Source organism: Butyrivibrio sp. WCD3002 (assembly GCF_000424265.1).
Lineage (GTDB): Bacteria > Bacillota > Clostridia > Lachnospirales > Lachnospiraceae > Butyrivibrio.
This window is the reverse complement of record NZ_AUJO01000001.1, coordinates 57,672-115,342: the sequence shown is the minus strand read 5'-3', so window position 1 is coordinate 115,342 and position 57,671 is coordinate 57,672. Positions and strand designations below refer to the sequence as shown.

The 57,671-nt window shown below is 42.7% G+C and carries 49 protein-coding genes (2 of these 49 cut by a window edge); 8 read left to right on the top strand and 41 right to left on the bottom strand.

The annotated features are described in order from the left end of the window. The 17 genes from G608_RS0100500 to G608_RS0100420 all read right to left on the bottom strand — a co-directional run. Window positions 1–415, bottom strand: partial view of a MarR family winged helix-turn-helix transcriptional regulator gene (locus tag G608_RS0100500; RefSeq protein WP_026494348.1) — the 5' portion only. 56 nt of this gene lie to the left of the window's left edge; the window shows 415 of its 471 coding nt (coding positions 1–415); it begins with the start codon at window positions 413–415; the stop codon falls past the left edge of the window. 196 nt (window positions 416–611) lie between these two features. After that, a complete protein-coding gene (locus G608_RS0100495) occupies window positions 612–1,829 on the bottom strand; it encodes an iron-containing alcohol dehydrogenase (RefSeq protein WP_026494347.1) in 1,218 nt (405 codons plus the stop codon). 123 nt (window positions 1,830–1,952) lie between these two features. Continuing rightward, window positions 1,953–2,411, bottom strand: a complete 459-nt coding sequence (fabZ, locus tag G608_RS0100490; RefSeq protein WP_242829322.1) for a 3-hydroxyacyl-ACP dehydratase FabZ — start codon at window positions 2,409–2,411, stop codon at window positions 1,953–1,955. 8 nt (window positions 2,412–2,419) lie between these two features. After that, window positions 2,420–3,691, bottom strand: a complete 1,272-nt coding sequence (gene fabF / locus G608_RS0100485) for a beta-ketoacyl-ACP synthase II (RefSeq protein WP_026494345.1) — start codon at window positions 3,689–3,691, stop codon at window positions 2,420–2,422. Between the two features lie 18 nt (window positions 3,692–3,709). Further along, a complete protein-coding gene (fabG, locus tag G608_RS0100480; RefSeq protein WP_026494344.1) occupies window positions 3,710–4,459 on the bottom strand; it encodes a 3-oxoacyl-[acyl-carrier-protein] reductase in 750 nt (249 codons plus the stop codon). 51 nt (window positions 4,460–4,510) lie between these two features. After that, the gene (fabD, locus tag G608_RS0100475) at window positions 4,511–5,452 is read right to left on the bottom strand and encodes an ACP S-malonyltransferase (RefSeq protein ID WP_330366802.1); all 942 of its coding nucleotides are present in this window, start codon (window positions 5,450–5,452) and stop codon (window positions 4,511–4,513) included. Next, entirely contained in the window at window positions 5,449–6,345 is an 897-nt protein-coding gene (locus G608_RS0100470) for a nitronate monooxygenase (RefSeq protein ID WP_026494342.1), read from the bottom strand. The genes fabD and G608_RS0100470 overlap by 4 nt, the downstream gene beginning before the upstream one ends. A 68-nt stretch (window positions 6,346–6,413) precedes the next feature. Further along, window positions 6,414–7,361, bottom strand: coding sequence for a 3-oxoacyl-ACP synthase III family protein (locus tag G608_RS0100465; protein ID WP_026494341.1), 948 nt, complete (start codon window positions 7,359–7,361; stop codon window positions 6,414–6,416). 4 nt (window positions 7,362–7,365) lie between these two features. Next, window positions 7,366–8,370: an acetyl-CoA carboxylase carboxyltransferase subunit alpha gene (locus tag G608_RS0100460; RefSeq protein WP_026494340.1), complete on the bottom strand. Its 1,005-nt coding sequence runs from the start codon at window positions 8,368–8,370 to the stop codon at window positions 7,366–7,368. 61 nt (window positions 8,371–8,431) lie between these two features. Continuing rightward, window positions 8,432–9,283: an acetyl-CoA carboxylase, carboxyltransferase subunit beta gene (accD, locus tag G608_RS0100455; protein ID WP_026494339.1), complete on the bottom strand. Its 852-nt coding sequence runs from the start codon at window positions 9,281–9,283 to the stop codon at window positions 8,432–8,434. An 18-nt stretch (window positions 9,284–9,301) separates the two neighbouring features. After that, complete coding sequence (gene acpP, locus G608_RS0100450; RefSeq protein WP_026494338.1) at window positions 9,302–9,529, bottom strand: acyl carrier protein; 228 nt, start codon at window positions 9,527–9,529, stop codon at window positions 9,302–9,304. Window positions 9,530–9,761: 232 nt separating this feature from the next. Then, a complete protein-coding gene (locus tag G608_RS0100445) occupies window positions 9,762–10,784 on the bottom strand; it encodes a hypothetical protein (protein WP_026494337.1) in 1,023 nt (340 codons plus the stop codon). 146 nt (window positions 10,785–10,930) lie between these two features. Next, complete coding sequence (locus tag G608_RS0100440) at window positions 10,931–11,890, bottom strand: methyl-accepting chemotaxis protein (protein ID WP_026494336.1); 960 nt, start codon at window positions 11,888–11,890, stop codon at window positions 10,931–10,933. 13 nt (window positions 11,891–11,903) lie between these two features. Continuing rightward, window positions 11,904–12,962 (bottom strand): FIST signal transduction protein, encoded by a 1,059-nt coding sequence (locus tag G608_RS0100435; protein ID WP_026494335.1) that lies wholly within the window; start codon window positions 12,960–12,962, stop codon window positions 11,904–11,906. 845 nt (window positions 12,963–13,807) lie between these two features. Further along, window positions 13,808–15,430, bottom strand: a complete 1,623-nt coding sequence (gene groL, locus G608_RS0100430; RefSeq protein WP_026494334.1) for a chaperonin GroEL — start codon at window positions 15,428–15,430, stop codon at window positions 13,808–13,810. Window positions 15,431–15,514: 84 nt separating this feature from the next. After that, a complete protein-coding gene (locus G608_RS0100425) occupies window positions 15,515–15,799 on the bottom strand; it encodes a co-chaperone GroES (protein ID WP_026494333.1) in 285 nt (94 codons plus the stop codon). A 170-nt stretch (window positions 15,800–15,969) separates the two neighbouring features. Continuing rightward, entirely contained in the window at window positions 15,970–16,863 is an 894-nt protein-coding gene (locus tag G608_RS0100420) for a metallophosphoesterase family protein (protein ID WP_026494332.1), read from the bottom strand. Window positions 16,864–17,053: 190 nt separating this feature from the next. Here G608_RS0100420 and G608_RS0100415 point away from each other — a divergent pair, with 190 nt between their 5' ends. Next, window positions 17,054–17,353 carry a hypothetical protein gene (locus G608_RS0100415; RefSeq protein ID WP_026494331.1) on the top strand — a complete coding sequence of 100 codons (300 nt, stop codon included), beginning with the start codon at window positions 17,054–17,056 and terminating at the stop codon, window positions 17,351–17,353. Window positions 17,354–17,464: 111 nt separating this feature from the next. Here G608_RS0100415 and G608_RS0100410 read toward each other — a convergent pair whose 3' ends face one another. The 6 genes from G608_RS0100410 to G608_RS0100385 form a co-directional block, all read right to left on the bottom strand. Further along, complete coding sequence (locus tag G608_RS0100410) at window positions 17,465–18,451, bottom strand: diaminopimelate dehydrogenase (RefSeq protein WP_026494330.1); 987 nt, start codon at window positions 18,449–18,451, stop codon at window positions 17,465–17,467. Between the two features lie 89 nt (window positions 18,452–18,540). Continuing rightward, window positions 18,541–20,952 carry a glycoside hydrolase family 3 protein gene (locus tag G608_RS0100405; protein ID WP_026494329.1) on the bottom strand — a complete coding sequence of 804 codons (2,412 nt, stop codon included), beginning with the start codon at window positions 20,950–20,952 and terminating at the stop codon, window positions 18,541–18,543. 180 nt (window positions 20,953–21,132) lie between these two features. After that, the gene (gene ppdK / locus G608_RS0100400; RefSeq protein WP_026494328.1) at window positions 21,133–23,769 is read right to left on the bottom strand and encodes a pyruvate, phosphate dikinase; all 2,637 of its coding nucleotides are present in this window, start codon (window positions 23,767–23,769) and stop codon (window positions 21,133–21,135) included. Window positions 23,770–23,905: 136 nt separating this feature from the next. Further along, entirely contained in the window at window positions 23,906–24,790 is an 885-nt protein-coding gene (locus tag G608_RS0100395; protein ID WP_026494327.1) for a glycerophosphodiester phosphodiesterase family protein, read from the bottom strand. 268 nt (window positions 24,791–25,058) lie between these two features. After that, window positions 25,059–25,928: a phosphoribosylaminoimidazolesuccinocarboxamide synthase gene (locus G608_RS0100390; RefSeq protein WP_026494326.1), complete on the bottom strand. Its 870-nt coding sequence runs from the start codon at window positions 25,926–25,928 to the stop codon at window positions 25,059–25,061. A 104-nt stretch (window positions 25,929–26,032) separates the two neighbouring features. Then, the gene (locus G608_RS0100385; protein WP_026494325.1) at window positions 26,033–27,673 is read right to left on the bottom strand and encodes an ABC-F family ATP-binding cassette domain-containing protein; all 1,641 of its coding nucleotides are present in this window, start codon (window positions 27,671–27,673) and stop codon (window positions 26,033–26,035) included. A 172-nt stretch (window positions 27,674–27,845) separates the two neighbouring features. On the opposite strand from G608_RS0100385, the gene G608_RS0100380 reads away from it, so the two are divergent. Continuing rightward, window positions 27,846–29,177 (top strand): MFS transporter, encoded by a 1,332-nt coding sequence (locus G608_RS0100380; protein ID WP_026494324.1) that lies wholly within the window; start codon window positions 27,846–27,848, stop codon window positions 29,175–29,177. 119 nt (window positions 29,178–29,296) lie between these two features. Here G608_RS0100380 and G608_RS0100375 read toward each other — a convergent pair whose 3' ends face one another. Together G608_RS0100375 and G608_RS22035 are read right to left on the bottom strand one after the other, a co-directional pair. Continuing rightward, a complete protein-coding gene (locus tag G608_RS0100375; protein WP_026494323.1) occupies window positions 29,297–30,157 on the bottom strand; it encodes a PHP domain-containing protein in 861 nt (286 codons plus the stop codon). 40 nt (window positions 30,158–30,197) lie between these two features. Beyond that, window positions 30,198–31,757, bottom strand: a complete 1,560-nt coding sequence (locus G608_RS22035) for a GGDEF domain-containing protein (RefSeq protein WP_026494322.1) — start codon at window positions 31,755–31,757, stop codon at window positions 30,198–30,200. 161 nt (window positions 31,758–31,918) lie between these two features. Between G608_RS22035 and G608_RS0100365 the strand changes: the two genes are divergently transcribed. Further along, the gene (locus tag G608_RS0100365) at window positions 31,919–32,725 is read left to right on the top strand and encodes a Cof-type HAD-IIB family hydrolase (protein ID WP_026494321.1); all 807 of its coding nucleotides are present in this window, start codon (window positions 31,919–31,921) and stop codon (window positions 32,723–32,725) included. A gap of 40 nt (window positions 32,726–32,765) precedes the next feature. Here G608_RS0100365 and G608_RS19355 read toward each other — a convergent pair whose 3' ends face one another. Further along, a complete protein-coding gene (locus G608_RS19355; protein ID WP_051208647.1) occupies window positions 32,766–35,084 on the bottom strand; it encodes a glycoside hydrolase family 95 protein in 2,319 nt (772 codons plus the stop codon). Window positions 35,085–35,291: 207 nt separating this feature from the next. Between G608_RS19355 and G608_RS0100355 the strand changes: the two genes are divergently transcribed. Together G608_RS0100355 and G608_RS23095 are read left to right on the top strand one after the other, a co-directional pair. Beyond that, window positions 35,292–35,930 (top strand): phosphoribosyltransferase family protein, encoded by a 639-nt coding sequence (locus tag G608_RS0100355; protein ID WP_026494320.1) that lies wholly within the window; start codon window positions 35,292–35,294, stop codon window positions 35,928–35,930. Between the two features lie 24 nt (window positions 35,931–35,954). Beyond that, complete coding sequence (locus G608_RS23095) at window positions 35,955–36,104, top strand: hypothetical protein (RefSeq protein ID WP_155833189.1); 150 nt, start codon at window positions 35,955–35,957, stop codon at window positions 36,102–36,104. Between the two features lie 922 nt (window positions 36,105–37,026). Here the strand turns inward: G608_RS23095 and G608_RS0100340 are convergent. From G608_RS0100340 to G608_RS0100315, 6 genes are all read right to left on the bottom strand, one after another. Further along, entirely contained in the window at window positions 37,027–37,686 is a 660-nt protein-coding gene (locus G608_RS0100340) for a hypothetical protein (protein ID WP_026494319.1), read from the bottom strand. Window positions 37,687–37,745: 59 nt separating this feature from the next. After that, window positions 37,746–38,000, bottom strand: coding sequence for a hypothetical protein (locus G608_RS0100335; RefSeq protein ID WP_026494318.1), 255 nt, complete (start codon window positions 37,998–38,000; stop codon window positions 37,746–37,748). Between the two features lie 75 nt (window positions 38,001–38,075). Then, entirely contained in the window at window positions 38,076–38,669 is a 594-nt protein-coding gene (locus tag G608_RS0100330) for a Maf family protein (protein ID WP_026494317.1), read from the bottom strand. After that, window positions 38,659–40,824 (bottom strand): RNA degradosome polyphosphate kinase, encoded by a 2,166-nt coding sequence (locus G608_RS0100325; protein WP_026494316.1) that lies wholly within the window; start codon window positions 40,822–40,824, stop codon window positions 38,659–38,661. The genes G608_RS0100330 and G608_RS0100325 overlap by 11 nt, the downstream gene beginning before the upstream one ends. 15 nt (window positions 40,825–40,839) lie before the next feature. Further along, a complete protein-coding gene (locus G608_RS0100320) occupies window positions 40,840–42,387 on the bottom strand; it encodes a Ppx/GppA phosphatase family protein (RefSeq protein ID WP_026494315.1) in 1,548 nt (515 codons plus the stop codon). 19 nt (window positions 42,388–42,406) lie between these two features. Continuing rightward, window positions 42,407–44,041 (bottom strand): DUF815 domain-containing protein, encoded by a 1,635-nt coding sequence (locus G608_RS0100315; RefSeq protein ID WP_081677235.1) that lies wholly within the window; start codon window positions 44,039–44,041, stop codon window positions 42,407–42,409. A gap of 182 nt (window positions 44,042–44,223) precedes the next feature. Between G608_RS0100315 and G608_RS0100310 the strand changes: the two genes are divergently transcribed. The 3 genes from G608_RS0100310 (at window position 44,224) to G608_RS0100300 (ending at window position 46,806) form a co-directional block, all read left to right on the top strand. Then, window positions 44,224–45,240 (top strand): DUF5050 domain-containing protein, encoded by a 1,017-nt coding sequence (locus G608_RS0100310; RefSeq protein WP_026494313.1) that lies wholly within the window; start codon window positions 44,224–44,226, stop codon window positions 45,238–45,240. Window positions 45,241–45,379: 139 nt separating this feature from the next. Further along, window positions 45,380–46,336: an aspartate carbamoyltransferase gene (pyrB, locus tag G608_RS0100305; RefSeq protein ID WP_026494312.1), complete on the top strand. Its 957-nt coding sequence runs from the start codon at window positions 45,380–45,382 to the stop codon at window positions 46,334–46,336. Between the two features lie 38 nt (window positions 46,337–46,374). Then, on the top strand, window positions 46,375–46,806 hold the full coding sequence (locus G608_RS0100300) for an aspartate carbamoyltransferase regulatory subunit (protein ID WP_026494311.1): 432 nt from the start codon (window positions 46,375–46,377) through the stop codon (window positions 46,804–46,806). 239 nt (window positions 46,807–47,045) lie between these two features. Here G608_RS0100300 and G608_RS0100295 read toward each other — a convergent pair whose 3' ends face one another. The 9 genes from G608_RS0100295 to G608_RS0100255 form a co-directional block, all read right to left on the bottom strand. Further along, window positions 47,046–47,819: an ABC transporter ATP-binding protein gene (locus G608_RS0100295; RefSeq protein WP_026494310.1), complete on the bottom strand. Its 774-nt coding sequence runs from the start codon at window positions 47,817–47,819 to the stop codon at window positions 47,046–47,048. Window positions 47,820–47,821: 2 nt separating this feature from the next. Next, the gene (locus tag G608_RS0100290) at window positions 47,822–48,706 is read right to left on the bottom strand and encodes an ABC transporter permease (protein ID WP_026494309.1); all 885 of its coding nucleotides are present in this window, start codon (window positions 48,704–48,706) and stop codon (window positions 47,822–47,824) included. 32 nt (window positions 48,707–48,738) lie between these two features. Further along, a complete protein-coding gene (locus G608_RS0100285; protein WP_026494308.1) occupies window positions 48,739–49,932 on the bottom strand; it encodes an ABC transporter substrate-binding protein in 1,194 nt (397 codons plus the stop codon). 164 nt (window positions 49,933–50,096) lie between these two features. Then, window positions 50,097–50,654 (bottom strand): CAP domain-containing protein, encoded by a 558-nt coding sequence (locus G608_RS0100280; protein ID WP_196810108.1) that lies wholly within the window; start codon window positions 50,652–50,654, stop codon window positions 50,097–50,099. 123 nt (window positions 50,655–50,777) lie between these two features. Beyond that, window positions 50,778–52,655: a transglutaminase domain-containing protein gene (locus G608_RS0100275; RefSeq protein ID WP_026494306.1), complete on the bottom strand. Its 1,878-nt coding sequence runs from the start codon at window positions 52,653–52,655 to the stop codon at window positions 50,778–50,780. Further along, window positions 52,655–54,406 carry a leucine-rich repeat domain-containing protein gene (locus G608_RS0100270; protein WP_196810107.1) on the bottom strand — a complete coding sequence of 584 codons (1,752 nt, stop codon included), beginning with the start codon at window positions 54,404–54,406 and terminating at the stop codon, window positions 52,655–52,657. The genes G608_RS0100275 and G608_RS0100270 overlap by 1 nt, the downstream gene beginning before the upstream one ends. Window positions 54,407–54,411: 5 nt before the next feature. Next, window positions 54,412–55,263 (bottom strand): class B sortase, encoded by an 852-nt coding sequence (locus tag G608_RS19350; protein WP_051208645.1) that lies wholly within the window; start codon window positions 55,261–55,263, stop codon window positions 54,412–54,414. Beyond that, entirely contained in the window at window positions 55,264–56,637 is a 1,374-nt protein-coding gene (locus G608_RS19345) for a DNA polymerase Y family protein (protein ID WP_035794230.1), read from the bottom strand. It abuts the gene before it with no gap. Between the two features lie 18 nt (window positions 56,638–56,655). Then, window positions 56,656–57,671, bottom strand: the 3' portion of a protein-coding gene (locus G608_RS0100255; protein WP_081677233.1) for a leucine-rich repeat domain-containing protein. The gene runs 421 nt beyond the window's last position; 1,016 of the gene's 1,437 nt are visible here — the last part of the coding sequence; the start codon falls outside the window, past its right edge — the gene reads right to left on this strand; the stop codon is at window positions 56,656–56,658.

Here is a 57,671-nt window from a genome sequence, read left to right as displayed (position 1 = left end):
GCTCATGATTTATGATATCAAGCATCTCGTTGAGCTTTGCATAGTCTTCCGGTGAAAATCTCTCCTGACATCTTTTCATAAGGATTTCCAGATAATCCTGATTTATCTGTCTGTAAGACATATATTTTTGGGTGGGTCTAAGATGATATTCTCTGGCATCATCCTTGGACTGTATCTTCTCCACATATCCCTTCTGAACAAGGCATTTTATTCTGTGGGCAGCATTTGGAGATGAAATATTCACCACCCCCGCAAACTGCGCAACAGTTGGCTCACCAAGTGCCATAATAACCTCCATACTGAAGGACTCAACCGTGGTAAGTGTAGCCTCCCTGTTTTCAAAACGGGAATAGACCTTCATATAAAAATGCAGACGAAGCTTGTCGTAAATCTCACTAATAGATGTATTGAACATTATCTAAATTTCCTTTAATCATTTTTATAAATTATAGCATACAAAGAGGTTTATTTATGTTTATCTTATAGAGATCAAAATGAATTTTTATATGATAAAAACCGACCTCCATATCAGAATAAAGGTCTGATTATGAAGATCGGCTTTAATGTCTTTATACTGAGTTATCCTCTTTTCTACGTATCACGCAGTCTTTTTAGAAATCAACCTCTGTGTCGTAGTAGCAGCACTTAAGGAGCTTCTCCATCTCTTCCTGGCTGGGCTGACGAGGATTGGAGCCTGTACATGCATCAAGAATTGCATTTGCAGCGATGTCATGGAGTCTTGCAAGGAATACATCCTCAGGAACAAAGCCCTGCTCTGCCGGAAGTCCGTCAGCGCCGTAGTGATTGATACTGTGAGGAATGTTGAGGTCATCATTCATCTTGCGCAGATACTCGATAAGGAGCTTAACCTTCTCATCATCATTTGATCCGCCAAGGTGCATATAATCAGCGATAACGCCATAGCGCTTCTTAGCTACAGGGTCTTTAGCGTTGAATGCAACAACCTTAGGAAGGTACATAGCGTTTGCAGCACCGTGGATGATGTGAGCACCAAGATCAGCGAAAACAGCGCCGGTCTTGTGAGCCATTGAATGAACGATACCAAGAAGTGCATTGGAGAATGCCATTCCTGCAAGGCACTGTGCGTTGTGCATAGCATCTCTTGCGTCCATATCCTCGTTATATGACTTAACCAGATTATCCATGATCATCTCAATTGCATGAATAGCGAGAGGATCTGTGTAATCGCAGTTAGCTGTGGAAACATAAGCCTCAACAGCGTGTGTCATAGCATCCATACCGGTGTGAGCAACCAGCTTCTTGGGCATTGTGTGAGCAAGCTCAGGATCTACGATTGCAACATCGGGAGTGATCTCGAAGTCAGCGATAGGGAACTTAATACCCTTCTGATAATCTGTAATGATCGAGAATGCAGTAACCTCTGTAGCTGTTCCTGATGTTGAAGAAATAGCACAGAATTTTGCCTTGGTACGGAGCTTGGGAAGTCCAAATACCTTGCACATATCTTCAAATGTGGTATCAGGATATTCATACTTGATCCACATAGCCTTAGCAGCATCGATAGGTGAGCCGCCGCCGATAGCAACGATCCAGTCGGGCTGGAACTTCTGCATAGCTTCAGCACCCTTCATAACTGTTTCAACGGAAGGATCGGGCTCGATACCCTCAAAGAGCTCAACTTCCATTCCGGCTTCCTTAAGGTAATCCTCTACCTTCTGTAAAAAGCCGCCCCTTTTCATTGATCCGCCACCAGTGCAGACGATGGCGCGCTTGCCCTCGAAAGTCTTCAGTGCTTCAAGAGCACCTTTTCCATGATAAATATCTCTGGGCAGAGTAAAACGTGACATACCAAATACCTCCTTTAAAAAATAATCTTGTTAAAAAAATAACGTAACCCAAAGATTATTATAATAGGTAAATTTCTATAAATCAAATCTTGACTTTTTAAAATATTTACGATTTTTCGAAGATCAGATAACCGAAAATGTGATTTCTGCTCTTGTAGCGACCTTACCTTCCACAAGAGCCTCTGCCTCGGCAACACCTACGAGGCCTTTACTTCGTATCATTTTTACCCGAAGCTCTAAAACATCCCCCGGTACAACCTGCTTTTTAAATCTGGCATTTTTTATTCCGCCAAATAGCGCAATCTTACCTTTATTTTCAGGAAGTGAAAGCGCAGCTACGGCCCCTGTCTGTGCCAATGCTTCAATTATCAGAACCCCCGGCATTATTGGCTTTCCGGGAAAATGTCCCTGAAAAAAGGGCTCGTCCATACTCACGCATTTTCTGCCAACAGCCCATGTTCCGGGCTCATAATCCAGAATCCTGTCAACCAGCGCAAAAGGATATCTGTGGGGCAAAATCCCTTCTATCTCCTCAGCTGAAAGAGTATTTTTATTTTCTCTGTCCATTACTTCTTCTAACATCATAAACCTCACGCCTTTTTAAAAATAAGGCAGGCATTGTGGCCGCCAAAACCAAGGCTGTTACTAAGAACATATTTAAGCTCTTTAGATACGCCTTTTCCAGGAACATAGTTTAAGTCCATCTCAGGATCCGTCTCCTTTAGTCCCACTGTCGGAGGTACAAAATCATCCTCCAGAGCCTTTATCGAAAATACAGCTTCAACTCCTCCTGCTCCTCCAAGAAGGTGCCCTGTCATGGACTTGGTACTTGATACAAGGAGCTCATAGGCATGCTTTCCAAAAACCTTCTTAACAGCCGCTGTCTCATACTTATCATTAAGACTTGTTGAGGTTCCATGGGCGTTAATATAATTGATATCCTCCGGACTAATCCCTGCGTCCTTTATTGCCAGCTCCATGCAGGCTGCTCCTCCCTCTCCGTCAGGGGATGGTGAAGTGATATGGAACGCATCGCAGTTACTGCCATATCCAACTATTTCAGCATATATATGAGCATTTCTTTTTAATGCGTGCTCATACTCTTCAAGAACCAGAATTCCACTGCCTTCTCCCATGACAAAGCCATTTCTGTCTTTATCAAAGGGGATGCTGGCTCTATCAGGATCCGTGGTTTCAGATAAAGCCTTCATATTCTGAAAGCCCGCAATACCAAGAGGCGTAATGCAGCTTTCTGTTCCGCCGCAAACCATCACATCCTCATATCCGTCACGAATTCTGAAAAAGCTGTCTCCTATGGCATTACTGCCGCCTGCGCAGGCTGTCACAGGGCATGAACACATTCCCTTAAAGCCATGCTGTATTGCGATTCTTGCCGCAGCCATATTGGAAATAGTCATGGGCACATAAAAGGGATTAACCTTATCAAATCCCATTTTGTTTGCGCGATCAAGCTGCGCCGCGGTAACCTCAAGGCCGCCTATTCCGCTTGATACTATAACTCCGCACCTTGCAGCATCTGCCGCAGTAACCTTTGAAGAATATGAATATTCCTCATCACCATCGCACAGCCCGGAATCCTTAATTGCTTCCTCCGCTGCAAAAAGAGCAAGCTGCGTGAACCTTGCCATATGGCGTAGCTCTCTTTTCTCAAGTCTTGTTTCAGGAGCAAAATCCTTAACCTCTGCAGCAACCTTAACCTTAAAATCCGTGGTATCAAATGCCGTTATAGTACCAACTCCGCTTTTTCCGGTCTTAACCGCTTCCCAGCTTTCTGTCACGCTGTTTCCCGTAGGATTAATGGTTCCAAGTCCTGTAATAACTACTCTTCTTTTTGTATTCATAATTCCGTAATCTCCAACTCACATTCCCATTCCGCCATCAACCAGAAGAACCTGTCCTGTGATATATCCACTTTTTTCATCTGCAAGGAAAAGAGCTGCATTTGCGATATCTTCAGGGGTTCCCAGCCTGCCTGCGGGGATACTGTTTTTTATCTGTTCCTTAGCATTATCACTCATGGCATCTGTCATATCCGTAGCTATCATTCCGGGAGCCACGGCATTTGCCGTGATATTTCTTCCCGCCAGTTCCTTTGCTATGGACTTTGTCATGCCGATAAGTCCAGCCTTACTTGCAGCATAGTTTACCTGTCCTGCATTTCCATGAACGCCAACTACGCTGGAGATATTGATTATCCTTCCATATCGTTTTTTCATCATGGGCCTTGCCGCCATCTTAGTAAGTAAAAAAGCACCGCGAAGATTAACATCAATAACTCTGTCAAAGTCGTCAGTTTTCATCATGGCCATCAGCGTATCCTTGGTAATTCCTGCGTTATTTACAACCACATCAATACTTCCGAACTCATCCATGGCTGCATCCACAAGTGACTTTGCGGTATCTTCCTTTGACACATCACCTTTTACGCTGATAATCCTGCCTTCTCCCCCGGTCTCTTTACAAAGCCTGATTGTTTCCCCTGCAGCCTCATCATTTCCCGCATAATTCATAACCACGTTGTAGCCATTTTTATAAAAAGAGACTGCAATCTCTCTTCCAATTCCCCTTGCGGCGCCGGTAATTATGGCTGTTCTTTTAGTGCTGTCCATATCTTTTCCTTTCAGGATTAAATGTTCTTTCCAAACTCACTTAAATCCGCTTTAGCTCCAGCTTGAAGCCAGTGCCTCTATATCCTCCGATGTCTCTACCGTATAGCATTCAATGTCATCTATCTGCTTTTCTTTGGCACATCTTTTCACAAAGCCTGTCAGTGCCTTGCCGGGACCGATCTCTACAAATCTGCGGACACCCTTATCGAGCATATAGTTCAGGCTGTCTGTCATTTTTACGCCGCTCTTAACCTGTCCCTTCAAAAGTTCCGGTATGGTCTGATCGGGCAAAAGCTCCTTACCTGTCAGATTAAAGACAACAGGAACCTTTTCATTTCCAAAATCCAAATTCTCAAAATACTTTTCCAGCTCATCCCCGGCACTCTCCATAAGAGAAGTGTGAAAGGGTCCGCTTACGTTTAAAGGCACGCACCTTTTTGCTCCTCTGTTTTTGGCAAATTCCGCAGCAGCGGATACAGCAGCCTTCTCTCCGCCTATTACAAGCTGCCCCGGACAATTATCATTGCAAATGGAAACCACACCAAGGCCTTCTGCTTCATCTACGCAGCTTTGAAGCTCCTGCCTTCCAAGTCCCATAACAGCTGTCATGGCACTGTCTACACCCTCCGCTGCCTTTGTCATGGCATCACCCCTAAAGGCTGCAAGCCTGATCACTGTCTTTTCATCAAAAACTCCGGACGCACAAAGAGCCGAATACTCTCCAAGCGAAAGTCCCGCCATCATATCAGCCTTTATCCCGAGCTTTTTCAGAATCGCCGATACCCCGGCAGCAAAAGCGACCATACAGGGCTGTGTGTACCTTGTCTTACTAAGTAGTCCATTCTCGTCTTCAAAGCACATTTTTTTAAGGTCAAAATCCGTTTCCGCATTGTCATAGACCTGTCTGAATTCCTCATAATCCCTGTAGAGATCTTCGCCCATTCCCTTGTGCTGACTTCCCTGACCCGCAAATAAAAACGCTGTTTTCATCATTTCATTAGCTCCTCAAAAATCTCTCTTACAGGCCTTATCTCTTTTATCTGGCCGCAGGTCTGACCTGCCATAAGGCTTCCTGTTTCAGTGTCACCGTCAAAAACAGCTCTCCTAAGGCTGCCAAGCGTGAATTTCTCCAGCTCTTCTATGCCTGCTCCCGCTTTTTCCTGCTTTATGTACTCCCTGCTCATCTTATTCTTAAGAATCCTCACAGGGGTTCCTCCGATTCTGCCTGTTACGATTGCATCCGTACCCTTTGCCTTTATCACGGCATTTTTATAGTTCTCATGGATTGGACATTCATCGCTGGCAAGAAGACAAGTTCCAACCTGAACACCGCAGGCTCCAAGAGCAAAAGCAGCCTTTACCTGTCTCGAATCAGCTATTCCTCCCGCAGCGATAACAGGAATATCAACCGCATCCACAGTCTGAGGAACCAGAGTCATGGTAGTCATCTCTCCCACATGACCGCCGCTCTCACAGCCCTCAGCTATAATTGCATCAGCCCCTGCTTTTTCAAGATGCCTTGCAAGTATAGGTGCTGCCACAACAGGTATTACCGTGATTCCTGCTGCCTTCCATTTCTCCAAGTATTTCCCCGGATTTCCGGCTCCTGTCGTAACGACCTTTACATTCTTTTCCACTACAATATCCGCAAACTCATCTGCATCAGGATGCATCAGCATGATGTTTACACCAAAGGGCTTGTCTGTTTTTGACCTGCAGATGTCTATCTCATCCCTTAGCATCTGCGGATTCATACCACCCACGCCTATAAGCCCAAGGCCTCCCGCATTAGAACAGGCAGCTGCAAATTCACCCGTGGCTATATTCGCCATGCCTCCCTGAATTATTGGGTATTCAGTTCCAAGTATTTCATTTAGCTTTTTCATGTTTTCACCTTTATTTATGGATTTGACTGCGCGCTTATTGATAGGATTATTCCTCTTGATTCCCCTTATCACTTTCCATCGTATTCAATAAGCACACCGGCCCAGGTAAGTCCTCCGCCAAAGCCCACCAGCATCAGTTTATCTCCGTTGTGGATTCTCCCCAGTTTAACCAGTTCATCAAGAGCCATTGGCACTGAGGCAGCGCTGGTATTTCCGTATCTGTCCATATTTTTATAAAACTTATCCGGATCCGCCTTAAGCTTTTTCACACAGTGATCAAGAATCCTGGCATTAGCCTGATGGCATATTATCTGACTAACTTCATCCAGACTGATACCTGTTTTAGCTTGCAGTGCACCTATACATTTTGGAATTGCAGCGGTGGCAAATTTGAAAACTTCGCTGCCATCCATTTTTATCTTGGTGACTACAGGCCCTGCGCCTTCAACACGTATCTCGTAGCCTCCCCTTGCCCCAAGAACGGAGGCGTATGACTTTTCTTCACTTAGCTTCACTACAGCAGCCCCGGCACCGTCCCCAAAAAGTACGCAGGTGCTTCTGTCTGTCATATCCATTAGCCTTGATAACTGTTCACAGCCAATTACAAGGCCATACTTTCCATCGCTTCCATCAAGCAGTCCCCTTATAACCTCAAGTCCATATATAAATCCGCTGCAGGCCGCATTTACATCAAGAACCGGAATGTCCTCTTTCAGCCCAAGCTGTCTTTGTACTATACATGAAAGGCTTGGTGTAACATATTCTGCCGAAACTGTAGCGCATACAATCGCATCAATGTCCCCAATGCTTATGCCTGATCTTGCGATTGCCTCTCTTGCCGCAGTCTCTGCCAAGGTATATGTACTCTCCCCCTCGTCGCAGAACCGTCTTTCCTTTATACCTGTCCTTGTAGTTATCCATTCATCATTAGTATCAACCAGCTTGGAAAGGTCATCATTTGTGACCCTTTTGCCTGCCACGGCCATTCCGGTCCCGACTATCGATATTTTTCTCATATTTTCATCCGATCTTCCTGAATTTCATCTGTCTGTCACTCTTGAGCTCTGCTTCCGAAAGACTCATCAGTTCCTTCAGATGGTTATAAATCACTTCATCTGTATTTTTCATAACGTTCTTATAATCCCTCTGTGCTCCCCCAAGAGGTTCCTTTATCACTTCATCTGCTATCCCTGCCACAAAAAGATCATCAGCGGTAAGCTTCATTAGCTCGCAGGCTTCCCTGTGTCTTCCGGAATCCTTCCAAAGAATGCTGGCAAAGCCTTCAGGGCTAAGAATCGAATAAACGGCGTTTTCAAGCATCAGCACTCTGTTGGCAACACCTATTGCCAGGGCTCCTCCCGAATTTCCCTCCCCGGTAACAACAGATATAACCGGCACATGGTACTGACTCATCTTTGCAAGATTCATGGCAATGGCTTCCCCTTGTCCATGCTCCTCTGCCTCCATTCCGGGATATGCTCCCGGAGTATCGATGAAGGTGATTATGGGACGCCTGAACTTTTCAGCCTGATTCATAAGCCTTAAAGCCTTTCGATATCCTTCAGGGCATGGCATTCCGAAGTTATATTCGATGCTCTTTTCTATGCTGTGGCCTTTCCTGTGTCCAAGAACAGTAACGGGAATCCCGTGAAATTTTGCGATTCCTCCGTAAATACTCTTATCCTCATCAAAAAGATGATCGCCCTTCTGCTCAAAAAAATCTGTAAAAAGGCCTTCGATAAAATCATCAATATGAGGTCTTGCATTGTGCCTTGCAAGATAGACCTTTTCATCAGGGCTCAGCTTTCTGCACTCGCTAAGGAAAAAGCCTCGCATTTCTTTTAGCTTATCGATCTCTTTTGAATGTCTGTTCCAGCTATCATACTCAGAGGTTACACTCTCAAGCTTCTCATCACTTTCATTTGTCTTCTTTACAAGCGCTTTTGTTTCCTTACCTGCCGTAGCCTTAAGAGCCTCTATCTGTTCGTCTATCTTCTCGACCTTTTTTAGTATCGTTTCTATCATCTGACCTTACCTCCGGGTAACAAATTAATCCCTTACGATATTCCTATCCTGGCAGCTGCATTTACCTGCTATGAAGCTCTAACAGCTTTAAAAGAGTTGCTCTCATCTGATCTCTTGGCACTATCTTGTCCACAAAGCCATGGCTCTCAAGGTACTCACTTCGCTGAAAGCCCTTTGGAAGCTTTTTATGGATTGTCTGCTCGATTACTCTTGGTCCCGCAAAGCCTATAAGCGCTCCCGGCTCAGCCAATGTAATATCTCCAAGAGAAGCAAAGCTGGCTGTGACGCCGCCTGTTGTGGGATGCGTTAAATAGCTGATATACAGTCCGCCTGAGGCATTGAATTCCTCTATAGCTGCCGCAGTCTTCGCCATCTGCATCAGGCTGTAAATTCCTTCCTGCATTCTGGCTCCCCCACTTGCCGAAAAAATGATAAGGGGCAGCTTTTTCTCTGTGGCATACTCAATGGCTCTTGTAACCTTCTCACCAACTATGCTGCTCATGCTTCCCATAAAAAAGCGGCTGTCCAGCACTATTACCGTTACCTTGTGACCGCCGATTTTTCCTATGGCTGTCACAGCTGCTTCTTCAAGTCCAGTGGTCTGCTTTTGTTTTAGCAGCTTATCCTTGTACTCCGGAAAATCCATAGGATCCTCAGCCTTAAGCTCAGCATTAAGCTCGAAAAAAGTTCCAGGATCCAGAATCAGCGATAATCTGTAGTATGCGCCGATGCTTCTGTACTTACCGCAAACAGGGCATACATAGAAATTATTCTGCCAGTCTTTTTTCAGTGCTCTTCTTCCGCAGGATTTGCAGGTGATAAAAACAGGCTCCATATCTTTCTTCAAAAAAGCATCACCAATATCCTTTTTTACCTTTGCTGGAAAGGATATCGCATTCATTAAAGGTCCCATATGTACCTCCGGCTTTTCTTATTTGTTTTTGTTGATAGCTTCAAGAACGTCACTTACTGTGTGAAGCTCTGAAATTACTTCATCCGGGATCTTGATTCCAAGCTTCTCCTCGATCTCCATGTGAAGTTCAACGATTGCCAATGAATCAGCCCCAAGATCATCAATGAGGTTTGCATCAGGTGTAACCTTGTCCTCATCTACTCCAAGTGTGTCTGCAATGACTTCTTTGATTTCATCTAAATTCATTTTAGTTATCTCCTTTTTAGTTAAATATTATTTAGCTAATTACATTTGAAATATTATAGCCTGCTTTTTTATTTGTCAACGCTAAACTGTTTTGGTGGTTTTGGGTTTCCTAGAGAATTGCACAGAAAAGCACAGAAAAAAGGCCCTTGGCACCATTGCCAAAGACCTTTTATCATTCATTATTCTGTTTGTATGCATAAACAACCAAAGTACTAACTGCTTCCTGCGTTAATCACTTAGCTCTCTGCACGTTATTTACCTTTTGCACCTCTCTTGGTGTTTTTCCGAAAATCTGATCCATAAGAGCAAACTTCTTCTTGCCGCTGACATCAAGAGTATGTCCGGGCTTTACCTTAGGATCTCTTGTGAAGTGCTTCTCATTGAGTTTATAGTTCTGATAATCGTTGGCTTTTTTCTTCACCTGGTTCCAGGATTTAGAATAAGCCCTTAAAATATCAATATTTTCGACTATTCCGTTTTTGGCATACTTGGACAATCTTTTACGTGTGTCTGAGTTGAAACTGCTAAGAGGCATATTGGTCTTATAATTTTCTTTGGCTTCAATAATCTTTTCTGCCAGGTTGGTGAATACTTTGATTTCATCATAGAATTTATTATACTGTGATGAATTCATCTTACCCTTGGCAGCTTTCGCCTGATTCTTAAGATTCAATGCCCATGCAGTTTCTTTTTCATTATAGAGATCCGGTGCCTTAGCCATGTCCTCGGATTTATCAATCACATTCTCTACTGTTGTAGCTCGCATTGAACTTGTTCTTGAGACATTCGATTCACTTTTTCGTACATTGTCAAGCAAATCATTAAATGTAGTAGGTCTGACCGAAATCTTTTCATCAACGATTGAAGCAACCTTCTCATTTTTTATCTCCTCAATTTTCTCCATGTCAAGACCCCAATCGAGATCCCTATTGAATCTTCTCAGATCACTAAAAAATGTCTCAGTATCTGCCTTTGATAAACCGTCTGTAAGAATATCAAAACCGGTTCTTCCATCATCTTGAGGCTCTGTAAGAAATTTGTTGAAGTTCTCAAGTTTTTCAAGCCCATTCTCTATTAAATTGGGGTCATTCTCAACAAGGCCACAAAATCCCTCAAACAGATCCATTAAAATCGATCTATTTGGATCTACAACACTCGTGTGCATCCAGGTTTGATTCACACGCTGTTCTATCGCTCTTACTGAATCAGAAGCATATAGTTTTTTATTGAATATTTCTGACGCTGTCTTAGGCATATCATTTCCTCCTGCAATATCAGATTAAATTTATATTTTTATTGTCACTATAATATATGCATCAGATATAAAAAAACCACGCATTCCAGATTGTTTCAAAAAAAATAAAGGTCTGCAACCGTTCGGGTTACAGACCTTAAATCATGTTATTTATCTTTTACAATAGGCTCTATCTGAGATACCAGATTATCAATATGCTCGAACACACTACTCTTAGTGGTGCCCAGGGAATTAACTCTGTCAAGCTGATTAACAAGGGCATCGTACTTCCTGTTGATCTCCGTGAAGCTGTTGCCTATTCTGTTAAGCTCATCAGAAGCGGTGTCCGCAGTGTCGGAGATTTCCTCCTGAACTACATTGGCACCGTTTGCACTCTCGATGATCTCATCAAAGGTTGCATTGGTCTCATCAACTTCCTGAATGCTCTTATCCATGGCAGCAATGGAATTCTGCATGCTGATGGAAAGCTTCTCACTCTCTTCGCCGGCCGCATCGATTGAAGCATTAACCTGACTGATCATTACCTTGATCTCATCTGCCAGCTCTCTTACTTCCGTAGCAACAACGGCGAAGCCTTTACCGGCAGCTCCGGCTCTTGCAGCTTCGATTGAAGCATTAAGTGCAAGTAGGTTAGTCTGGGTTGCGATACCGATGATCTTTTTCATGTAGTCTGAAATCTGATCAACAGCACTCTTGAAGTTCTCAAAGCCCTGTGTCATCTCATCAAAGCTTGCTCTTACTTCATTGGAGCTGTCCTTTAATTCAGATACTTTATTCTGAGCATTCTGAACGCTGTTCAAGATATTAACCTTAACATCTTCAAACTTACCGGCGCTTTCGTTTACAGCTGCGAACATCTCATTAAAAGCATCCATCTGATCTCTTAGGTCATTGTTACTCTTAATAACATTCTCTACAGCTTCGCCCATATCATGGATTTCTGTAAGAGAGCTAACCTCGTTCTGAACGAGCTCCTTTTGGAATTTTTTTACAGAATCGGCAATATAGATAAGCGATTTCTTCTTACTCTCATCCATATCTGCCTTAGGAGCGTTTACTTCGATATTAACTTCCTCTGTTTTCTTTTTAAAAATATCTGTAAACATATTCGTCTCTCCCTCATTCAAATACAATACAGGTCATTGTCTGGTTAACAAATTGGGTATTGTAATGCTCTCCAAATCCAATAAGTCCGCAGGAAGGTCCAAGCTGTGCTATCTTTCCAAGATAGCTGTTCAGCTCTCCTCTTTCCTTCAGAACCAGATATCTGAAGATACAGTTGACTGAATATATACCCGATATTTTCGAAAAATCATTTCTTATTTTGTTCACTGTATGCTCAGCTACTTCCATGGGATTCTTCATCTCAAGAAGTGTGAGAATATCAGAGTCATTTATCTGTCTGTACAGGATAAGTCCGCTTCCTGCTACATCCTTGATGGAGCAGATGCAAACATCATTTCCTATCATCTTTCCAAGAGGATTCTTGAAGGTCTGGTCGATGATTTCTTTATCAGACTTTGCGCCTGTCAGATCCATATAAACCTGTTTTGCGGAGCGTCCGTTAAGCTCTCCAAGATAATACTTAGCCTTATCTGTCTTGGATGCGATAAGCTGACGGTTATCCATGGGCTCGTAGATGTTCTCCTTATAGGATTTAACCTTGCCGCCCTCATTTTTGATAACGGCATAACTCATGGCATCTTCATATACCTTACCGTTTAAGGAAACCTTGCCGGCATCACCTGTAGCGCCCATAACCTGAAGATTATATCTGTCAAGAAGGCTTCTGAGTGTGGTAAGAACTGCAGCGTCATTTCCTGCACAGAAATCGATTATTGCAGTATTCTCCTTGCCGGGCTTAATCTCGTCAAGGTCCTTCTCAAGTCTTCCAACATCACGAGCAGGCATTGTTGATACCTTCTCAAGAACGCCGGTCCTGACTTTGACTCCCTCTGTAAAAGCTGTGATCTGAAGTCCTGACTCCTGAATAGCGGAATCATAGCTCATACCAACACAACCAATGCTGGGAACACCGGGGAACTTCTGCTCAATTTCGGCAACGTTCTTATCAAAATTCTTCTCGTCACATGTAAAAATGATAAGCTTGGGGACTGACAGACCTCTGGATGCATCTGCTACGCTTCCTGATGCACTTTTTCCGTTAAACATTTTCATAAGGCATATTCTCCTATTTAAAGAAATCAAAAATACCCATCTGTTAACATAATATCATTTGAATAAGTGTCATAACAGTAGTAGTGTGCTATATTTTGTTAAATATTCTATTAAAATTTAATAAACTCGGGAAGTGACAGAGACGTTCGCCAGATGGTTTTCTTTGGTAGGTGCATTCTCTTGATGGATTTGTTGATTTGTTACGTTGATTTGTTACGGTTGATTTGTTGCTTGCTATACGTGGATGGATATCATTTTCTTTGATCATCCCCGTAATCCTGAGCCAGTTTTCTGCCATCCTTACGGGGATGGATGGTATTTCTCTTAATTATCCCCGTAATCAAGGCTCAATTCACTGCTATTTTAACGGGGATGGATGACATTTCTCTTATTCATCCACGTAATCTAGGTTCAATTCACTGCTATTTTAACGGGGATGAATAGTATTTCCCTTATTCATCCACGTAATCAAGGCTCAATTCACTGCTATTTTAACGGGGATGAATGGCACTTCCCTTATTCATCCACGTAATCAAACTCTAGACATACCCAAAAAAGCTCGTTGCATCATTAGACTCGGAAAGCGCTGACCGAGCTATCATTGGTTCTCATTGAATGGTTCACTTCACTGCATCATCAGACTCGGAAAGCGCTGACGCACTTCCCTCGTTACCGTTGGTTCTCATATATCCACACCGTTAAATAAGACATAGCGCGTCTTCGACGCTTCTTAAATTAAAAAGGACACATCCTTTCGAGTAAACTCGAGGATGTGTCCTTTTTTAATTTAAGTGCTTCGCACTCTATGTCTTATTTAACTCCCTGGATGCATTCGTCCCTATCGCTTACATCATTCCCATTCCAGGATTGCCTGCGGGCATGGGGGGAACGGGTTCTTTGATTGTTGCTACGGCAGCTTCTGTTGTGAGGAAGCTTGAAGCAACTGATGTTGCGTTCTGAAGAGCACTTCTTGTAACCTTGGCAGGATCGATGATACCGTCCTTAACCATGTCTACATACTCTTCTGAATATGCATTGAAGCCGATTCCCTGCTTAGACTCCTTAACCTTGTTTACGATTACAGAGCCGTCAAGGCCAGCGTTGTTTGCGATGTGGAAAAGAGGAGCCTCAAGTGCCTTAAGAACAACCTTAGCACCTGTCTTCTCGTCGCCTTCGAGCTTCTCAGCAAGCTTAGCAACTTCCTTTGATGCGTGGATGTATGCGCTACCACCACCGAAGATGATACCTTCCTCAACTGCTGCTCTTGTAGCGTTAAGAGCATCTTCCATACGATACTTAGCTTCCTTCATCTCTGTCTCTGTAGCAGCACCTACTCTGATAACTGCAACACCGCCAGCGAGCTTAGCAAGTCTCTCCTGAAGCTTCTCTCTATCGAAATCAGATGTTGTATCCTCAATCTGCTTCTTGATCTGAGCAATTCTAGCCTGGATTTCCTTCTTGTCGCCAAGACCGTCAACGATAGTGGTCTTCTCCTTCTCAACCTTGATGCTCTTTGCACGTCCAAGGTCGTCAAGAGTTGTATCCTTAAGCTCAAGACCAAGGTCAGAGCTGATTACCTTACCGCCTGTAAGAATAGCGATATCCTCGAGCATAGCCTTTCTTCTGTCGCCATAGCCGGGAGCCTTAACAGCTACTACATTGAATGTACCACGGAGCTTGTTAACGATAAGAGTTGTAAGAGCCTCACCATCAACATCCTCAGCGATAATAAGAAGCTTAGCGCCAGTCTTAACGATCTGTTCAAGAAGAGGAAGGATATCCTGAATATTGGAAATCTTCTTATCTGTGATAAGAACATAAGGATCATCAAGATTTGCTTCCATCTTATCCATATCTGTAGCCATGTAAGCTGAGATATAACCACGATCGAACTGCATACCTTCAACGAGGTCGAGCTCAGTCATCATTGTCTTGGATTCCTCGATTGTGATAACACCATCGTTAGAAACCTTCTCCATAGCGTCAGCGATCATCTGACCTACTTCGTCATCACCTGATGATACAGCGGCAACTCTCATGATCTGATCCTTGCCCTTAACCTTTGTAGCCATCTTGCTGATTGAAGCAACAGCTGCATCTGTAGCCTTCTTCATACCCTTTCTGAGTACGATGGGGTTAGCACCTGCTGCAAGGTTCTTAACACCTTCATTGATCATAGCCTGTGCAAGAACTGTAGCTGTTGTTGTACCATCACCTGCTACGTCGTTAGTCTTGGTAGCTACTTCCTTAACAAGCTGAGCGCCCATGTTCTCATAAGCATCCTCAAGCTCGATCTCTTTTGCGATTGTAACACCGTCGTTTGTGATTGTAGGTGCGCCATAGCTCTTATCAAGAACTACGTTTCTGCCCTTAGGTCCAATTGTAACTCTTACTGTATCTGCAAGCTTATTAACGCCTTCTACCATAGCTGTGCGGGCGTCAGCGCCGTACTTAATTGTCTTTGCCATTTTTAAATGCCTCCGTATATTTTTTACCCTCATCCGCCCTTCGGGCACCTTCCCCCTACAAGAGGGAAGGCATAGATGATATTGTTATTTGATGATAGCGAGAATGTCGTTCTGCTTAACGATGATGTATGTAACGTCATCAAGCTTTACTTCTGTTCCTGCATATTTTGAATAGATGACATTGTCACCCTTCTTAACCTGCATCTTTACTTCTTTACCATCAACGATTCCGCCGGGGCCTACTGCAATAACCTCAGCCTGCTGGGGCTTCTCCTTCTCAGCGCCGGGAAGAACGATTCCTGACTTTGTAGTCTCTTCAGCCTCAAGCTGCTTAAGTACAACTCTGTCTGCAAGTGGTTCTAACTTCATTTTTAATGCCTCCTTATATCTTTATTGCATTTATTAACTTTTTAAATTGTTAGCACTCATTTAATTCGAGTGCTAATCATCAAAAAATATATTATATCCATTCATGATGTTTGTCAAGAAAACAAGCAAAAAAAGGTAATAAACAGCTGTTTTTATAAAAATAATATTAATTAATCCTGATTTTTTCTGGGTATATCTTTACCGGAAAGATCGATGTAATTATTCTTTAGGGCTTCTGCCCAATATTTCTCCGGAATATCTGGCCAGCGCACCATTCCTCTCTCCTCCTCGCAAAGTCTCATTGCCTGAAGGAGTATTGCTTCGCTTAGGTCTATTCCTGTTCTTATGGTATGCATCTGAATTGCTGCCCAGGCCGGTGCATACTCGCACATTCCGGATTTTGTAAATTCCTTAAGAAGCTCATGCCTGTCATACTTTATCTGAATCAGTTCCTCGTCAAAGCCAGATGCACTTCCATGCAATATGGCAAACTCAGTGAATTGTCTGCTGTTCCTCGGAAGGCCCAGAGATCCCGGATTAACTGCCTTCCTGTCTCTGTAGATAAAGGATTCCTGTACATGAGTGTGGGCATGCAAAAGCATATTTGTCTTACACTTATTCATTGCCCTTTTAAGACTTCTTTTTTCAGCAAAAAGCACTTCCGAAACGCCCGTTGGTGAACCGTGGCAATACTCAAAGCCCGGAAGCTTCTTTGGACTGTAAATACCATATATTGGCAGCGATTCAAAAAAGCTAAAGTCCTTATCCGTAAGCTGTTCATAGGTGAAAAGAAGTGATCCGCTGGCAGAACCCTTGTACCATCCGCTCTCACCGTTCTTTTTATAGTTAAGAAGGAACTCCTCCCTGTTTCCGCGAACTATATAACAGGTGAAATACTGCTTAAGTACATAAATAAGCTCCATTGTCTTTTTGGGATTTGGCCCGTCAGCCACAAAATCCCCAAGCAGTATATAGTTTGTTATTCCTTTTCCCATGCAATAATCTATGACTGCCTGCAATGCCACATGATTGCTGTGAACATCGCCCCAAACTGCAATATCCATACTCTCCTCCGTGTCTTAACACTTAGATTAATGATATCACCTTTCTCTGTTTTTTTATATTTTTATAATAAGTTGTTTATACACAAAAAAGACTCCTTATGAGAAAATATTATTGGTTCGGAACATGGAGTTGGTTCAGAAAAACAATCCGCACTGCAAATTCATTCAAAGTCAAGATTGGAGGGTCAGGATGGCTAATAATCGTGAAGATCTGATACGCTCTCTTGCAGGCGTTATGGGTATGAGTGGTGAACAGAAGAAACAGGACTCGCATTTTGATCCTGCAACAGGAACTCTCTACTGCGGAAGTAAGGTTTTCTCACAAACAGACATCGCTGAAGCGAAGAAATTCTGTACAACAAATATGAAAAAAATGGCTGAGATTCAGGACAATGCAGCAATGTACTATGAGATAGCTGCTTCTGCCATTGAAATGCTTGAGCAGGACAGCGTAAAGAACGGCGGTAAAGTGGTGGTAAAGGAAAACTGATAAACATGTCTCCTCATGATGATGATTTCTTCATTATCGTTTTAGAAAAAGCGGTGTCGACCTTTAAGGCCGGTACCGCTTTTTCGTTTTACTTATGTGTATTCAGTAAATTTACAGAAGGTGTGCTCTAAGCTCCTCTCCGCTGAGCTCTGAAAGATATGCAGGAGCAATATCCAGCATGGTCTTGCAGCCTGTCTGTCCTTCGCTCTTCATGCGATGAGCCGCTCTTGCAACAGCAACAAGAACACTTGTGGTAAATTCAGGGTTGGAATCGAGCTTCAGGCTATATTCAATGATGTGATTATGCTCTTTATCCGCACCTGTCTTACCGCTTCTGAATACGAAGCCGCCATGAGCCATTCCGCTGTGATCTCTAAGGAGCTCTTCCTCACTGATGAAATGAACTGTTGTATCATAATCAGCGAAATAATTGGGCATCTCTTTGATTTCCTTCTCAACAGCTGCTGCATCTGCGCCATCCTCAAGCACTACAAAGCACTCTCTTGTGTGCTTCTGTCTGGTTGACAGCTCCGGATTCTCACCGTTTCTTACAGCTTCAAGAGCTGCTTCTACAGGGATTGTGTACTGCTTTGCATTCTTTACACCCTTTACGCGGCGAATAGCATCTGAGTGTCCCTGTGATACTCCCTTACCCCAGAAGGTGTAATCTTTACCATCAGGAAGAATAGCATTTGAATAAACTCTTGCCAAAGAGAACATTCCGGGATCCCATCCGCAGGAGATTACTGCCACATTGCCTGCAGCCTTAGCCGCTGCATCAACATTTGCAAAATGCTCCGGTATTCTTGCGTGAGTATCAAAACTGTCTACAACGTTAAATGTTTTTGCATACTCAGGTGTCTGCTCAGGAAGATCGGTAGCGCTTCCTCCGCAAAGAATCATTACATCGATCTTATCCTTATAGCTCTCTACGTCATTTACAGATACAACCGGAACGCCCTCTGTTTTGATCTGAAGGCTACCCGGATCACGTCTTGTAAAAACTGCAACCAGTTCCATATCAGGAGCTGCCTTTACTGCAAGTTCAACACCCTTTCCAAGGTTACCATATCCTAAAATTCCAATTCTGATACTCATTGTCCTGTCCTCCGATTTTTAAACTTTGGTAAAAATAATACACCAACACGTCACTTTGTTAAAGTGTTTTTTTTTACATTAGTTATTCATTAATCGATTCTGAGGATAAGACCCAAAATATTCTTGGCAGCTTTCTCAAGCTCTTCTCTGGTGATTCCGCCCTTTTCAAGTGCCATAAGTATTCTCTCCGGATAGCCGCAGCCCATCTTCATATCGTTACCGGCTTTGCATTCCTTATAGTTTTCACCATAGGTCCACCAGTCAGTTGTAACCATACCGTCAAAGCCCCACTCTCCTCTGAGGATTCCTTCGAGCATGTCTTCATTTTCGGAAGCTCTTCTTCCATTGATGATGTTGTAGGATGTCATTATGCTCCAAGGCTGTGACTCCTTAACAACGATCTCAAATGCTTTCAGATAAATCTCTCTGATTGCTCTCTCGGATGCACGTGAGTCACTGTTCTTTCTGTTAGTTTCCTTATTGTTAAGAGCAAAATGCTTTGCTGTAGCGCCTACACGGTTACTCTGGATACCTCTTATCATACCTGCAGCCATTTTTCCTGTAAGATAAGGATCCTCTGAGTAATACTCAAAGTTTCTTCCGCAAAGAGGTGAACGATGAATATTCATGGCAGGAGTAAGCCATACACCGATATTGTTCTCCTTAACCTCTTCTCCGCCTGCAATACCTACCTTCTCAGCTACATCAGGATCCCATGTACATGCAAGAAGTGTTGCACAGGGGAAGGCTGTTGTCTTTACGCCAACTTTAGGCTGGATTCTAAGACCTGCAGGGCCATCAGCCGTCATTACATTAGGAATACCAAATTCAGCATTGTTTCCATAACCAAAGGTATTTGCAACTGCCACATTAGGCTGTCCGCCAACAAGCCATGCAATATCCTCATCTGAAAGTGCCTTAACAAAATCATCAAGGCTAAGCTTTCCATCGGCTACTTCCTCAAGCTGAGGCTTGCCGGACGGCTCAAAGCTGTGTCTATACTCCGTAGGACGAACCTTGGGCATGGAATGAAGAGGTCCGTCAAGCTCAACATCCTTAAGGATATTTTCATTGTATTTTGAAGCATCACCCTGGGGCAGCTCCTCAAAGCTTCCATCAGAGAGCATTCTCTTCTTAAGGTCTACAGGAGCCATTCTCTCTGTAAGCTGACATACAACCTCATCCTTATCCTGAACATAGTCTGTATCAGCCTTCTTTACATTTCTTACATCTGTTCCAACGTAGAAGGTGTACTTGCCCTTCTCAAGGACATAAGCTGACTTCTGAACCTTTCCAAGATCATCATAGGAAGCCATGTCGGCTACGGGGAATTCGATTATCACGCGCTGTGACTGACCGGAAAGAAGCTCTGCGGTCTTCTTAAAGCCGATAAGTGTCTTTTCAGGCTTTCCAAGCTTACCCTGAGGAGCGCCAAAGTAGACCTGAACTACTTCTTTTCCGGGATATTTGCCGATGTTTGTAACATTGGCTTTTACTGTAACCTTGCCATCTTCAACGGCAACCTTGACACGATTCAGATTAAAGCTCGTGTATGAAAGGCCATAGCCGAAGGGATATATTACCTTCTTGTCAGCACCCTTTATTGTCTCAAAATAACGATATCCCACATAGATATCCTCTTCGTATTCAACATAATCATCGGAATCGTGGAAATGCTCTGTTCCGGGATAGTCAGCCAGGTCTCTTGCAAAGGTATCTGAAAGCTTACCACTGGGTGTTCCGATTCCAAGAAGAAGCTCAGCTGTTGCAAGTCCGCCTTCCATACCGCCCTGCCATGCTATAAGAGCAGAATCAATCTTCTCACTTTCCTTTATCCAGGATACATCAAACATTCCGCCGATATTAAGCACAATAACTGTGTGAGGGAATGCGGCTGTTACCTTATCGACAAGCTCCTTCTCAGCCTTGGACAGATAGAAATCACCTTTCTCAAAAAGCTTATCTGTCTCATCAACAAGCTCCTGTGCAACATCCTTGTGCTTTCTTCCATCGTCGTTATCGGCCTTTCTGTCCCATCCCTCACCTGAATATCTGCTGATTGAAATAACAGCAGTATCAGTAAATGCCAGTGCCTTTGTGAGAAGCTCCTGCGGAAGCTCAGGCTCTGCAATAAGTCCGGGCATTTTCCCTGCTTCATAAAGGTCTCTGACATATTTCTTATAGAATTTAACTGTGTCGTCAAATACACTTACTTCAGATGAAAGCTTCTTAAAGCCCTCAGCCAGATTGGTTACGTAGGGAACAGTTACATCACCTGATCCGCCGCCACCCTTTACGTAATCAATAGAAGCTTTTCCGAAAAGAGCAATCTTCTTACCTCTCTCAAAGGGAAGAAAGCCTTCTTCGTTTTTAACCAGAACCATGCCCTCTTTTGCTGCATTCTTGGAGATCTCAATGTGCTCCTTAGATGCCGTAACTCTTGTTCCATCCGCTCCAAGAGGGAGATTCGGATGATACTTAACTCTTTGCCATTTTGCCATTTGAATGTACCTCCATTACATTTAACCCAATTAATATATGAACATTATAAATGGTCTTTCCGGGAATCTATATCAATAATTCCCTAAAAATATAAAAATACACAGAAAAAAAATCGGGCATCACCGTAAAGATGATGTCCGACTCATTATTTATTACTCACTTAACAGGCAATTTTTAAATTACTTGTTTGCGATAGCTGCCTGAGCTGCTGCAAGTCTAGCAACAGGTACACGGAAAGGTGAGCATGATACATAGTCAAGGCCAATCTTGTGGCAGAACTCAACTGATGAAGGATCTCCACCGTGCTCTCCGCAGATACCAACGTGAAGCTTAGGATTAACGGGCTTACCAAGCTTAAGTGACATATCCATAAGCTTACCAACACCTGTCTGATCAAGCTTAGCGAAAGGATCGTTCTCGAAGATCTTCTCATCATAGTAAGCGTTAAGGAACTTACCAGCGTCATCACGAGAGAATCCAAATGTCATCTGTGTAAGGTCGTTTGTACCGAAGCAGAAGAAGTCAGCCTCAGCAGCGATCTCGTCAGCTGTAAGAGCAGCTCTCGGGATCTCGATCATTGTACCAACCTCATACTCAAGCTTAGCACCAGCTGCAGCGATCTCAGCATCTGCTGTCTCACATACAACCTTCTTAACGAACTTAAGCTCTTTAACTTCACATACAAGAGGAATCATGATCTCAGGCTTAACGTTCCAATCAGCATGCTCCTTCTGAACCTCAAGAGCAGCACGGATAACAGCCTTAGTCTGCATCTTAGCAATTTCAGGATATGTAACTGCAAGACGGCATCCTCTGTGACCCATCATAGGGTTGAACTCGTGAAGAGAAGCAATGATAGCCTTGATCTCCTCTACGCTCTTACCCTGAGCATCTGCAAGCTTCTTAATGTCTTCCTCTGTTGTAGGAACGAACTCATGAAGCGGAGGATCAAGGAATCTGATTGTTACAGGGCAGCCCTCAAGTGCCTCATAAAGAGCCTTGAAGTCTTTCTGCTGATAAGGAAGAATCTTCTCAAGAGCAGCTTCTCTCTCCTCAGCTGTGTCAGAGCAGATCATCTCACGGAATGCAGCAATTCTGTCTTCCTCGAAGAACATGTGCTCTGTACGGCAAAGACCGATACCCTCAGCACCAAGCTCACGAGCCTTCTTAGCATCAGCGGGTGTATCAGCGTTTGTACGAACCTTAAGCTTTCTGAACTGATCAGCCCAATCCATGATACGTCCGAACTCGCCGGCGATCTGAGCGTCTACAGTCTTGATAACGCCATCATAGATGTTACCTGTTGTACCGTCGATTGAGATGAAGTCTCCCTCGTGGAACTCTTTACCAGCAAGTGTGAACTTCTTGTTCTCCTCGTCCATGTTGATGTCGCCACATCCTGAAACGCAGCACTCACCCATACCACGAGCAACAACGGCAGCGTGTGATGTCATACCACCACGAACTGTAAGGATACCCTGAGCAGCCTTCATACCTGTGATATCCTCAGGTGATGTCTCAAGACGAACAAGGATAACCTTCTCACCTCTCTCAGCCCAAGCTACAGCGTCATCAGCTGTGAATACAACCTTACCGCAAGCAGCACCGGGTGATGCACCAAGGCCCTTACCCATAGGTGTTGCAGCCTTAAGAGCAGCTGCATCGAACTGAGGATGAAGAAGTGTATCAAGGTTACGAGGATCGATCATTGCTACAGCTTCTTCAGGAGTCTTGTGTCCCTCATCAACAAGGTCACAAGCGATCTTAAGAGCAGCAGGAGCTGTTCTCTTACCGTTACGACACTGGAGCATATAGAGCTTCTTGTTCTCAACAGTGAACTCCATATCCTGCATGTCGTGATAGTGGTTCTCAAGTGTATCACAAACCTTGATGAACTCAGCGTATGCTTCAGGGAATTCCTTCTCCATCTGAGCGATCGGCATAGGTGTACGAACACCGGCAACTACGTCCTCACCCTGAGCATTGATAAGGAACTCACCCATAAGCTTATTCTCACCTGTTGCAGGGTCACGTGTGAATGCAACACCTGTACCGGACTCATTATTAAGGTTACCGAATACCATAGGCATTACGTTAACAGCTGTTCCCCAAGAATAAGGGATGTCGTTGTCACGACGGTAAACATTTGCACGGGGGTTATCCCATGAACGGAATACAGCCTCGATAGCAAGCTTAAGCTGCTCTACAGGATCTGAAGGGAAATCAGAACCAAGCTGGTTCTTATACTCAGCCTTAAACTGCTCAGCAAGCTCCTTAAGATCAGCTGCTGTAAGATCTACGTCAAACTTAACACCCTTCTGCTCCTTCATCTTGTCGATGAGCTGCTCGAAGTACTTCTTACCTACTTCCATAACAACGTCTGAGAACATCTGGATGAAACGACGATATGAATCATATACGAAACGCTCGAATGCAGGATCAGGATTGCCCTTGATCATTGCAGCAACTACCTCGTCATTAAGACCAAGGTTAAGAATTGTATCCATCATACCAGGCATTGATGCACGAGCACCTGAACGAACAGATACGAGAAGAGGGTTCTGAAGATCGCCAAACTTCTTGCCGTTGATCTCCTCCATCTTCTTAACGCCTTCCATAGCCTGAGCCATGATCTCGTCGTTAATCTTACGACCATCTTCATAGTACTGTGTGCAAGCTTCTGTTGAAATTGTGAAGCCCTGAGGTACAGGAAGACCGATTGATGTCATCTCAGCAAGGTTTGCACCTTTACCACCGAGAAGGTTTCTCATGGTCATGTCGCCTTCGCTGAACATGTAAACGTATTTTTTCGCCATTTCACTACCTTTCTTACCGATATTCGATTCGGTAAATCCCTTTCCATTTATGTTACTATTTATAATTATCCATGCTCTGGCACAGTAATTATCTCTTTACACGCCTCCTGGTGAATCCTGCCGGGAAGGCCAAAAATTAAGCGGGAATAAATCCCTCAAATATGAAGATATCAAACTTCTCTCTGTTCCTATCCAGCTCTTCCTGACTCTTAATAGTCCATGCTGCAGCTGTGTTCTTATATAAGCTGTGGCACAAGGTCCTGGACAGGTTATCCGCATGCTTGTGGTTATAAGCCACAAAGTCAGGTCTTGTAAGGAAATTAAATATGAGGAATGCAAGCATAAAATAAAGCGGAGTATGCATTACCTGGTCTATCTCATGGAAAAATTCCTCTGAAAGCTGTCCTCTGAAAATCTCGCTGTGATTTTTCTTAAGCCAGTAAACACCAAGCGGATTAAAGGATTCGATGCAATAGACTCCGTTGTATCCTGAAAGCAGGTCATAAGCCTTCTGACAAACCGACAGGTCAAATCTCTCGATTTTGAGCTCTACGATAAGCGGAACTCTTCCATCAACAAGCTTGAGAAAATCCTCAAATCTCGGTATTCTCTCATCAGAATCAAGAAGATGAAACTGTTGCAATTCCTCAAAGGTGTAATCGATAACCTTCCCGGCTACACCAAGGGAGCCATCCTCGTTCTTTACAGCATCTGCAGGGATCTGTCCCTCTTCATATCTGGCAACTCTTGCCAGTGTGAAGTCGTGAAAAACTACCGGAACTCCGTCCTTCGTAAGCTGAACATCAAGCTCGATTCCGTACCCTCCATCAACAGCCTTCTTAAAAGCAGCCATTGAATTCTCGGGAGCAGCTGACTTATTGTCATGCAATCCTCTATGGGCATACAAATTCTGTTTTAGCAGTTCATGGGAAATGGCTTTTTTGCTCATCCCGGGCATAATTGCCAGAAAATAAAGGATGATTAAAACCACAATGATTATCAGTAAAATCTTTAAAAACATTTTTCACACTTCCTGCTTTTTTGTCTTACTTAGACGCCCATGATATTTTAATATCTTATGTCTTTTTTGACAAGTACAAAATTCAAAATGTCAAGAGTTTTTAGTGCAATTTGCAAAAATTGTTTTCCTCTGCCCTATATAGTTTAGCATTATGGTACATATTTTTATCATTAACCCTTCATTAACTTTATTAAAAAGGTATTAAATCCAAACAAAAATCCCCACCTGCATATCTTGTCTGCAGATGGGGAATAAAACCATTAAAATATCAGAGCTTTTTACCAGTGAGAAGCTCGTATGCTTCCTCGTATTTAGCGATTGTCTTATCGATTACGTCTGAAGGAAGATTATAGTCGCTTTCAGGGTTAGCCTTTAACCAGTCGCGAACAAACTGCTTATCGAAGGAAGGCTGTGACTTACCGGGCTCATAACCCTCAACAGGCCAGAAACGGCTGCTGTCAGGTGTGAGCATCTCATCAGCAAGAACCACTTCACCTTCTTCATTAAGACCAAACTCAAACTTGGTATCAGCGATAATAATACCCTTTGTAAGAGCATAGTCTGCACACTTCTTGTAAAGAGCGATTGTATAATCACGAAGCTTCTCGGCATATTCCTGACCGTGTCCGGGGAAATCTCTCTCGAGAACTTCTACTGAGCGCTCAAAATCAATATTTTCATCATGATCACCTATCTCTGCCTTGGTTGAAGGTGTATATATGGGTTCAGGGAGCTTATCACATTCCTTAAGTCCCTCAGGAAGCTTGATGCCGCATACAGTTCCGTTTTCCTTATAACTATTCCAGCCGCTTCCTGTAATATAGCCACGCACGATGCACTCAACGGGGAGCATTGTAAGCTTCTTACAGAGCATACTGTTGCCGGTAAACTCCGGTTTTCTGAAAAATTCAGGCATGTCAGCTGTATCGGTGCTGATCATGTGGTTATCTACGATATCCTTTGTGTAATCAAACCAAAACTTTGACATCTGAGTAAGGACTGTACCCTTTTTCTCAACCTTGTTCTTGAGGATTACGTCAAAAGCTGAAATTCTGTCGGTGGCAACCATGATAAGTGCATCACCTACATCATAAATCTCTCTTACCTTACCCTCTTTTACCGGACTGTATTCCTGCATAATTCTCCTCCTTCAGTGCTTTGCGCAATGTTTAAACTAGTTTTTCCTGCGGGGCAGGATTCCTTCCATATTTCGGAAGGCTATATGATAAATTGATCAGAAGATCAATCATCATTATCTTCATCTTCGTTAGTACTGTAAACTGTACGTTTTCTTGCCATTGCATCACTTTCAAGATACTCATCATAAGTGGAGCGCTTATCGATAAGTGAGCCGTCAGGCAGGATTTCCATTATTCTGTTTGCTGTTGTCTGTACGACCTGGTGGTCACGGCAGGCAAAAAGCTCAACTCCGGGGAACTTGATCATACCCTGGTTAAGAGCTGTGATTGATTCCATATCAAGGTGGTTGGTAGGCTCATCGAAAATAAGGCAGTTGGCACCGCTGATCATCATCTTACTGAGCATGCAGCGAACCTTCTCTCCTCCTGATAATACCTTAACCTTTTTAACACCGTCCTCACCTGCAAAAAGCATACGGCCAAGGAATCCACGGACATAGGTTACGTCCTTAACCTCGGAATAGCCCGTAAGCCACTCGGTGATAGTGTAGTCATTATCGAACTCGTGTGAGTTGTCCTTGGGGAAGTAAGCCTGTGATGTTGTTACGCCCCACTTGTAGGTTCCTTCATCGGGCTCCATCTCGCCTGTAAGAATCTGGAAAAGTGTGGTTTTTGCAAGCTCATTACCGCCAACAAATGCAATCTTATCATCATGCTGAACAACGAATGAAATATTGTCCAGAACCTTCTCTCCATTAATGGTCTTGCTGATACCATCTACTGTAAGAACCTCGTTACCGATCTCTCTCTCGGGTCTGAAATCGATGTAAGGGTATTTTCTTGAAGAAGGCTTAATTGTATCAAGCTCGATCTTCTCAAGGGCCTTCTTACGGGATGTTGCCTGCTTACTCTTACTTGCGTTAGCAGAGAATCTTGCAATGAATTCCTTGAGCTCCTTGATCTGCTCTTCCTTCTTTTTATTAGCTTCCTTCATCTGACGAATCATCAGCTGTGAAGACTCATACCAGAAGTCATAGTTACCGGCATAGAGCTGAATCTTGCTGTAATCGATATCAGCGATATGAGTACATACTTTATTAAGGAAGTAACGGTCATGGGATACAACGATGACTGTGTTCTCAAAGTTAATAAGAAACTCCTCAAGCCATGCGATAGCATCCATATCCAGGTGGTTGGTAGGCTCGTCCAGAAGCAGGATGTCGGGATTACCGAAAAGCGCTCTTGCAAGAAGAACCTTGACCTTCTGATTACCGTCAAGCTCGCTCATAAGCTTGTAATGATACTCTGTATCGATTCCAAGTCCGTTAAGAAGACTCTCTGCATCAGACTCAGCTTCCCATCCGTTCATCTCAGCGAACTCAGCTTCAAGCTCACTGGCTCTTATTCCGTCTTCATCTGAGAAATCTTCTTTTGCATAGATAGCATCCTTCTCCTTCATGATCTCATAGAGACGGGCGTTACCCATGATTACTGTATCAAGAACAGTGAATTCATCATATTTGAAGTGATCCTGCTCTAAGAAGGAAAGTCTCTGACCGGGAGTGATTACTACATCTCCGTTCGTGGTCTCAAGCTTACCTGATAATATCTTAAGGAAAGTAGATTTTCCTGCGCCGTTGGCACCGATGATACCGTAGCAGTTGCCCTCTGTGAATTTAATATTTACATCCTCAAACAGAGCCTTTTTGCCGACTCTTAGTGTGACATTGTTTGCACTGATCATATTGAAAAACTACCTCCGATCGTGTTTCTACTAATAATAATGTAATTCAACCTACGTATTATATTTGATGTATAAAAAAAAAGCAATGTAATAATTTATATATCAATCATTGCCAAAATTCACTTTTTGCCCCTGAAATCGTTTATAATAGTGGTTGGGAGGAGAATAACATATGAAGCTTAATTACAAAAGAACTATCCTAATCGGCCTGGCTTTCATGTCTATCTGTTCTTTCTGGCAGTTCTACGACAACGAAATCCCCAAAATACTTACCTATCATTTCGGACTGGGTGAGACCTGGACCGGCGTTATTATGGCACTTGATAATGTTCTGGCACTTTTCATGCTGCCACTGTTTGGCGCCCTTTCTGATAAAACAAACACAAGAATCGGAAAGCGAATGCCCTTTATTCTGGCCGGAACCGGAGCATCTGCTGTTTTGTTGTTCCTGCTCATATATGTGGCACACATGTCCGATAATCTCGCACTTTTCATAGTAATACTTCTTTTCCTGCTCCTATCAATGGGAACCTACAGGTCTCCTGCTGTTGCTCTTATGCCGGAGCTAACCCCTGCGGTTCACAGAAGTAAGGCCAACGCCATCATCAATCTGATGGGAACTCTCGGCGCAGTATACACCCTTGTTATGATCAAGGTCCTGCTTAAATCCGCAGCAAATGAGGCGGACACCAATTATATTCCGCTGATGTTATCACTTATTATATTTATGGTGCTGACAGTTGCCATACTTTTTATCACCATTCCTGAAAGCAAGCTGATAACAAAGGTTCGTGAAAATGTGAAGGATTTTGACGGAGAAGGCGGCCTCATCAGTAAGGAGCTTGTCGAATCAAATCCCGAGACCACCGATGGATCTGTAAAAGAGGTTCTTCCTGCACCTGTAAGACAGAGCATGGCATTTCTTCTTTTGTCGGTATTTCTATGGTTTACTGCATATAATGCTGTTACCACTGCTTTCTCAAGATATGTAACAGAGGTTTGGGATCTTCATAACGGAGCCTACGCTGACTGTCTTATGATAGCCACTGTAGCCGCTGTTTTCGCCTATCTGCCAATCGGTATCCTTTCATCTAAGATAGGCCGAAAGCTTACTATTATGCTTGGTATCACACTTATGACTCTGTGCTATCTGGCAGCTGCGATGATGCCAACATACAGCTCAGTTCTTAACTTCTACTTTGCACTGATAGGTATTGGCTGGGCTGCGATAAACGTCAACTCATATCCCATGGTGGTTGAAATGGGAAGGAGCTCTGTTATAGGAAAATATACCGGTCTTTACTACACCTTTTCCATGGCAGCTCAGGTATTTACACCTATATTCTCAGGCTTTTTGCTTGAGCATGTTTCCTACAGAACATTGTTCCCCTACGCAGTAGTATTCTCCTGCCTGGCATTTATAACAATGATCATGGTTAAGCATGGTGATACAAAGCCCAAAAAGAAAAAGCACATTCTGGAAAATTTCGATGTAGATGATTAATATAACTTGCCCGCAGTAGAATATATGGTTTCATGCTCGTTTCGAGAGCTCAAAATCGCCTGAAACCACATATTCTACTGCGGGCTTATTTTTTACACTCTATCAGAATTTCGTTATAGTTATCTGTTACTCTTATTTTTATAGTCTTTTATTTTTTCTAAGTAATCATATTGTATGCTCAGGCGACCGGTTCCTGTTCCAAGGTCAATATGCGGCTTGTTGGATCCATGGAAATCCGAGCCTCCGCTTATAAGAAGGTCATACTTCGTGGCAAGAGCCCTCATATCACGCTCATCCTGGGGTGTATAGGTGGCATATAGCGCCTCTATTCCCACGACTCCTGCATCCTTCATCTCATGAACAAGCTCATCCATGGCATCTTTGCCAAGGCCGTACAGCACAGGATGTGCCAGAATCGGAACTCCCCCGGCCTCAAGAATCTGCTCTACAGCCATCTGCGGAGTTATCTTTTCTCTTGGCACATAGCAAGGGCACCTGTCACCAATGTACCTGTCAAAGGCTTCATTTATGCTCTTTACATAGCCCTTTGCTAAAAGGAGTCTTCCAAAATGAGCTCTGGTGATAACTGCTCCGGGATTAAGCTCTACCAGTTCCTCATAGGCTATTGGCATGCCCGCATCCGTCAGCTTTTTACAAATCTTCTTGTTTCTCTCGGTTCTGGAATCGATGAACCTTTGAAGATTAGCTCTGTACTCCTTGTTTTGATAATCAATATATAATCCGACAACATGAACATCCCTGCCGTTCCTTACCGTTGAGTACTCGATTCCCGGCACAACTTCAAAATCGGGATAATGCTCTTTACCATGATTTATTGCTTCTTCAAGGCCATCCACCGTATCATGATCTGTTAATGCTATTGCAGACAATCCCCTTTCAACTGCCAGATCCACTAGCCCTGATGGCGAAAATGTACCATCTGATGCTGTTGAATGTGTGTGCAGATCTACTCTTTTCATACTTCCCCCATTCTGTTATAAAAGCTTTTTATTTCGAGGTTTAGTCCACTCTCTCAGCTTTCATCTCTTTTTTATTTGCATACATAAGCTCGTCGGCCCGCTTAAATACATCTTCCACGTTATGATCGATACTTCTGTTAAATTCTGCCACACCTATGGCAGCGGATATCTTCTCCCAGGGTTCCAGAGAATCATCCTTTGCGAAAGTATCAAGCCTGTTCTTAAACTCTGCAATGAGCGACTCTCTTATATTATAGTCATCTCCCCATAAAACCACCACAAATTCATCGCCGCCAACCCTGAAAACAGGTGAATGGCAGAAAAATTTACATACCATCTCACATAGTTTTATGATAGCCGCATTTCCTTTGTCATGCCCATAGGTATCGTTGATCTTCTTAAGGAAATTCAGATCGATCATGCCTATTCCAAAGTTAACATCAGGGTTTCTGAGGATTTCCCGTTCAAGCCTGATTATTTCCTTATCGTAGGCAGTTTTATTTCTGATTCCCGTAAGAGCATCCTTGTGGGCAAGCTCAGTCATCTCCGCTGCATGCTCTTTGGTAAAGAACAGCTCTCTTGAGGTCTTGGTAAGATTCTGCATATAATCATCAAGCTCTTTTATCATGGCAGAAGTTCTTCTGGCCAAAACAGAAATCTCATGTTTACCATCACTAAGATTCTCGAACTTTTCAGCTATGGAAACATCTTTGTTTTCAGCATACTCATCCATATATTTCTGCATTTTGGAAATCTTAAGAATATACTGGTAATTTATGAACCAAAGCATGGAAAACATGCAGGTCATCAGGATTATCGCCATAAGAACCACTTCAAGCAGAGTACTCTCAATGATCCCCTTATTCACAGAATTAACGGTGATATCCGCGCATACAATACCCTTTAGCTCTCCTTTGGCAATATGCGGAGTGTAATAGCCATAGGTCTTACCATACTGATTATCGTAGGAATCATAGCCGGTAGGACTTTTACCTGTGCGATAAGTCTCCCAGAGCTTTGGATACTCGTTTTCCGGTACCTCCACGTCAAAATCGAATTCCATAATACTTTCGCCATCTACTATTTCCTCTGTGCGAAGTCCGTCAAATAAGTAGTACATCTGGGGCGGCGTATCCGTTGGTACCAGATAATATACGTATTCGGTCCCAAAAACCTCATTGAACTTTTCAAAAGTATTGAGCCACTGCTCATATTTGTATGTGGTAAACGCTATTTTAGCTTCATCGGATAGTTCATTGAATTTTATGGTTTTCTCGAATATTTCCCCAGGATACTGGTTTGAAAATATCTTTTCCCATTCGTTTCTTGCCGGAATATAGTCACCGTCATAGTCATAGGGAATGATAATCTTTTCATGATTTTCCAGAAAGTAATCCTGCATCAGCCCGAATTCGTCGGCATCTTTATCAATAAGCGCAGCAAGACACTGTGTTACTTCTTTAATACGCTGTTCCTGCTGTAATCTGTAGGTATTATTCTGAATAGCATATGTGGCAGCGGCACTTATCACAATTGTGATTGCGATAAAGAGCAAAAATATAATTAAAAATCTTGTCAAAAGACCACTTTTTTTCTTCATAAGCGGAGTCTCCCATAATGGTACATTAATATGATTTCATTATATTCTCTAAAAATAGTATCAAAATAAACGTAGTCTTATAAAAAAATAAAATTTTACACAGCGTACATGTCGTTATATAATGCAAAAAGTATTTTCGTTATTCATTTTGGAGAGTTTTTATGAGCAAGATTTTTTTCACAGATTTAGATGGAACCTTATTAACCAAGGAAAAGACCGTATCCGAAAAGACCATGGATGCGCTTATCCGCTTCACTTCTGTAGGCAATCATTTTGCAATCAACACGGGCCGTGCCATAGATAGTGCCAAGGCTGTTCAAAAGGAGAACAACCTCTTCTTCCCCGGTAGCTATCTGATTGGTTTTAACGGCGCTGAAATCTACGACTGCGATGCCGGCAAGGATGTGTTTCGCTCAGGAATTCCTTACAATCTGGTTTCACAGATTTTTGACCTTGCAAAGGAGCATGGAATTCACGTTCACACCTACAATGACGATACCATCATCACTCCTGCCGAGGATGAAGAGCTGGCATACTACAGAAGGGTTATCAAGACTCCTTACAAGGTTACAAATGATATCTGCTCCGATCTTACTGCTGAACCCTGCAAGATAATCGGCATAGAGCTTCACGATAAGGCAAAGTGCGACCGCTTTAAAGCCGCAGTTGAGGAACTCGGTGGCGACAGGCTTACTCTCCTATATTCAAATCCCTATTATCTTGAGATTTTTAATTCAGAGGCAGGAAAAGGAAGTGCCGTTAAGAGACTGGCAGATCACCTTGGAATTGCTATTGAAGACACCATCGCAGCCGGGGATGAAGAAAACGATATCTCCATGATTCAGGCTGCAGGCCTTGGTGTTGGCATGCTCAACGCAATTGATGCAGTAAAAAAATCCGCCGATATCATCACGGAAACCGACAATGATAACGACGGACTTGCTCCTATTTTACTTGGGGCACTATAAGGCATTTTGCCCGGGTATATACTTCCGTATACCCGGCGCTTCAAAATACTAACTCAACAGGGGTACCCTTGGGAAGGTCGATTTCAAATCCGCCTTCCTTTTTAGTTATTCTAATCTGCTCGTTTTCCTCAACCATAACAGCTGCAGTAGATATAGCATACGACTGCTGTGGCATCATATTATTAAAGAAGACTTTACCTCCATGGCCCGAGGTTACCGTTGCCTTAACAATACGTGAATTCTCCCACTTGATGCTGACAGTTACATCTCCTCTTGCCCTTAGGCCGTGAACTTCACCGTTTTTCCAGCTTACTGGAAGAGCCGGAAGAAGGGTTATTCCATCATGACTCTGGATAAGACACTCCGCCATTCCGGCAAGAATACCCATATTGGCATCAATCTGAAAAACACCGGTGGCATTGAGATAGCTCTTTGTCAGCGAATGATCAAGAAGATATTTAAGGCTCTTGTCAGTATTTTCACTATCCTTAAAACGGGCAAAAAGTGACAGCTGCCATGCCCCGGGCCACTCCTTTATGTTGGCACCGCTCTTTATTCTGTATAGAAGAGACTTTTTCGCCGCTTCAAATAATTCAGGTGTACTCTCCGTGATGTCGTCCCCCGGATAAACAGCATAAAGGTGAGATACATGAGCCATATCAGGTGTCAGCTCCTGCTCTTCCTTTGCCCACTCAAGTAACCTTCCCATGCTGTCTATTCCATCGGGTCTCAGCTTCGAAATAATATTCTCAAAATCCGACTTAAGAGGTTCATCAATTTCAAGAATATCAGCCGACTCAAGCACCGCCTTCATGAGCGCCCTTATTATCTGATTATCCATGGCAGGCCCTGCACAAAGAGGTGTGTCATATCCTTCCTCGGTGACAAAGCGGTTCTCAGGAGAGCATGAAGGATTGGTTACAAGATAGCCCTCCTCATCCTGAATAAGAAAATCCACGAAAAACAGTGCTGTTTTCCTAATAAGCGGATACTTTTCTCTTAAAAATTCCTTATCAAGGGTATATTTGTAATGCTCTATAATATGCATGGCTAGCCAGGCGCAGCCCACAACCCAGAAGGTTGCTGCAGGATAGACGTCCTGTGTTCCGCAGTCCCCGTAAAAATCCGTGTTGTGATGGCATACCATTCCCCTGCAGCCATACATTTTTCGAGCACACTCTTCGCCATTTTTCTCAAGTTTTGAAAGCAACTCAAACTGAGGCTCATGAAGGTCCGAGAGATTGCAGACCTCTGCCGGCCAGTAATTCATCTGCTGATTTATATTAAGGGTATGCTTACTATCCCAGCTTGGTGCGAATTCGTAGTTCCAAATTCCCTGAAGGTTCATGGCATTGGATCCTACTCTGCTGGAAGACACAAAAAGATATCTTCCATAGCTAAAGTACTTTGATGCTCTCTCATCCTCAGTTACATCCAGATAACATCTTTCCATGAAGCCTGAAAAATCCTGAATGTGCTCTGCCTTTATCTCGCTGTATGAGTTCTTTAAAGCACCATCCAAAAATCTTTCAATATCAGCCTTATAATCCTCAGCCCTGTTATCCGTAAGGGCCGCAAGATAAATCGTAACCTCAGTTGCATCATATACAGAAAGCCTTGAATAGCAGTCTTCAACGGTACCATCCGTTACAATGCAGACACCTGCCCCGAATTTAGTTCCTGCTTCATTGCCTTCCATGAAAAGCCTGCCGCTTTCAGTATAAATTCTGTCACATCTGGGAGCTGCCCAAATACCACCGCTTAAGAATTTGCCTGGTCTTCTGTCATCAGGGACCTTTACATCCCTATAGGGATAACGGTTTAAGGCAACATCCAAATTTACTGCCTTTTCCTTATCGCTTTCTATATGAACACAGAGAACACGCTTTTTATAGCTGGCAAAAACTTCACGCTTATAGCTTATTCCCTTCTCTTCATGAGATATGGTCAGAATTCCATTCATCATATCCAGCTCTGACTTATATTTTTCAGCATCCGATTCAGGGAACCATCTGTCAGGAAAAGCCTGCTCCTGATTCATGGATATATCCAGCTCTCCCAGTGTGGAGTAATTGGTCATACTTGAAGGCGAAGAAATCATGTGCGAAAGCATAAGTCTTTCGGCTTCCATAAATTTTCTCTGAAAAATAAGCTTTCTTATCTCCGGGAGCTTCTCAAGAGCCTTGGGATTTATTCTGTCAAAGCCTTTACCGTTCCAAAGAGAATCCTCATTAAGCTGTATTCTGTCCCTTGATGTATGTCCATAGACCATGGCACCTAAATATCCATTGCCTACAGGAATCGCATCCTCCCATCTGTCAGCACCTTCTGTAAATGTCAAAATGTCCTGTTTTTTCATGCCAATCCTCCGATAAAAAATATACGTATAATTAAACGATTTTATCTGATGATTTTATATGATATTATGTATATAGTAAATACAATTATTGATATTTCGTTGTTCATTCTTGCGAAGATTTCGCTGAAGAGACACAAACTGCTATCTACTCAGTGATATCCTCGCAGTAATAGTTGCTGTAGTGCTTTACTAATAGGAGGATGCATTATGCAAGGCTATAAGAAACTCGAGTATTCAAGAAACAATGACGTAATTCTTCGTTACACAAAGGGGCACTTCATTACCCCCCATTCCCACGTAAATTATTTTCTGGATATGTGCGATACCAAGGCCAGAATGAAGGAAGCAAGAGCTGCAGGCGAATCCCTGGCTGAGCTTTTCCTGGCATCTGATGTTATTGACACCATCCTTTGTCTTGACGGTATGGAGGTTGTTGGCTCCTATCTCGCCAACAAGCTTACAGAGGGCGGAGTTATATCCATGAATTCCCATAAGACTATGTATATCACAGGTCCCGAGGTTAATCCCACAGGACAGATCATGTTCCGTGACAACAACCAGCACATGATCAACAATAAGAAGGTTCTTATCCTGATTGATTCTGTAACAACAGGAGGAACCCTGCAGAGTGCTCTTGAATCCATCAGATTCTATAAGGGCGAGCCCGTTGGCATTGCTGCTGTTTTTTCAATCGCAACTCAGATTCAGGGCGTACCGATAAGATCACTTTTCTCAGTGCATGACCTACCGGATTACGCCAGCTACTCACCTGACGCCTGCCCGCTTTGCAATGACGGCGTAGTAGTGGATGCTATCTGCAACGGCTTTGGTTATTCAACAATTTAACTTGAGAAATTTGGGAGAAAAAGTATGAAAAGAAAAGTTTTGTTTAGGGGAGTTCTATCTTTATCATTAACCCTTGCAGTCTATGCAGGGGTTGTCAGATTGCCACAGGTAGATGCCATCATGCCTGTTCAGGCTGCTGGCCAAATGGAGACCCTATTAGCGGAAAGTCTGTAGACATTGATCTCTCAAACGGAGCAAAATCAGTTACCTCTGTTGGTGATGATGCCTTCAAGGAATGTCAGGGACCTGTATATTTTTACTCAGAAAGCGGACTTAATAACACTGATAGTTGGGGACTCGAAAAAGGAAAAGCATTAGCCTGCTCAAAGATTTCCATAAATGCCAGTGATAGCAAAGTTACAGTAAAAGGAAAATCTACAGCAGCTGTATCTCTTTCAGATGGATACTTTGCAGAAGGCGACAGTCAATTTTATATGGTCATCCCCGCTCTTATAACGTGGATAAATATCATTTCGCTTCATCATCCCCGTTAATCTGAGCGGTGATTTGCACTATTCTTACGGGGATGATTATTATTTCCTGACTTTATCCACGTTATTTTGACCTAATTTCAAGCCTTTCTAACGGGGTTAAATGCCATTTTGCCTGATCATCCCCGTAATCTAAGGCAAAATACCTGACATTTCTACGGGGATAAATACCATTTTGTTGGTGTATCCACGTAATCCTGAGCTAGTACACCGAAAATAAATTACTGGTACATTCACGCTGAATGATTGTGCATATGCAATGAAGCCGAATGAGGCAATGCGGGCATTGCTGATTGAGGATGAAGCAGCATATGTGCAATCAGACAAGCGAATGTGCCAGATAATTATTATTCGGTGTACTAGATGCCAGGGATTTTCATATACACTTAAAATGTCATGTTATATGAACTCTGAGAAATACCTGTAACTTAAGTAAAAGGCTGATGCACAAAATCCTGTTTGGTGCATCAGCCTTTCTTATTTTATGCAATGACCACCCTGTCATTTAACTGCAGGGTCATGGTCAGCTCAAATGAATAGATGGCAAATATTACTATGCCATAAAAAATCTTATTTAATTTCCCCCTCATAAAGGAAATCTCCTATTACTTCTGTGTAACATAGAAAAGGAACACTCCTAAATAATGTCCTTTATTGTCTTTTAAATATATATGGTGGAAATTGGACCCGCTGAACGCCTTAGTACCACTCTTTTTATTTATTACACATTCTCCTGTAAAGCCTGTTCCATCCTGAACTTTATCAGGCTTGCATACCTTAAAGCCGGAAGCAACCTTCCAACTAAGCGTATAATCCTGCTGTTTTATCACAATTGGCTTGTAGGAACCCTTATCCTGATTTACGATCTTGGTAACATCCTTGCCATTTACCTTAACCTGTTTAAACGGACGCTTTCTTAATACAACATATTTCTGAGTAGCTTTATACCTCTTGCCATTTTTCTCCATGGTATATGTAATTGTACATGTACCGGGTCTATTTGCATTGTAGTTAGTACCCGAATCACCATTTTTATCAGGTGAAAGAGAAACTACATTCTTGTTTGAAGTCTTTACATCCACAATGTATTGTCTATCGGGACCAATTCTAAGCAGGTGCCCATTATTCGGAGCCTGAATACAGTACGCCGTGGGATACTTCGTAGTAACCTTTGCCTCAGCCTTAATGTTGAAGCTTAGAGATAGCAGCAACGCAAAACTGAGCGCAGAAACACCAAGTAAAACTTTTTTCAAAACACTTTTCATTTCTGAATCCTCCCATAAAAATATTTATTTAAAAATAATTGGAACCCTGATAAAAGAAATCACCCCTCGACTATAAGATATCTTCCATCACCCACATCAAAAACCTCTGATGCGTCCATAACATCACCATCACCGGGATCAAGGCCGGCCTCTTCAAAATATTCTTCTACCTCTTCGGGTGAATCTACGACTACCGCCATGCAGTCCTCAAGGAATGCTTCCGCCTCTTCAAGGCTGTCCGCAACACTCTCTGAAAAAAGTTGTCCCTGATTTTCCAAAAAACAATTCAGTACAGCATCGTCATAATCGTGCATAGATTCTCTCTTTCCCGCATAAAGGATAAATATGTAACAAAAAAACATTACAGATTTAATCCCGAACTTATGCGTCTAAACCAAACCATGTTTCTTCATTTCCTGATAAAGTCTTGCCGTGGGCAGACCAACAACATTGTTATAGTCTCCCTCGATTCCTCTTACAAACTTGCCAAATGCACCCTGTATTCCGTAGGCACCTGCCTTATCGTAGGGCTCATCCGTATCGAGATAGCCCTCGATTTCAGCATCGCTCATGGAGAAGCAGTTAACTCTTGTGCATTCATAAAAGGAAAAGCTCTTCTCATTCCCATCTTCATCTGTGTACATCACGGTAACACCTGTATACACTTCATGGGAATCACCCTCAAGCATACCTATCATGCGTCCGGCATCCTGCCTGTCCGCAGGCTTACCAAGAATTTTCTCTTTATATGATACAACAGTGTCTGCGCCAATTACAACGAGCGCATATTTATTATCTCTTAAAAGTTTATGAAATATCTCTTTAGCTTTTTGCTGCGATAAAGAAACCACTACCTCTGATGGAACATCACTGCTGATAATTTCTTCTCCCTCAGCGGGAACTACCTCAAATTCGACATTAAGAAGTCCCAGCAGTTCCCGTCTTCGCGGTGAGCCTGAGGCTAAAATATATTTATAGTCCATGATCATCCCTATATTCAGGTTCGAAAACCCTGCTTTCTGCAATATCCTTTGGTTTACCAAGCTCAGTTGCTTCCTTGCCAAAGAGCTTCTGTGAATTAAGAGCCTCTGCTCCTCTTCTTGTAACCTTCACGTATTCACCCTGGGCATTCATCATATGAGCCTTCACATTGTCCTTAAGCTCTGCATCAAGAATATGCCACAGCTTTTTCCTAAGCTCCGGATTTTCCACAGGGAACATGATTTCCACACGTCTCTCCAAGTTTCTTGGCATCCAGTCCGCACTTGATGCGTAATACTCAGGGCTTCCGCCATTTTCAAAATAGAATATGCGGCTGTGCTCAAGGAAGTTACCAACTATTGATCTGACAGTAATGTTCTCACTTACCCCGGGTATTCCCGTTCTAAGACAGCATATACCTCTGACTATAAGCTCAACCTTTACACCGGCGCTGCTGGCTTCATAAAGTGCAGCAATAACATCCTTGTGGCAGATGGAATTCATCTTTGCAATGATGTGTGCCGGCTCTCCTGCTCTTGCGTGGTCTGCCTCTCTCTGAATAAGATCAAGCACTCTGTCCTTAAGCCAAAGGGGAGCAATTGTAAGCTTATTCCATGCCAGAGGCTCAGAATAACCTGAGAGCATGTTAAATACTGCGGTAGCATCCTCGCCGTAGGCTTCAGCGCAGGTAAACATACCAACATCAGTATATAGCTTTGCCGTTGAATCATTATAGTTACCTGTTGCCAGATGAACGTAACGTCTGATTCCGTCATCTTCTTTTCTTACAACAAGCGTAATCTTACTATGGGTCTTAAGGCCCTTTAGTCCGTAAATTACGTGGCAGCCTGCTTTCTCAAGCATTTTCGCCCATACGATGTTATTCTCTTCATCAAAACGAGCCTTCAGCTCAACCAGTACAGATACCTGCTTACCGTTATCAGCAGCCTTTGCAAGAGCGGCAATGATCGGTGAATTACCACTTACTCTGTAAAGCGTCTGCTTTATGGCAAGAACCTGAGGGTCAGAAGCAGCTGTCTCAACAAAACGAACAACAGGGTCGAAGCTTTCATAAGGATGATGCATTAAAATATCACCCTCTCTAATGCACTCAAAGATATCCCTGTCAGCAGGAAGTCCCGGCACAACAGCAGGCGGATTATATCCATGCTCCTTCAGATAATCGAAGCCCTCCATGCCATACATCTTCATAAGGAAGGTCAAATCCAGAGGACCATCGATGGTATATACTTCCCTGTCTTCAACCTTAAGCTCATCTATAAGTATCTTAAGGAGTCTCTTATCAAAGCCCTTCTCAATCTCCAGTCTGATGGCCTGGCCCCACTGGCGGCGCTTTAACTGCTTCTCAATCTCTTTAAGAAGATCCTCAGCCTCATCCTCATCAATTGATAAATCGGCATTTCTTCCGACTCTGAAGGGATAGCAGCACACGATATCATAATTAAGGAAAAGCTTCTGAATGTTCCTCTGAATTATCTGTTCAAGGAGCATTACCTTTCTTACGCCATCACTTTCGGGAATTTCCATAATTCTCGGAAGAACGGACGGCACCTGAACCATGGCAAATTCCAGCTCATCGCCCTCTTCCTTGCCCTGAACAAGAGCGCCGATATTCAGTGTCTTATTTCTTATCAGCGGAAAAGGTCTTGATGAATCATAGGCCATGGGCGTAAGAACAGGATAAACAAAATCGTCAAAATATCTGTCGATATAGTCTGCCTCATCCGCCGTCAGCTTATCGTAGTTTTTTACTATCTCAAGTCCGTTTTCCTTAAGCTCGGGAATAATCAGTCTGTTGTAAATATGATATTGCTGATTAACAAAATCATGGACTGCATCCGTTACGGCATTAAGCTGCTGGGAAGGAGACATACCTGCAATATCAGGCTTTTTATAGCCCGCATGTATCATATCCTTAAGAGAAGCAACCCTGACCATGAAAAATTCATCCAGGTTACTTGCAGTAATACTTAGAAACTTAAGCTTCTCAAAAAGCGGAGTAGCCTTATCCTTTGCTTCAGACAAACATCTGCTGTTGAACTGAAGCCAGCTGAGCTCTCTGTTTATATAATAATCATCATTATAGAAATTTATGGCAGTGCTATTATTTGAATTCTGATTCTTTTTAGATGTCATGACTTCACCTCACTTCTAAGCAAATCTTTTTTGTCTGATAACAGGCTTAATACCGTAAACCTGTTCAAAGAATTCTGCCCTCTCGCCAAACAGTCCCCTTTCAAGAGAGGTATCGGCCATTGTATCAACCGTTATCACAAGCTCATTATCCTTAAGTGCAAGCTTGATATTCTTGAATTTTTCCTTGTGGGTCCTGTCAAGACCGTTGGCTATTCTCAAAATGGCAGTCAGCTTTGCTATAGTCAGATATGCGTCATGATCAATTCCTCTGAATCTGTATCCGCCATCCTTATAGTATTCAAAATCATCATGGTTAAACCTTACGACATTGGCAACAATGGATCTTTCTATATGAGAAAGTCCGATTATTTCCGTAGACAAAATAATGTTATAGGAGCAGTCACCAAGATTAACCATGCTTATGTATTTACCGCAGTCATGAAGTATGGTGCATATCTGCAGCAGCAGACGCTCTCTTTTTCCAAGACCGTGTATTTTTTTCAGACTGTCGAAAATACCAAGAGCTATGGTCTGCAGCGTCTCGCTTCTTTGCTTACTTCCCATATATCTTCTGGAAATATTCTGAGCACATGCTACAATATCCTTTTCAAAATCATGGGCACTCTTTAGGTATTTCCTCCTCTCTGCGTACTCGTATGCGATTCCGTCGCAAAGGGTTCCGCCGGGAGCCCAGATAGTGTCGGAATTTAAGGCATTACAAATGTTGCTTACCAGAAGTCCCGATACATACATAAGCGGGATATTATCCTGAGGCAGCCCGAGTTTTCTTGAAACATCAGTCATTGACTGCTTGGTCAGCCTGGACATATATTCTCTGAAAAGCTTAACCTGCGCATACCCCTTCTCTTCCATTCCAAGATTCACCCTCTTGAGCACAGGGGATACATAATCATCAAGAAGTATTACGTTCTGCACCTTCTTATCCTTAAGATGCATTTTGGTGAAAACAGCAAGCTGTGATTCCACAAGCTCCTGAACAAGAGCCGGGTACTTGCTGTAGCCTGCCTGAATACTTTGTAGTGTGGAATAAAGCCTTAGAACTCCAAGTCTTAACTGCTGCGTAGTAACAAGAGTATCGTTGTCAAAAAGCGAAATCTGTATACTTCCGCCGCCTACATCCACAATGGCAGTCGGTTTTTCAAGAAACTTTGAAAAATCATCGTTATTAAGAGCTACAGATTTGTAATCAAGAAAACGCTGTTCAGAGTTACTCAGAATATCAATCTCGATTCCGGTCCTCTGACGAAGGAGCTCAAGAACAGTGTCTATAGCCTTTGTCTCACGCATGGCACTGGTTCCGTAAGCCTGATATCTGCTGACATCATAGCTGTCCATGATCCTGCTGTACTCATTGAGGATCCTGATAAGCTCATCCATATGCGTAGAGGATATCTGCCCCGTTGCATAGGTTTCAGTACCAAGATCGATCCTGTGTCTTACGTGATCGATTTCCTTTACTCCCTTTTTCTGCGACATTTCATAGATTTTCATCTCAAGCTCATAGGAGCCCAAATCTACTGCCGCAAATACATCTGTTGCCATACGCTATTACCCCTCATTTTTACTGTAATCCGGACAAATGATCAATAAACTGCTGAGCGGTTCTTCCGGAAAGCCCGCCATGACTCATCTCCCATTTCTGAGCCTCTGCGTAAAGCTCTTCTTCGCTCATGTTTATACCTTCTCTGTCTGCAAGAACACGTACGATTTCGTTGAATTCTTTCCTGTCCGGAGATCCGAAATAGATCGTAACGCCAAATCTGTTGGAAAGAGAAAGCTTTTCCTGAACCGTATCATTTCTATGCAGATCATCATCCATTACCGAAGGCTTATCCTTGAAGCTCTCTCTTATAAGATGTCTTCTGTTTGATGTGGCATAGATAAGAACGTTTTCAGGTTTTTTCTCAAGACCGCCCTCTATGACAGCCTTAAGATATTTGTAATCAGTCTCGAAATCCTCGAAGCTGAGATCATCCATATAAATAATAAACTTGTAATTACGCCCTTTTATCTGGGCAATAACATCATTGAGGTCCTTGAACTGATGCTTGTAAACCTCAATAATTCTAAGACCCTTTTCATAATACTCATTGGCAATTGCCTTTATGCAGGAGGACTTACCGGTTCCCGCATCTCCGTACAGGAGGCAGTTATTTGCCTTTTTCCCGGCAACAAAGCTGTCTGTATTCTCTATGAGCTTTTGCTTTGCAATCTCATATCCCACAAGGTCCTTAAGCTGCACATGTCTGATATTCCTTATGGGCTCTATTACTGTGCGATCCTCCACATGCCTTATTCTGAAGGCCTTATGGAGTCCGAATTTGCCTACGCCGTATGCGCCATAAAAATCTGCCAGCTCATCAAGCATTGCTTCAGCGGTATCGCATCCTGAAAGAGTATCTGCCAGCTCGCATATCCTGTCTCTTACTCTGGTGTTATAGGTGCTCTCCGCTTTTCCTCTCTGGAAATCCAAAAGCGCCGCAAACTCAGGTACATTAAGTCTGTCTATCATCTCGGAAAAATCAATATCGAACCATTTTTTGAACCTCTTAAGGTCATGAAGTGCCAGATCACGAAGGGATCCGCCCATCTCTCCTCTGATTTCAGTCGCAAGACTGTAGGCATTTTCATCAGATACCAGAAGAAGTGTAAGGAAGGTGTGCCAAAGATTGCCGTAAAATCCCCTTCTTGCGGACTCATCAATGAGTACGTTCATGCATTCGTGAATTTTCCTGATCGCCTCATACTCCGAAAAAATCTTGGAAGCTGAATTCTTATCGGCAAGAATAATCAATGTGTCGCGAAGAGTACTCTGTCTCTTGGTCACATTTTTATAAAGAATAAGCTCATTATCCGTAACCCTGTCTTCACCATTCAAGAAATCCTCTGCAGCGGGATCAGATAAGGCACCTTCGTCAGCCACATTCTTTTCGCTGAGTCTTTCGTACTGCCTCTTTCTGCTGACCTCCATGATTTTCTCAAAAAGCTCGCCTACAGGTGCTCTGTTCTCGCTTTTACCTGCAAGCTCCATGACATTGTTTATCTTCTCAGCTTCACGTTTTCTGTCAAAAACACTTTTGCCGCTCTCTATCTTGCACTCAGCAATCTTCTCGGCAACATCCATTCTGTCTTCAATCAGATTAACAAGCTGCTCATCTATCTCGTCAATATTTCTTCGAAGTTCATTTAAGTCCATATAATTCACCTGCCGTAAAATTGATATATGGGCAAGAAATCCCACATTTTCATATTACACCACAAAACGCATAATCTCAAAGGAAATAAAACCAAAATGTGGTTAATATGTTTTATAAAGCGTGATATACTTAATTATATATAGTTTGCATTTTGATTTTTACTCTAAGGAGACCATCTTCTATGGAAAGCAAAAAAGGCCTCATTATTTTTTCCATAATAGTTATCGTATTATCGTTAATATCGGTAGCCTATGTTTTGTCCAAACGAGTTCCTATGAACGATGAATTTGTTGTGGGTAATACTCCGGGAAACCTTTATAATAACGGCATTTTCCTTGAAATGAACGGCACTGTATATTTTTCCAATCCACTTGAGCATGACTGTCTCTATTCCATGACTCCGGATGAGAAAAACTTAAAAGAGCTCACCGTTATGAAGGTGGATCACATCGTCGGTGCAGGAAAGTTCCTCTATTTTAATCTGGATCCTTCCAAGACATCACTTAATAACGACCTGACAGGTCTTGGTAAGGTTTCAACCTTCTATGGTCTATACAGATGCGAGACCAACGGTAATAACCAAAAGCTCCTTGACCGTCAGAAAATCGGAAGTCTTCAGCTGGTAGGAAGCAACCTCTACTACACTGTTCTTGGAGAGGAAAAGGGCCTTCACAGAATTCGCATTGACGGAAAGGATGATGCTCTGGTAACAAATGAGATGCTTGATCCATCCTGTGCCCTTGATGGAAAAATCTATTACACCGGTGTTGATCTTGACCACAACATTCATGTAATGGATACTCTCTCAGATGAAGCAACAAGCACTGCGGTTATAGGAAATATCTGGCAGCCCATAATTCAGGGTGGCTACATGTACTACATAGATGCAGCTCATCATTATCGTCTTGCCCGCATGAATCTCCAGACAAATGAGATTCAGGTTCTGACAGAGTCTCGTCTTGATTTTTACAACATGAACGAGAACAACATCTTCTATGCTACATCCGAATCGGGCAATCAGACGCTGCGAGTGATCAATCTGGATGGCTCAAATAACAGAGTTATAGCTCAGGGTGTTTACCACTCCCTCAGCCTTACCTCCAAGTATCTTTACTTCAAGCCCTTCGGTGTTGATAACGTACTTTATCACGTACCGATTGACGGCTCAGCTCCTGTATCAACGTTTTTGACCTATTGATTTTGAGCTTACACATGTTATTTAAAAAGAATTTCTGATAGCACTCAGAAATTCTTTTTTTATGCTAGACAACCTCTCTCAAATGTTTATAATAAAACAGAAATATAAATGAATACTGTTTTATGGGAGAGCAAAATCTATGAACAATCTTAGACACATGATGAAGCCTCTTGATTTCTCAGTTGAAGAGCTGGACCAGCTTTTTGACGTGGCAAACGACATCGAGAAGAACATGAGCGCCTACTCACACAAATGCGACGGTAATATCCTCGCTACCTGTTTCTATGAACCTAGTACAAGAACCAGACTTAGCTTTGAAACAGCAATGCTTAGACTTGGAGGTCAGATCATCGGTTTTGCCGATGCCAGCAGTTCATCCGTTTCCAAAGGCGAAAGTGTCGCCGATACAATTCGTGTTATTTCCAGTTTTGCTGATATATGTGCCATGCGTCATCCGAAGGAAGGTGCTCCTATGGTAGCAGCAGCAAATTCTATTATTCCAGTTATAAATGCCGGTGACGGCGGTCATCACCACCCTACTCAGACTCTTACAGATCTTCTTACAATCAGATCTCTTCATGGTTCACTTGGCGGATTTACCATCGGCCTTTGCGGCGATTTAAAATTTGGCAGAACCGTTCATTCACTTATTAATGCATTAGTCAGATACAAGGATATCCATTTTATTTTCATATCTCCCAAGGAGCTTAGAGTTCCGGATTATATTACCGACCTCTTAAATGATAATGGCATTACCTATGAGGAAGTTATAAAGCTTGAAGAAGTAATGGACAGACTGGACCTTTTATACATGACCAGGGTTCAGAAGGAACGCTTCTTCAACGAAGAGGATTACATACGCCTGCGTGATTTCTACATTCTGAATGAGGAAAAGATGGCTCTTGCTAAAAAGGATATGTACGTGCTCCACCCTCTTCCGAGAGTAAACGAGATTTCCGTTGAGGTAGATAATGACCCCAGAGCTGCGTATTTCAAGCAGGTTCAGTATGGTCTTTATGTAAGAATGGCTCTTATCCTCACTCTTCTTGATAAGACAGATGCACATATGAATCACGATCTTCTTAGAGTATTCTAAGAGATCAAGTCAACAATACATATAAGGAAGGTACTAAAATGCTTAATGTAGGAAAAATCGAAGAAGGCTTCGTTCTTGATCATATAAAAGCCGGCAGAAGCATGCAGATATATCATCATCTTGGACTTGATAAGCTGGACTGCACCGTTGCCATCATTAAAAATGCAAGAAGTAACGTGATGGGTAAAAAGGATATTCTTAAGGTAGAGTGTGACATCGATACTCTCGACCTTGATATTCTGGCATTTATCGACCACAACATCACTGTTAATGTTATTAAGGAAGGCGAGATTGTTGAAAAGAGAGCTCTTTTCCTTCCTCACCAGATAAGAGACGTAATCAAATGCCACAATCCCCGCTGCATATCATCTATAGAGCAGGGACTTCCCCATATCTTCTATCTTGCGGATGAAGAAAAGGAAATCTATCGCTGCCAGTACTGCGATGAAAAATACTCAGAAACCTTCTGACAAAAACAGAATTTCATCAGTCAGGTTTCAGTTAATAAGCTTTCTATAAAAAAGCATGTTGCTCGCAACATGCTCGCGCCGAGCGCGGTTGCATTTATGCAACATATACCTTACGCGCGAGTGCGCATCCATAGCGGAGCGTTTTTTGTTTAATAGGAAATTCGGAGTAATTTCCTATTAAATAAAAAATAACTTCCAGTTCCGGAGCATTTCAATTCCCGGAATTGGAAGTTTTTTAATTAATTACCGCACTCTACACTGATTTCATTGAACAGATGCATGATCTGATCAGAATCCATCTTCTTTTTCTCTTCACCAACCTTATCAAGGATTACGGAGCCCTCGTGCATCATAAGAAGTCTGTCTCCGTATTCCACAGCATATCTGAGGTTGTGCGTAACCATTATGGTGGTTACATGCTTTTCACGAACAATTTTATCAGTGAGCTCCATTATTATGTCAGCCGTCTTGGGATCAAGAGCTGCTGTGTGCTCATCAAGAATCAGGAACTCCAGCGGCGTCATGGTACTCATAAGAAGAGCAACTGCCTGCCTCTGTCCTCCGGAAAGAGCTCCGACCTTGGTATACAGCTTATCCTCAAGGCCGAGTCCGAGACTCTTCAGCAATTCTCTGTAATAATCCTTACGGTTCTTATTAACTCCCGGCTGAAGACCGAATATCTTGCCCTTATTGTCGGCAATGGACATATTTTCATAGATATTCATGGAAGGACAGGTTCCCTTGGAGGGATCCTGATATACTCTTCCGATTGTCCTGTGTCTGATGTAATCCTTCTGAGAAATAATGTTCTGTCCGTTTACAAGAACCTCGCCCTTATCCGCCGCTATACTTCCGCAGATAATATTCAGCATTGAGGTCTTACCTGAACCATTACTTCCAACCACGGCAACAAACTGTCCGTCCGGAACTACCAGATTGAAATCATCGAAAAGGCACATCTCATTGACGCTGCCGGGATTGTAATTTTTATAAATTGATTTAAGCTCCAGCATTCTCAGGCCCTCCCTTTCTTCCTGTCTCTTGTAACAATAAGGATCAAAAGGAAAAGAACTGCAGTTATAAGCTTAAGATCCGTGGACTGAAGTCCGCACTTAATTGCGATTGCAACACAGGCCTTATAAACGATCGCGCCTATAACAACGCTTGTTGTCACCTTAAAGAATGAAAGCTTCTTAAGAAGAGCTGTTCCGATAATAACACTTGCAAGACCGATAACAGCGGTACCTGTACCCATGGAAACATCGAAATATCTCTGCTGCTGAGCGTAAATAGAACCTGAAAGTGCCACCAGACCATTTGCGATTGCAAGACCGATTATTCTTACCTTGCCTCTGTCGACACCCATGGAGGTAACAAGAACATCATTATCTCCTACTGCCTGAAGCATAAGTCCTGAGCGGGTTCTGAGGTACCAATCCAAAATAAATTTAACGATAAGTGTGATTATAAGCAGAATAATAACTGACTGGAACTTCCCAACTACGGGAGGAAGCTTTTCAAAAAGACCGTTTATAAATCTGTTATCAAAAATCGTGTAGTAATCATACATGGGAAGATTGGCTCTTCCGGCTATCCTCAGGTTTATCGAATACAGACCTGTCATCATAATGATACCTGCCAGCAGGTCTCTGACGTGGAAAACCACATGAATGATACCTGTGCAGACACCGATAAGACATCCCGCCGCAAAGCATATAGGAAGTGTCAAAAGCGGATGAACGCCAAATCTTATCATAACAACAGCAAGGCAGATTCCAAAAGGGAATCCGCCGTCTACTGTCATATCCGGAAAATCCAGAATTTTATAGGTTATATACATTCCAAGGGCCATTATCGCATAGCAAAGCCCCTGTTCAAGTACGCTTACCAGAAGAGTCATAACTTATCTTCACCTGTTCTTATCTTTATTTCTTAGTTATCGCTTTCTGTGCCGTCAGCGATTGTATCATAAACCTCAGCAGCTTCTGATACGAGGCTCTCATCAAGAGTCATGCTGATCTTCTCAGCTGCAGCTGTATTAACATAAAGGCTGGGCTCGTCAATAACCTCAAAGGGCATCTCCTCTGCCTTGCTCTCGCCAAGAAGCACCTTAGCTGCCATCTCACCGGTCTGGATACCAAGCTGCATGTAGTCAAGCCCCATAGCTGCAACGCAGCCAACCTTTACCTGCTCAACCTCAGAACCGAATACAGGAATGCCCTGCTCGTTTGCATAGCTGAGAACTGTCTGAAGACCTGATACTACTGTGTTATCTGTAAGGTTGTTGATACAGTCAACCTTGGTTACAAGATCTGCTGCAGCCATATCAAGATCAGCAAGAGTGTTGATACCGCTGTCTACAATCTCAAAGCCATACTCAGCAGCATGCTCCTTGTACTGAGCAATTGTACTCTCTGAGTTGGTCTCACTTGTTGTAAAAAGAATACCGATCTTCTTAGCATCGGGAAGAATCTTTCTGATCATTTCAAGCTGCTGTGTTACTGCAAGAGCATCTGAAGTACCTGTGATATTTCCTACAGGTGTTCCGTCCTCTTTTGCAAGCTCAGCTGCTACCGGGTCAGAAACTGCTGAATAAATAACAGGAACCTGTGTGCCGAGAGCTGAATTGTAAGCACTCATTGCACTGGGTGTTGCGATACCGCAGATAAGATCAACTCCGTCTGCTACGAAAGCATCTGAAATCTGGCTTGCAGTACCTGTGTCTGCCTGTGCGTTCTGGAAGTGAATTGTAAGATTCTCGCCTTCCTTGATCCCCTTGTTCTCAAGACCCTTAATAAAGCCTTCTCTGCAGTTATCAAGTGAACCGTGCTCAGCAAACTGAGAAATACCGATTACATATTCACCTGCTGCCTCCTCAGAAGCCTCGCTGTCAGCCTCATCTACAGCGTCCTCTGCTACTTCCTCAATAGTCTCGGCTGCTTCCTCTTCAGAAGCTGATTCATCAGCCTGTGCTTCCTCTACTGAAGCATCTGCCTCAGAGGTTTCCTCTGCAGTCACCTCTGTATTTGCTGTGTCATCACTTGTCTTACGATTGTCTCCACAACCGGTAACCATAGTTACCATCATGGATGCAGCAATGATTGCCGCAAGCATCTTCTTTTTCATAATTTACTCCTCCTCTGCGTTACACTCTGTTACTGTAAACTATCATAGTGAATAACGCTATAATAATACAATTTTATAGGTACTACTGTCAATAAAATAGGAAGCCTTATATAACGAAAAAAGGACCTGAGACACAACGCCTCAGGTCCAGTATTGTATTTGTATTAGTAGCCGAATTCCTGTGCCCAGTAGTAATTACCGTTAGGTGCCTGATATACTGCAATACCTACTGACTTGAAGCCGCCATCCATGATGTTAGCTGCGTGTGTAGGTGATGCCATCCATGCATCTACTACTGACTCACCTGTATTGTAAAGCTTTGCAAGGTTCTCACCAAACATGCATGTGCTATCAACTGTGTACCATGCATCTCCGTTAGGTCTGCTATGTGAGAATACCTGAACAATCTCCTGCGCACGAACCAGGGCAGCCTGTGTAAGCTGCTCGTTCCAGTTAAGAATGCCAAGTCCTGCTGCTGAACGCTTCTGGTTTACAAGATTGAACGCTGTTGTTGCTGCCGCAAGTGCTGCCTCACTACTGTCAGCCTCGCCGGCAAGGATAAGAGCGCCTTCATCGATATAAATGGTATCGGTATCTTCATTTATACCTCTGACAGCAGCCATATCATCAACGGCTTCCATCTGCTTTTCCCCGCAAGCCACAACTGTAAGTGTCATTACAGTTACAAGTAATGTTGCTAAAACTCTTTTAAACTTCCTCATAGAAATCCCTTCCCAATAAAAAATAATAGTTTTTCTTAAATACATCATACCACTTTTATCACATTTGTCAATCATAAATTCAAACATTTTTGCATTTATGATTGCGAAAAATATTATTTTTTTTCATTTTTTCTTTTTAAAGGCATAATTCTGTTCTTTGGCCCCCGCCTTCTTAAAGAGCCTAACCAGCTTATTATACGTCTTTTTATCTCGACAATAAATGGTAATTTTACAATTACTGTTAACTCCTGTAAATGCGCCGCTTTTAACGGATGTAAGATTATTTCCGTACACCTTAAGAGTCTTTAACTTCGTGGCATTTCGAAGTGCATTCTTACCAATTTTTCTTACAGTTGCAGGAATTGTCAGCTTTTTGAGCTTCTTAAAATTTTTAAGGGCATTGCTGTCAATCTCGGTAACGGTGTAGGCGATATCATTCTCATCCGTTATTATAGAAGGGATTTCAAGACTTGTAGCATTCTTATTACCTGCTTTAGTAAAGCTTACGGTTCTCTCTTCTGCCGAATTCACCTTAAAGGTATTTTTATAAGATCCGACCTTAACACTTATACTCTCGCCCTTATTCTTAGGTCTTGGGCTGACATTTACAACACATTCCGCACAAAGGCGATTCTCACTGGTCACGACCCTGACTGTTGTAGTTCCCACATCAACAGCGGTAAAGCTGTTTCCGCTCAGAGCAACGATGCTTTCATCATCTGTCTCAAAGAAATAGCTTTTATTAACTGCATTCCCCGGAGTAACCACAGGATCAAGAGTAAAGGTATCGCCGGTCATAATATCCTTAGTAGTCTCCGTAATACTGATTCCCGTAACCTCTACATAATCATCATGTTCAAGAGCCGCTTCAGGTGTAGAGCTAAGATAATCATAGGTATAATGGGTTCCATAGGCCAAAGGCATTCTAAAACCGCTTAACGCATTACCAGTAGACCTCATATGCTGCGGATTCATCGAGGCAAACTCTGCCGTAGTCCTGTTAAACCATTTGATATGTTCATCTGTATCATGACCGGAAGCCCAGGTTGTATCAACCTCATACCATCTGCCATCAAGCTTGACGATGTTCCAGGCATGGCCGCCTCCTTTGCTCAGACCGGCTATTACCATAGAATCAATATTCAGGCTGTCCATTATCATTTCAAAGCCTGCAGAATAGCCATCACATACAGCCTTCCTGTCAGGAGATGCCAGAGCACCCCAGGCCGTGTGTGACAAATTATATGTTCCGGCCAGGCTTATATCCGAGGCGCAATCCCAGTCATAACTTATTGAATCAGAATAATAATTATACACATTAAGCTCCGTAACTGCGCTCCAGCTACTAACAAGTCCATTACTGCGTATATATTCCAGATAATTATTCAGTCCCTGTCTTATCTCGTTATCCAGCTTCTCAAACCGGGTGTCGTCATACCATGAGCGAAGTATAAAACAAAAGCTGATTTCAGTAGTGGTTCCATTGGTATGACCATAAGCATAGGTCCACCTGGGCCAGCACATAAAAAACTCTATTCTGTCAGGATGATCATAATAAAGTGCCTGCCTTGCATGATTCAGATAATAATCAAAATTACTGTCAAAGCCTGTTTTAGTCTTACTCGTTTCAAATACATATTCGTACTGTTTGTAGTTCCTATAATCATTACTGCTTATATTCGTACTGTAGGGGATATATTTTTTCTGAGTTATGGCATTATATAAAGCTCTGTATAGAAGCTTTTCGTCAGCTGACAAATATCTGTAGTGATCTCCCGTAGGCGTGGCAAAGCCGTTAAGCACAGAGGCTTCTTCCAGTTCCTTAGCCTCTTCATCAGTGATCTCTATGATGCCTAAATTCTCCACATTCGGAGCAATACTTAAGCTCCCCTCAGGGAGCTTTTCATCAGCACTTGCGCTAATACTGTTTGCCGGAATTAGCAATAATGCTGCACTTATAAAAATCAGTGTTGCGATTTTTCTTAGATATTTAAAATTCATTACTTCTTCCTTTTATATTTAAAGCCCGCTTCCTTTAGCCCGGAAGCATTCAGCTTCTTAACAACGTTCTTATATACCTTCATATTCTTAGCATATATGAATACTCTAATATTTTTTCCGGTGTTTTTAAAGACTTTTGTTCCAATCTTCTTTAGATAATTACCGTTTATACGAAGAATAGTCAGCTTCTTGCAGCCACTAAAGGCATTTTTCCCTATGGATAAAAGCTTTGCTTCTGACATATCCAGAGTCTTAAGGCTTCTACAGTTCTTAAATGCGTTCTTGCCTATTATTTCGACATTTTTTCCAAGTTTTATTTGCCTGATTTTGGAATTACCCGCAAATGCTACATCAGCTATCTCAGTAACAGGATAATTCTTTTCGCCAAAAGCCACTGTGTCCGGGATTTGGATTACAGTTCTGTTGCCAATATCTGCCCCGCATACAATAGCCTTGCCTTCGGCAGATAATCTATATGTTATGCCATCTTCTTCCTTTATGATGTCGGCGACGGTCTCGGAATCCTCTGATTCTACGGCAGTATTTGCGTCGTATACTCCACCTACGTTCTCTCTGTTACTAAGCCATACGAAACCTCCATTTTCATTATAAGCATACTTGGTACCGTATGCCCCATCAATTAATATGCCTGTATAGGGATGAAGTCTTACATGCCTGTAACCGTTTATCCCATCGTTGTACTGCTTCGTTGTTTTATTATAAAAAGAATGAGTTATGAGATCATTGGTATCATCCCAGGTGGGATCCTGTTCATACCAGTCATTTTCAATTTTGACCATGGACCAGGCGTGACCACCGCTTTTTCCGGAATAAAAAATATTTCCCGTAACTACTCTGGATTCTATGCCAAGCTCCTTTAATAAAAGCGCATAACCAATGGCATAGCCGTCGCACACAGCGCTTCCCTCGCACAGTGCACCATAGGCAGTGTGAGCATTATTATAGTATCCGGAGTTTCCGGAGTTATTGGAAACAGGAATACTAAAGCTCACTTTTGTCAGGAAAAAATCGTGAGCATTTAGAACGGTTTCCGCAGGATTAGATGAACTTACAAGTCCTGCTGTCTTGATCTGCTGCGCATAGTATTTAGCCTTAGCCTTAATTGCCAGATTCATGCTGTCATAATCAGCTGAAGTATATGGCTTCATAATGACATAATCCTTATATGTGCCGCCGCTGTTAAACTCATATATTTTCGCTTCGCACATATAATACTCAACGTTTGCCATATGGTCGTAGCAAAGAGCCTCTACTGCCTCATTTACGGTTTCGGTACACTCCTTGCTGCTTCCTGTGTAATACTTAATTCTGCTCTTGGTTCCCGTATAGAAATTGCAAGCTACGGCAGAAACAGCTGCTTCAGAATTGCCATTAGGCAGCTTTTTCCCATAAGCAAGACGCCTGCTGCTGTCAGCGGCTATATACATTCCGTCATACAGGTCCTTCTTGATATCATTATCAAGCTTTCCGTAATAATATCCGTGGTCTACTGATGATAGATCTGTGTTTTTTATTAATCTGTTTGCTGAAAAATCAGAAGCTATGGCTTCCCTTTCCTCATTTTCAGGGACGTCCGGGAGATCTCCCACAGAAAAAGTACTTTCATCTTCAGATAAATCAAAAGCTGCAGCCTTCACAGTAAAAGGCGCAGCTTCACCAAAGCCACAAATTAATAAAACCGTGGCCCCAAAAATCACTATAAGCTTAGTAAACGACCTATTCCCCCTCATAGGCTTCACCTGTCGAAAGTCTGTACCTTTACCGTATGGAGTACAAATCTCTGCCCGCTGCCCGACTGTCCGGAACATGTTGAAAGAGTAAGGAGCGAAGGATATTCATCAAATCCAAGTCCCGACGGCATCTCGTACATGGAATTTTGCTTTATATACTTAAGATAGTCGTCATACTCCTTTTCATTTGTCACCTCTGTATAGCTGTAGGACCCTTGTTTTGTCCTGTAATAGCCAATTATTCTGTACTTAAAAATATGATCCTTGGTGTAAATGTAAACAAAGGGATTATCCTTTATCACATCCTCGCCGCCCGACTTATATATGGACTTAAGAGAGCCGAACATGGAATTGTTCTTCATATTATGGCCAAACACCATGTCGCTGTAGCCACAGAAATTCTCATCACTGAGCACATCCATGAAAATACAGCCGGCTTTGTTGTACTTTCCGTCAAAGGTTTTATAAAGATACTGATCTATACTCTGCTCCTTTACAACAGGGTAGTTAATCTTGGAAACAGCCGGAAAATAAAGCCATCCGATAAAATCAGAATTAATCTCATAAAGAGCATCAAAATTGATATCAAGCTTGGGATAAATTCCTATAACTTCGCCATTTTCATCCTTAACAACTACATCCTCTATGCTGTCTTCCTTCTCAGTTATGTAGTCATTCCTAAGCTCTTCATACTCATTTACTGCAATGGCATATTCCTTCTGATCCTTATAGATCATAACGCTCTCGTAAATGATTATTCCAAGAAGCACAAGTATTGCAATAACCCTTAATACTCTGATAACAATGCTCCCGCTTCTGTTCTTTTTATCAGTTTTACTTTCATTACCCTGACTCATTTATGTTCCCTTTTTTATGGCGTTATCCCCAAATTTGCCCTTGATAAGCCTTTCCATTTCAGTAAGCTTCTCCTGCTTTTCTTCCTTTATCTTTTCCCTTCTGATCTCCTCTTTGCCCGTGGCAACCCAGTCGAAAAGATTAACCTGCCTGAATTCTCCATTATCCAGGTTATCGACACCAACGCCCACAAGCCTTACTCCGGTGCCTTCTTCAAAAAGGCCGTTCTCACCGCTAAGAAGATTGCCCAAAAGCAGCATGGCATTTTCATATATCACATCTGCGCTGTCCGTGGATTCAGATAATCTTATCTGCCTTGTAAAGCGCTTAAAATCAGAGGTTTTAACCTGTGCAGTGACAGTCCCTCCAAAAACTCCGTCCTTCTTTAGTCTGCCGGAAACCTTCTCCGAAAGATGCCGTACCACCGGCGGAAGGTCCGTATCAAAATTCACGGAGGTTATATCCCCCGGAAGCGTGGTCTCATTGGAATAGCTCTTTGCATCCTCCTGCTCTGTATGAACCGTATCCGAGCCGATTCCGTTGGCACTGGCATAGAGATATTCGCCAAACTTATCGCCAAGCTGGGATTTCAAAAAATCCAGACTCTGCTTTGCTGCATCTCCTATGGTTTTAATTCCTATGGATCTTAGCTTTTCCGCACTCTTTTTCCCGCAGCCATAGAGATCTCCGATATCAAGAGGCCACATCTTTTGCTGAATCTCATCAGGGAAAAGCGTATGAGTCCTGTCAGGCTTTGTAAAATCACTTGCCATCTTGGCAAGAAGCTTATTGCTTGAAATTCCCACATTAACCGTAAATCCAAGCTTGCTTCTTATCTCAAATCTTATGGCAGCTGCCACATTAAGAGGAAAAGGCTCATCATATTCGGAAGAATTCTGAATTTCATCATAAAGCCGTTGTCTATCCTCCGGGCTTAATGCAGCACCCTCTTCATCATTCTCAAAAAAGGCCATAAAACGCTGCGTAAGAAGCTTTCGAATATCGATATCCTTTAAATCCGTAACATCAAGGTATGCCTCATCTATGGATACCTGCTGTAAAATTTCCGAATAGCATCTCAAAATATCTATGAAAGCTCTCGAATAGGTTCTGTAGGTATTAAAATCCGATTTTACCAGCACCAGCTTGGGACACTTTTGAAGAGCACTTGTAATCGGCTCAGCGGTCTGAATTCCATACTTCTTGGCAGGAATGGATTTAGCAGTTACTATTCCATGTCTTGTTTTTATATCTCCGCCTACAACGGAGGGAATTGTCCTAAGATCTACTGCTGTCGGATCATCCTTTAATCTTTTCACAGCAGACCAGGACAAAAAGGCCGAATTTACATCAATATGAAAAATTGTTCTGTTCATACGGCCTCCCCAAAAATATTAGTACTTTGCGCCTTTAGCGCCGCTCTTCTTAAAGAGCTTCTTATATTTTGCCCTGTACTTTGTAAGGGTCACAATCTCTATGCCCTTCTTCGTCTTTCCAAGGGCATTCTTTCCAACCTTCTTAAGCTTTCCTGAGCAAATTGTCAGCTTTGAAAGCTTCTTACAATTATAAAAAGCTCTGGTTCCTATTTCCTTTACACTTGAAGGTAATGTTATGCTTTTAAGCTTTGAGCATCCTTCAAATGCACTGTCCCCTATCTTTACTATAGATGTTGATATGGTGATTTTTTTCGCCTTCTTGCATCCACTGAAGGCTCCCGGAGCAATCTCTGTAACATGATAGGATACTCCGTTATGACTGATCATGTAAGGAACCTTGTAGCTTGCCTGCTTTCTGTTTACAGGTCCTGCGTAAGCTACAGTATTTTGGGATGCAGAAATTATATTATAATTCTGGCCCTTAACCGTAAGCTGCTGCTCAGCTGATTCAAGTCTCTGCGGTGTTTCGTATCTTCCTGTCGAAGAATCACCATTTCCGGAACCCGATCCACTATTATCAGATTTTTTCCATACAGCATAAAGAGTGAGCTCGGCTTCGTTATCAGCATCTATTCTGCCAAATCCCGCAGCTGTTGTGGATGCACCTGTTGCAGAGAACTGAGATTTAATTAAGGAATCTGTAACTTTTATAACATCGCCGGTAACATATTCAGGTGTTGTAGCTCCGGGAGTCCTGCTCCAGCCTATGCATTCATAGCCGTCCTTTTCGAAAATGCACTCTTTAATCGTAATGTCATCATGAATAGTCATTATACGATGAGACTCTTTTTTCTCATCAGGGAAATAGGATACCTTAATTTCCAGTGGCATTACGTAGAACTGCAGATCAATCTGAGTGAATCTGCCATTCTCGTCACCGGCCCTGGATCCATTATTTCTGACACCTGTAACCAGGTAATACGGATTACCCTCGGACGGAATAGTTGCAGTGGCACTCATGTCACCGGTGCCGG

Coding starts and splice junctions, on each gene's coding strand:
- G608_RS0100495 (WP_026494347.1), bottom strand. CDS start 1,829: ATGTCACGTTTTACTCTGCCCAGAGATATTTATCATGGAAAAGGTGCT.
- fabZ (WP_242829322.1), bottom strand. CDS start 2,411: ATGTTAGAAGAAGTAATGGACAGAGAAAATAAAAATACTCTTTCAGCT.
- fabF (WP_026494345.1), bottom strand. CDS start 3,691: ATGAATACAAAAAGAAGAGTAGTTATTACAGGACTTGGAACCATTAAT.
- fabG (WP_026494344.1), bottom strand. CDS start 4,459: ATGGACAGCACTAAAAGAACAGCCATAATTACCGGCGCCGCAAGGGGA.
- fabD (WP_330366802.1), bottom strand. CDS start 5,452: ATGATGAAAACAGCGTTTTTATTTGCGGGTCAGGGAAGTCAGCACAAG.
- G608_RS0100470 (WP_026494342.1), bottom strand. CDS start 6,345: ATGAAAAAGCTAAATGAAATACTTGGAACTGAATACCCAATAATTCAG.
- G608_RS0100465 (WP_026494341.1), bottom strand. CDS start 7,361: ATGAGAAAAATATCGATAGTCGGGACCGGAATGGCCGTGGCAGGCAAA.
- G608_RS0100460 (WP_026494340.1), bottom strand. CDS start 8,370: ATGATAGAAACGATACTAAAAAAGGTCGAGAAGATAGACGAACAGATA.
- accD (WP_026494339.1), bottom strand. CDS start 9,283: ATGGGACCTTTAATGAATGCGATATCCTTTCCAGCAAAGGTAAAAAAG.
- acpP (WP_026494338.1), bottom strand. CDS start 9,529: ATGAATTTAGATGAAATCAAAGAAGTCATTGCAGACACACTTGGAGTA.
- G608_RS0100445 (WP_026494337.1), bottom strand. CDS start 10,784: ATGCCTAAGACAGCGTCAGAAATATTCAATAAAAAACTATATGCTTCT.
- G608_RS0100440 (WP_026494336.1), bottom strand. CDS start 11,890: ATGTTTACAGATATTTTTAAAAAGAAAACAGAGGAAGTTAATATCGAA.
- G608_RS0100435 (WP_026494335.1), bottom strand. CDS start 12,962: ATGAAAATGTTTAACGGAAAAAGTGCATCAGGAAGCGTAGCAGATGCA.
- groL (WP_026494334.1), bottom strand. CDS start 15,430: ATGGCAAAGACAATTAAGTACGGCGCTGACGCCCGCACAGCTATGGTA.
- G608_RS0100425 (WP_026494333.1), bottom strand. CDS start 15,799: ATGAAGTTAGAACCACTTGCAGACAGAGTTGTACTTAAGCAGCTTGAG.
- G608_RS0100420 (WP_026494332.1), bottom strand. CDS start 16,863: ATGGATATTGCAGTTTGGGGCGATGTTCACAGCAATCATGTGGCATTG.
- G608_RS0100415 (WP_026494331.1), top strand. CDS start 17,054: ATGGCTAATAATCGTGAAGATCTGATACGCTCTCTTGCAGGCGTTATG.
- G608_RS0100410 (WP_026494330.1), bottom strand. CDS start 18,451: ATGAGTATCAGAATTGGAATTTTAGGATATGGTAACCTTGGAAAGGGT.
- G608_RS0100405 (WP_026494329.1), bottom strand. CDS start 20,952: ATGGCAAAATGGCAAAGAGTTAAGTATCATCCGAATCTCCCTCTTGGA.
- ppdK (WP_026494328.1), bottom strand. CDS start 23,769: ATGGCGAAAAAATACGTTTACATGTTCAGCGAAGGCGACATGACCATG.
- G608_RS0100395 (WP_026494327.1), bottom strand. CDS start 24,790: ATGTTTTTAAAGATTTTACTGATAATCATTGTGGTTTTAATCATCCTT.
- G608_RS0100390 (WP_026494326.1), bottom strand. CDS start 25,928: ATGCAGGAATACAGTCCGGTAAAAGAGGGTAAGGTAAGAGAGATTTAT.
- G608_RS0100385 (WP_026494325.1), bottom strand. CDS start 27,673: ATGATCAGTGCAAACAATGTCACACTAAGAGTCGGCAAAAAGGCTCTG.
- G608_RS0100380 (WP_026494324.1), top strand. CDS start 27,846: ATGAAGCTTAATTACAAAAGAACTATCCTAATCGGCCTGGCTTTCATG.
- G608_RS0100375 (WP_026494323.1), bottom strand. CDS start 30,157: ATGAAAAGAGTAGATCTGCACACACATTCAACAGCATCAGATGGTACA.
- G608_RS22035 (WP_026494322.1), bottom strand. CDS start 31,757: ATGAAGAAAAAAAGTGGTCTTTTGACAAGATTTTTAATTATATTTTTG.
- G608_RS0100365 (WP_026494321.1), top strand. CDS start 31,919: ATGAGCAAGATTTTTTTCACAGATTTAGATGGAACCTTATTAACCAAG.
- G608_RS19355 (WP_051208647.1), bottom strand. CDS start 35,084: ATGAAAAAACAGGACATTTTGACATTTACAGAAGGTGCTGACAGATGG.
- G608_RS0100355 (WP_026494320.1), top strand. CDS start 35,292: ATGCAAGGCTATAAGAAACTCGAGTATTCAAGAAACAATGACGTAATT.
- G608_RS23095 (WP_155833189.1), top strand. CDS start 35,955: ATGAAAAGAAAAGTTTTGTTTAGGGGAGTTCTATCTTTATCATTAACC.
- G608_RS0100340 (WP_026494319.1), bottom strand. CDS start 37,686: ATGAAAAGTGTTTTGAAAAAAGTTTTACTTGGTGTTTCTGCGCTCAGT.
- G608_RS0100335 (WP_026494318.1), bottom strand. CDS start 38,000: ATGCACGATTATGACGATGCTGTACTGAATTGTTTTTTGGAAAATCAG.
- G608_RS0100330 (WP_026494317.1), bottom strand. CDS start 38,669: ATGGACTATAAATATATTTTAGCCTCAGGCTCACCGCGAAGACGGGAA.
- G608_RS0100325 (WP_026494316.1), bottom strand. CDS start 40,824: ATGACATCTAAAAAGAATCAGAATTCAAATAATAGCACTGCCATAAAT.
- G608_RS0100320 (WP_026494315.1), bottom strand. CDS start 42,387: ATGGCAACAGATGTATTTGCGGCAGTAGATTTGGGCTCCTATGAGCTT.
- G608_RS0100315 (WP_081677235.1), bottom strand. CDS start 44,041: ATGGACTTAAATGAACTTCGAAGAAATATTGACGAGATAGATGAGCAG.
- G608_RS0100310 (WP_026494313.1), top strand. CDS start 44,224: ATGGAAAGCAAAAAAGGCCTCATTATTTTTTCCATAATAGTTATCGTA.
- pyrB (WP_026494312.1), top strand. CDS start 45,380: ATGAACAATCTTAGACACATGATGAAGCCTCTTGATTTCTCAGTTGAA.
- G608_RS0100300 (WP_026494311.1), top strand. CDS start 46,375: ATGCTTAATGTAGGAAAAATCGAAGAAGGCTTCGTTCTTGATCATATA.
- G608_RS0100295 (WP_026494310.1), bottom strand. CDS start 47,819: ATGCTGGAGCTTAAATCAATTTATAAAAATTACAATCCCGGCAGCGTC.
- G608_RS0100290 (WP_026494309.1), bottom strand. CDS start 48,706: ATGACTCTTCTGGTAAGCGTACTTGAACAGGGGCTTTGCTATGCGATA.
- G608_RS0100285 (WP_026494308.1), bottom strand. CDS start 49,932: ATGAAAAAGAAGATGCTTGCGGCAATCATTGCTGCATCCATGATGGTA.
- G608_RS0100280 (WP_196810108.1), bottom strand. CDS start 50,654: ATGAGGAAGTTTAAAAGAGTTTTAGCAACATTACTTGTAACTGTAATG.
- G608_RS0100275 (WP_026494306.1), bottom strand. CDS start 52,655: ATGAATTTTAAATATCTAAGAAAAATCGCAACACTGATTTTTATAAGT.
- G608_RS0100270 (WP_196810107.1), bottom strand. CDS start 54,406: ATGAGGGGGAATAGGTCGTTTACTAAGCTTATAGTGATTTTTGGGGCC.
- G608_RS19350 (WP_051208645.1), bottom strand. CDS start 55,263: ATGAGTCAGGGTAATGAAAGTAAAACTGATAAAAAGAACAGAAGCGGG.
- G608_RS19345 (WP_035794230.1), bottom strand. CDS start 56,637: ATGAACAGAACAATTTTTCATATTGATGTAAATTCGGCCTTTTTGTCC.